General features: G+C 68.7%; 41 protein-coding genes and 1 pseudogene (2 of these 42 only partly in view). 14 read left to right on the top strand and 28 right to left on the bottom strand.

Translation table 11 applies throughout. The features are described from left to right. Both dnaJ and hrcA read right to left on the bottom strand, forming a co-directional pair. Positions 1–954, bottom strand: the 5' portion of a protein-coding gene (dnaJ, locus tag ACXPWS_RS11160) for a molecular chaperone DnaJ (protein WP_458712487.1). 198 nt of this gene lie to the left of the window's left edge; the window shows 954 of its 1,152 coding nt (coding positions 1–954); its start codon is at positions 952–954; its stop codon lies off the left edge, out of view. A gap of 37 nt (positions 955–991) precedes the next feature. Continuing rightward, complete coding sequence (hrcA, locus tag ACXPWS_RS11155) at positions 992–2,023, bottom strand: heat-inducible transcriptional repressor HrcA (protein ID WP_458712486.1); 1,032 nt, start codon at positions 2,021–2,023, stop codon at positions 992–994. A gap of 122 nt (positions 2,024–2,145) precedes the next feature. Here hrcA and ACXPWS_RS11150 point away from each other — a divergent pair, with 122 nt between their 5' ends. Together ACXPWS_RS11150 and ACXPWS_RS11145 are read left to right on the top strand one after the other, a co-directional pair. Continuing rightward, positions 2,146–2,442 (top strand): type II toxin-antitoxin system VapB family antitoxin, encoded by a 297-nt coding sequence (locus tag ACXPWS_RS11150; RefSeq protein ID WP_458712485.1) that lies wholly within the window; start codon positions 2,146–2,148, stop codon positions 2,440–2,442. Between the two features lie 111 nt (positions 2,443–2,553). Then, on the top strand, positions 2,554–3,480 hold the full coding sequence (locus ACXPWS_RS11145) for a hypothetical protein (RefSeq protein WP_458712484.1): 927 nt from the start codon (positions 2,554–2,556) through the stop codon (positions 3,478–3,480). Here ACXPWS_RS11145 and ACXPWS_RS11140 read toward each other — a convergent pair. The 8 genes from ACXPWS_RS11140 to ACXPWS_RS11105 are packed head-to-tail and all read right to left on the bottom strand — an operon-like array spanning position 3,477 to position 23,294. Next, positions 3,477–3,686: an MbtH family protein gene (locus tag ACXPWS_RS11140; protein ID WP_458712483.1), complete on the bottom strand. Its 210-nt coding sequence runs from the start codon at positions 3,684–3,686 to the stop codon at positions 3,477–3,479. The genes ACXPWS_RS11145 and ACXPWS_RS11140 overlap by 4 nt on opposite strands. Further along, complete coding sequence (gene mbtG, locus ACXPWS_RS11135; RefSeq protein WP_458713496.1) at positions 3,664–4,962, bottom strand: NADPH-dependent L-lysine N(6)-monooxygenase MbtG; 1,299 nt, start codon at positions 4,960–4,962, stop codon at positions 3,664–3,666. Before mbtG ends, ACXPWS_RS11140 begins: the two co-directional genes overlap by 23 nt. A gap of 2 nt (positions 4,963–4,964) precedes the next feature. Further along, positions 4,965–9,383 (bottom strand): amino acid adenylation domain-containing protein, encoded by a 4,419-nt coding sequence (locus tag ACXPWS_RS11130; RefSeq protein ID WP_458713495.1) that lies wholly within the window; start codon positions 9,381–9,383, stop codon positions 4,965–4,967. A gap of 26 nt (positions 9,384–9,409) precedes the next feature. Then, positions 9,410–14,800, bottom strand: a complete 5,391-nt coding sequence (locus ACXPWS_RS11125; protein WP_458712482.1) for an amino acid adenylation domain-containing protein — start codon at positions 14,798–14,800, stop codon at positions 9,410–9,412. After that, positions 14,797–17,721, bottom strand: a complete 2,925-nt coding sequence (gene mbtD / locus ACXPWS_RS11120; RefSeq protein WP_458712481.1) for a mycobactin polyketide synthase MbtD — start codon at positions 17,719–17,721, stop codon at positions 14,797–14,799. The genes ACXPWS_RS11125 and mbtD overlap by 4 nt, the downstream gene beginning before the upstream one ends. Beyond that, the gene (locus tag ACXPWS_RS11115; RefSeq protein ID WP_458712480.1) at positions 17,718–19,046 is read right to left on the bottom strand and encodes a beta-ketoacyl [acyl carrier protein] synthase domain-containing protein; all 1,329 of its coding nucleotides are present in this window, start codon (positions 19,044–19,046) and stop codon (positions 17,718–17,720) included. The genes mbtD and ACXPWS_RS11115 overlap by 4 nt, the downstream gene beginning before the upstream one ends. Then, entirely contained in the window at positions 19,036–19,770 is a 735-nt protein-coding gene (locus ACXPWS_RS11110; RefSeq protein ID WP_458712479.1) for a thioesterase II family protein, read from the bottom strand. The genes ACXPWS_RS11115 and ACXPWS_RS11110 overlap by 11 nt, the downstream gene beginning before the upstream one ends. Beyond that, entirely contained in the window at positions 19,767–23,294 is a 3,528-nt protein-coding gene (locus tag ACXPWS_RS11105; RefSeq protein WP_458712478.1) for a non-ribosomal peptide synthetase, read from the bottom strand. Before ACXPWS_RS11105 ends, ACXPWS_RS11110 begins: the two co-directional genes overlap by 4 nt. Before the next feature lie 106 nt (positions 23,295–23,400). On the opposite strand from ACXPWS_RS11105, the gene ACXPWS_RS11100 reads away from it, so the two are divergent. After that, entirely contained in the window at positions 23,401–25,047 is a 1,647-nt protein-coding gene (locus tag ACXPWS_RS11100; RefSeq protein ID WP_458712477.1) for a (2,3-dihydroxybenzoyl)adenylate synthase, read from the top strand. A gap of 5 nt (positions 25,048–25,052) precedes the next feature. On the opposite strand, the gene ACXPWS_RS11095 is transcribed toward ACXPWS_RS11100, so the two are convergent. From ACXPWS_RS11095 to hemW, 4 genes are all read right to left on the bottom strand, one after another. Then, a complete protein-coding gene (locus ACXPWS_RS11095; RefSeq protein ID WP_458712476.1) occupies positions 25,053–26,393 on the bottom strand; it encodes a salicylate synthase in 1,341 nt (446 codons plus the stop codon). A gap of 70 nt (positions 26,394–26,463) precedes the next feature. After that, a complete protein-coding gene (locus ACXPWS_RS11090; RefSeq protein WP_458712475.1) occupies positions 26,464–28,215 on the bottom strand; it encodes an ABC transporter ATP-binding protein in 1,752 nt (583 codons plus the stop codon). Next, on the bottom strand, positions 28,212–30,062 hold the full coding sequence (locus ACXPWS_RS11085) for an ABC transporter ATP-binding protein (RefSeq protein ID WP_458712474.1): 1,851 nt from the start codon (positions 30,060–30,062) through the stop codon (positions 28,212–28,214). Before ACXPWS_RS11085 ends, ACXPWS_RS11090 begins: the two co-directional genes overlap by 4 nt. Positions 30,063–30,158: 96 nt before the next feature. Then, positions 30,159–31,292 carry a radical SAM family heme chaperone HemW gene (gene hemW / locus ACXPWS_RS11080; RefSeq protein ID WP_458712473.1) on the bottom strand — a complete coding sequence of 378 codons (1,134 nt, stop codon included), beginning with the start codon at positions 31,290–31,292 and terminating at the stop codon, positions 30,159–30,161. Here hemW and ACXPWS_RS11075 point away from each other — a divergent pair. The 6 genes from ACXPWS_RS11075 (at position 31,271) to ACXPWS_RS11050 (ending at position 36,333) form a co-directional block, all read left to right on the top strand. Further along, entirely contained in the window at positions 31,271–31,480 is a 210-nt protein-coding gene (locus tag ACXPWS_RS11075) for an Ms4527A family Cys-rich leader peptide (RefSeq protein WP_458712472.1), read from the top strand. The genes hemW and ACXPWS_RS11075 overlap by 22 nt on opposite strands. A gap of 115 nt (positions 31,481–31,595) precedes the next feature. Continuing rightward, positions 31,596–33,263, top strand: coding sequence for a nitrite/sulfite reductase (locus tag ACXPWS_RS11070; RefSeq protein ID WP_458712471.1), 1,668 nt, complete (start codon positions 31,596–31,598; stop codon positions 33,261–33,263). 4 nt (positions 33,264–33,267) lie between these two features. Further along, positions 33,268–33,969: a phosphoadenylyl-sulfate reductase gene (locus tag ACXPWS_RS11065; protein ID WP_458712470.1), complete on the top strand. Its 702-nt coding sequence runs from the start codon at positions 33,268–33,270 to the stop codon at positions 33,967–33,969. Between the two features lie 13 nt (positions 33,970–33,982). Next, a complete protein-coding gene (locus ACXPWS_RS11060) occupies positions 33,983–34,693 on the top strand; it encodes a sirohydrochlorin chelatase (RefSeq protein WP_458712469.1) in 711 nt (236 codons plus the stop codon). A gap of 62 nt (positions 34,694–34,755) precedes the next feature. Further along, positions 34,756–35,400, top strand: coding sequence for a TetR/AcrR family transcriptional regulator (locus ACXPWS_RS11055; RefSeq protein ID WP_458712468.1), 645 nt, complete (start codon positions 34,756–34,758; stop codon positions 35,398–35,400). Positions 35,401–35,403: 3 nt separating this feature from the next. Beyond that, entirely contained in the window at positions 35,404–36,333 is a 930-nt protein-coding gene (locus ACXPWS_RS11050) for a sterol desaturase family protein (protein WP_458712467.1), read from the top strand. A gap of 49 nt (positions 36,334–36,382) precedes the next feature. Here ACXPWS_RS11050 and ACXPWS_RS11045 read toward each other — a convergent pair whose 3' ends face one another. From ACXPWS_RS11045 to ACXPWS_RS11025, 5 genes are all read right to left on the bottom strand, one after another. Beyond that, positions 36,383–37,432: a sulfate/molybdate ABC transporter ATP-binding protein gene (locus ACXPWS_RS11045; RefSeq protein WP_458712466.1), complete on the bottom strand. Its 1,050-nt coding sequence runs from the start codon at positions 37,430–37,432 to the stop codon at positions 36,383–36,385. A gap of 18 nt (positions 37,433–37,450) precedes the next feature. Beyond that, positions 37,451–38,263, bottom strand: coding sequence for a sulfate ABC transporter permease subunit CysW (cysW, locus tag ACXPWS_RS11040; RefSeq protein ID WP_458712465.1), 813 nt, complete (start codon positions 38,261–38,263; stop codon positions 37,451–37,453). Beyond that, positions 38,260–39,126 carry a sulfate ABC transporter permease subunit CysT gene (gene cysT, locus ACXPWS_RS11035; protein WP_458712464.1) on the bottom strand — a complete coding sequence of 289 codons (867 nt, stop codon included), beginning with the start codon at positions 39,124–39,126 and terminating at the stop codon, positions 38,260–38,262. The genes cysW and cysT overlap by 4 nt, the downstream gene beginning before the upstream one ends. Then, positions 39,123–40,157: a sulfate ABC transporter substrate-binding protein gene (locus tag ACXPWS_RS11030; RefSeq protein ID WP_458712463.1), complete on the bottom strand. Its 1,035-nt coding sequence runs from the start codon at positions 40,155–40,157 to the stop codon at positions 39,123–39,125. Before ACXPWS_RS11030 ends, cysT begins: the two co-directional genes overlap by 4 nt. Positions 40,158–40,514: 357 nt before the next feature. Continuing rightward, positions 40,515–40,709, bottom strand: a complete 195-nt coding sequence (locus tag ACXPWS_RS11025) for a hypothetical protein (RefSeq protein ID WP_458712462.1) — start codon at positions 40,707–40,709, stop codon at positions 40,515–40,517. A gap of 29 nt (positions 40,710–40,738) precedes the next feature. Here ACXPWS_RS11025 and ACXPWS_RS11020 point away from each other — a divergent pair, with 29 nt between their 5' ends. Further along, positions 40,739–41,959, top strand: coding sequence for an FAD-dependent oxidoreductase (locus tag ACXPWS_RS11020; RefSeq protein ID WP_458712461.1), 1,221 nt, complete (start codon positions 40,739–40,741; stop codon positions 41,957–41,959). Between the two features lie 56 nt (positions 41,960–42,015). Beyond that, a complete protein-coding gene (locus ACXPWS_RS11015; protein ID WP_458712460.1) occupies positions 42,016–43,998 on the top strand; it encodes a glycoside hydrolase family 15 protein in 1,983 nt (660 codons plus the stop codon). On the opposite strand, the gene ACXPWS_RS11010 is transcribed toward ACXPWS_RS11015, so the two are convergent. Continuing rightward, positions 43,995–45,248, bottom strand: a complete 1,254-nt coding sequence (locus ACXPWS_RS11010) for a thioester domain-containing protein (protein ID WP_458712459.1) — start codon at positions 45,246–45,248, stop codon at positions 43,995–43,997. The two genes, ACXPWS_RS11015 and ACXPWS_RS11010, sit on opposite strands and share 4 nt — an antisense overlap. 313 nt (positions 45,249–45,561) lie before the next feature. On the opposite strand from ACXPWS_RS11010, the gene ACXPWS_RS11005 reads away from it, so the two are divergent. Further along, on the top strand, positions 45,562–46,485 hold the full coding sequence (locus ACXPWS_RS11005) for a family 2A encapsulin nanocompartment shell protein (RefSeq protein WP_458712458.1): 924 nt from the start codon (positions 45,562–45,564) through the stop codon (positions 46,483–46,485). Then, positions 46,472–48,292, top strand: coding sequence for a family 2A encapsulin nanocompartment cargo protein cysteine desulfurase (locus tag ACXPWS_RS11000; RefSeq protein ID WP_458712457.1), 1,821 nt, complete (start codon positions 46,472–46,474; stop codon positions 48,290–48,292). Before ACXPWS_RS11005 ends, ACXPWS_RS11000 begins: the two co-directional genes overlap by 14 nt. A gap of 106 nt (positions 48,293–48,398) precedes the next feature. On the opposite strand, the gene ACXPWS_RS10995 is transcribed toward ACXPWS_RS11000, so the two are convergent. Next, the gene (locus ACXPWS_RS10995) at positions 48,399–48,950 is read right to left on the bottom strand and encodes a class I SAM-dependent methyltransferase (RefSeq protein WP_458713494.1); all 552 of its coding nucleotides are present in this window, start codon (positions 48,948–48,950) and stop codon (positions 48,399–48,401) included. Positions 48,951–48,996: 46 nt separating this feature from the next. Here ACXPWS_RS10995 and ACXPWS_RS10990 point away from each other — a divergent pair, with 46 nt between their 5' ends. Beyond that, complete coding sequence (locus ACXPWS_RS10990; protein ID WP_458712456.1) at positions 48,997–49,911, top strand: zinc-binding dehydrogenase; 915 nt, start codon at positions 48,997–48,999, stop codon at positions 49,909–49,911. Here the strand turns inward: ACXPWS_RS10990 and ACXPWS_RS10985 are convergent. The 7 genes and pseudogenes from ACXPWS_RS10985 to lepA all read right to left on the bottom strand — a co-directional run. Then, a complete protein-coding gene (locus ACXPWS_RS10985) occupies positions 49,908–51,128 on the bottom strand; it encodes an acyl-CoA dehydrogenase family protein (RefSeq protein ID WP_458712455.1) in 1,221 nt (406 codons plus the stop codon). The two genes, ACXPWS_RS10990 and ACXPWS_RS10985, sit on opposite strands and share 4 nt — an antisense overlap. Then, on the bottom strand, positions 51,125–52,120 hold the full coding sequence (locus ACXPWS_RS10980; RefSeq protein WP_458712454.1) for a GNAT family N-acetyltransferase: 996 nt from the start codon (positions 52,118–52,120) through the stop codon (positions 51,125–51,127). Before ACXPWS_RS10980 ends, ACXPWS_RS10985 begins: the two co-directional genes overlap by 4 nt. Continuing rightward, entirely contained in the window at positions 52,117–53,715 is a 1,599-nt protein-coding gene (locus tag ACXPWS_RS10975) for an APC family permease (RefSeq protein WP_458712453.1), read from the bottom strand. Before ACXPWS_RS10975 ends, ACXPWS_RS10980 begins: the two co-directional genes overlap by 4 nt. Before the next feature lie 110 nt (positions 53,716–53,825). After that, positions 53,826–55,208, bottom strand: coding sequence for an LLM class flavin-dependent oxidoreductase (locus tag ACXPWS_RS10970; RefSeq protein ID WP_458712452.1), 1,383 nt, complete (start codon positions 55,206–55,208; stop codon positions 53,826–53,828). Next, on the bottom strand, positions 55,205–56,497 hold the full coding sequence (locus ACXPWS_RS10965) for an NtaA/DmoA family FMN-dependent monooxygenase (RefSeq protein ID WP_458712451.1): 1,293 nt from the start codon (positions 56,495–56,497) through the stop codon (positions 55,205–55,207). Before ACXPWS_RS10965 ends, ACXPWS_RS10970 begins: the two co-directional genes overlap by 4 nt. A gap of 192 nt (positions 56,498–56,689) precedes the next feature. Then, positions 56,690–57,409 (bottom strand): sensor domain-containing protein, encoded by a 720-nt coding sequence (locus ACXPWS_RS10960; protein ID WP_458712450.1) that lies wholly within the window; start codon positions 57,407–57,409, stop codon positions 56,690–56,692. A gap of 31 nt (positions 57,410–57,440) precedes the next feature. After that, positions 57,441–57,671 (bottom strand): annotated as a pseudogene (gene lepA / locus ACXPWS_RS10955) (translation elongation factor 4); it runs 1,661 nt beyond the window's last position.

Here is a 57,671-nt window from a genome sequence, read left to right as displayed (position 1 = left end):
CCGCAGGTGCGGCATACCGTGGCCGCGCAGCGTGGTCACCGCACCGGGCTGGGTGCCCGCCGCGATGGTGATCTCGGTCTGGCCGCCGAGGATGTCCTCGACCATCACCGTGGTGCCCAGCGCCGCGTCGAACATCGGCACCGACACCGTGCAGTGCAGGTCGTCCCCGTCCCGGACGAAGATGTCGTGCTGCTGCTCGTGCACCTCGACGTACAGGTCACCCGCCGGGCCACCGCCGGGACCGACCTCGCCCTGGGCCGCCAGCCGCACCCGCATACCGTCGCCGACACCCGCCGGGATCTTGACGCTGACCTCACGGCGCGCCTGCACCCGGCCGTCACCGCCGCAGCGGTGGCACGGGTCGGGAATGACCTCACCGACACCACCGCACACCGGGCACGGCCGCGACGTCATCACCTGGCCCAGCAGCGACCGCTGCACCGTCTGCACCTCGCCGTGGCCATGGCAGGTGTCACAGGTGACCGGACTGGACGTGCCGTTGGTGCCCTTGCCCTGGCACAGGTCGCAGAGCACGGCGGTGTCCACGGTGACCTGCTTGGTCACGCCGGTCGCGCATTCGGACAGATCCAGGCGCATCCGCAGGAGCGAATCCGAGCCGGGACGCACCCGACCGATCGGGCCGCGCGAGCCGCCGCCCCCACCGAAGAAGGCCTCGAAGACGTCGCCGAGCCCACCGAAACCACCGAAACCACCGGCGCCCGCACCCGCGGCGGCGTTCTCCATCGGATCGCCGCCCAGGTCGACGATGCGGCGCTTCTCCGGATCCGACAGCACCTCGTAGGCGATGCTGATCTCCTTGAAGCGCGCCTGCGCCGCCTCGTCGGGGTTGACGTCCGGGTGCAACTCCCGCGCGAGCTTGCGGTAGGCGCGCTTCAGCTCCGAATCGCTGGCGCCCTTGCTCACGCCGAGCAGACCGTAATAATCGCGTGCCACGTAGAACCTCTCTCATGCCGCCTGCTGCGGCCGTCCCCTACCGGGTGCCCAAAACCTCGCCAATGTAGAGAGCAACGGCGGCGACATTCGCGATCGTTCCCGGATAGTCCATCCGGGTGGGACCGACCACACCCATGCCGCCGAACACCTTGCCCGAACTGCCGTACGCCGTGCTCACCACCGACGTCCCGACCATCTGTTCGGCCTCGGTCTCGTGCCCGATACGCACCGTGACCTTACCGGCCTCCTGTTGCGCGGCCAGCAACCGCAGCACCACAACCTGCTCCTCGAGCGCCTCCAGCACCGAACGCAGCGATCCGCCGAAGTCCGCCGTGTTGCGCGTCAGGTTGGCGGTCCCGCCGAGCAACAGGCGTTCCTCGGTGTGTTCGACAAGGGTTTCCACCAGCACGGTGGCGGCGCGGCCGATGGCGTCACCCAGCCCGCCGTGCCCGTCGAGGGCGCCGGCCAGGTCGGCGACCGCCACCGATGCGGTGGACAGTGGTTTGCCTTCCAGCGCGCTGCCGAGCCGCTCCCGCAGCTGGGACAGTTCGTGGTCGGAGATGGCGTCACCGAGTTCGACCACCCGCTGGTCCACCCGGCCGCTGTCGGTGATGACCACCAGAAGCAGCTTGGCCGGGGTCAGCGCGACCACCTCCAGATGGCGCACCGTGGAGGTGGACAGCGTCGGGTACTGGATGATGGCGACCTGCCGGGTCAGCTGGGCCAGCAACCGCACCGCACGGCGTAACACGTCGTCTAGGTCCACCCCGGACTCCAGGAACTGCAGGATCGCCCGCCGCTCGCTGCTGGACAGCGGCTTCACGTTGTCGATCCGGTCGACGAACTCGCGGTAGCCCTTCTCGGTGGGAATCCGCCCCGAACTGGTGTGCGGCTGGGTGATGTACCCCTCCGCCTCCAGCACCGCCATGTCGTTGCGCACGGTGGCGCTGGAAACCCCCAGATTGTGCCGATCCACCAGGGACTTCGATCCGATGGGTTCCTTGCTGGTCACGAAGTCGGCGACGATGGCACGCAGCACCTCGAAACGACGGTCGTCGGCACTTCCCATGGTTCACCTGCCCTCAGCTCGTGGTCTGCTGTTCATTTTACGGTGATCAACAGCAGGTTATTCGCGTTGGCAAGCACACCGCGCGCCTCGTGGGATTAACCTCGTCGCATGGGAGCGCGCCGGTGATCTTCAAAGGAGTTCGCGACGGCAAGCCTTATCCCGAGCACGGGCTGTCCTACCGGCAGTGGTCGCAGATCCCGCCCCGCCAGATCCGGCTGGACGAGCTGGTCACCACCACCACCGTGCTGGCGCTGGATCGCCTGCTCTCCGAGGACTCCACCTTCTACGGCGACCTCTTCCCGCACGCGGTGCGCTGGCAGGGCGTGATCTATCTGGAGGACGGCCTGCACCGGGCCGTGCGGGCCGCGCTGCGCAACCGCACCGTGCTGCACGCCCGGGTGCACGACATGGACACCTGAACGCGTTCGGCTCCGGCGCCGAAACGGTATTCCAGCAGGGGCCCACTCGCACTTTTCCTGCGTGGCTACAGCCTCGACGGAACTGTCGGTACCCCCGGCCAATATCGGTCCATGGGGGACATCATCATCGGCAGCGAGGCCTTGGCGCAGGGCCTGGTGACACGGCACGAGTTGCAGCGCTGGTACCGGCCGATCTATCCGAACGTGCACGCGCCACGTGACCGCGTGCTCACAATCCGGGACCGGACCATCGGAGCGTGGTTGTGGTCTCGGCGACAGGCCGTCGTCACGGGAGTAGCAGCGTCCGCTCTGCACGGCGCGGAGTGGGTCGATGCGAATTCCCCGGTCGAACTGATCTGGGACTGCACTCGCCCGCCCAAAGGGGTGATCGCCCGCAACGAACGCGTCGGCAGTGACGAATCGAGTTGCCTTTCCGGAATTCCCACCGCCACGGCGGCGCGAACCGCTTTCGATCTGGGTCGATTCCTGCCACACGGTCGAGCCGTCGCACGACCGGATGCGCTGATGCGCGCGCAACCATTCGCCGTCGACGATGTCCTCGCGCTGACTCAGCGGTATCGCGGCGCCCGGGGTGTGGCGCGGTTGAAAGAACGTCTGCCACTCGTCGACGGCGGCGCCGCATCACCCCGCGAAACGCGGTTGCGCCTGTTGTTCGTCGACGCAGGACTCCCGCGACCGAGCACCCAGATCGTCATTCGCGACGAATGGGGCCGGTATGTCCGCACGGTCGACATGGGCTGGAAGGAGTTCAAGGTCGCCGCGGAATACGACGGCGATCAGCACCAGACGTACCGCCCGCAGTACCTCAAGGACCGCCGCGTCATGCGCACGCTGGGCGAACTGGGGTGGGATGTGCATCAGGTCGTCAAAGAGGACAACGATGCCGACGTCGTCGACCGCGCCCGTCGGGCACTGTGGGCACGCGGTTGGGCGCCGGATCCCGCCGAAACGGTATTCCCGAAGGAAGAGTCCGAGAAGGGGCCTTACGGAATACCGTTTCGGCGGGAGGCAGGCTAGGCCATCGCGTCGCGCAGGCTCTTCGGCCTCAGGTCCGTCCAGGTCTCCTCGACGTAGGCCACGCAATCGGCCCGACTGCTCTCGCCGAACACCACCCGCCAGCCGGCGGGCACGTCGACGAACGCCGGCCACAGACTGAACTGCTCCTCGTCGTTGCGCAGGACGTAGAAGGTGCCGCTCTCGTCATCGAACGGATTGTTGCTCAAGGCTTCTCCTTGTGGGGGTTGCGGTGAAGGCGGGCGAACCCAGGATCCGGTCGGACAACCGGCCCAGGCAGCTCAGGTTGGGGAATCCGGGCCCCTGGGTCAGACCGGCCAGCCCGGGCAGGAACAGCTTGGGCTCGACATCCTCGACGGCCAGGTCGTGCCCGATGGACTCCTGGACCCGGTCGACGGCGAACGGCCCGCCGAGCCCGAGCTCGAGCACGTCGAGGGCCTCCTGGTGCAGCAGCGGCTGAAACCACATCGGATTGGCGCCGGAACCGTCGATCACCAGGTCGAAACCGTGCACCGTCTCCAGTCGCTCGCTGCCCCGCTCGGTCTGCAAGGTCAGCCGGATGCGTTCGTCGCGGGCCACCGCGTGCGCCACCCGGCCGCGCAGGTGCCGGATCCGGTCGTCGGCGAGCAGCCCCTCCTGCACGCGCACCGAGAACACCCCGCGGTCGGTGCGATTCATCGCGTCGCGCTTCTCCGCCAGGGTGAGCCCATCCCAATGGGTGGGGTCGGAGTACAGCGCGTTCTCGAAGTACCCCTCGCCCCGGGTGAACAGCGTCACCTGCGGCGAGATCACCGTGATGGTCGAAATACGGTGCCGGAACAACTCATCGAGCATGGTGCCCGCGGTCTCGCCGCCGCCGATGACGGCGACCCGGTCGGCGGCGATCAGTTCCTGCGCCGCGGCCCGGTGCCAGAACTGGGCGATGGACAGCACCCGCGGATTGCCGGGCAGGATGGAGCGTTCGGCCTGACCGGGCCCGGTGACCATCAGCGCGTCGGCGTGCACGGTGGCCTCATGGGTTTTCAGTTCCCAACCGATGCCGTCGTCGCCGTGCCGCACACCGATCTCGGTGACCTCGCCCAGCGTCACCGACATCCCCACCCGCTCGGCCACCCACTGCAGGTACTGGCTCCACCGCCGGTGCGTCGGCGCGGGCCGGCCACGGTCCACCCATTCGGCGAACTGGCCGGTGCCCACCAGGTAGGCCTGCCAACTGTGCCGCATCATCCGCTCGTCCAGTTCGGCATTACGGCGCGGCACCAGGGCGGACTGGTAGGGGAAACCGACGTCCTTCTCCGGACCCGTGCCCAGCCGGTGCGCGCCGTCGGTCCACCCGCCGGCGGCCTGCCAGTTGGCCGCGATCGCGGTGCGCTCCAAGGCGATCACCTCGGGTGCGTCGACACCCATGGCCCGTAGCTCGGCGGCCTTGGCCGCGACCGCCACCGCCTTCGCGCCGGCGCCGATGATGGCCAGCTTCTGTGTCACGGTCATGCGATCACCTCTCGTAATGCGTCCTGCCACAACGCCTGCAGCGTGGCGACGTCGTCCGCGGACAGAATCTCGGGCAAGGTGCGCCACTGGCTGCCCAGCACGGGCACACCGTCGCGCTCGATGAGTGCCACGTTCAGCGTGAGTTCATGGCGGACAGCCAGATCGGGCTCGGGTGTCGGGGACAGCCGGGCCAGCAGCGCGCGGTCCGGCACCAGCGCCTCGGCGCCGCCGGCGTGGTGGATCCGGCCGAGATAATTCAGCAGCACCTGTGGATCAGGCTGGGCGGCAAGCCGTTCGGCGGTATCGGTGCGCAGATGACGCAGCAGCGCATAGTCGATGCCGTCGCCGGGAATCGTCGGTAGCGCGTCGTCGACGATTCGCACCGGGTAGATCGCACTGAGCAGACCCACGGTGTCGCCGGTGTCGATCTGCCGAGAGTCATCGGCCAACCCGGCCGAGACCACCGCATCGGCACGGCCGTGGGTCTCCAGCGCCAGCAAGGGTGCCGGGGTGGACTGGCCGCGGGACCGTCGCCAGCGGGTGATCGTGCGTGCGGTCGCCGCCGCCAGCACCTCGGGCACCGGGCCTGCCATCACCTTCGCGGTGACCTCAGGGTCGGTGAACGACATGGTGACGACGACGTCGCCGACCCGGTCGCTGTCCGGGCGGATCCGGCGGGTGCCCAGCTCCGGGTCCCCACCGGCGAGCTGACTCACCCAGAACTCGCAGGTGTCCAGCTTGAGTGCCCGCTCGGCCAGGATTCTGGACCACTGCCGCAGCGAGGTGTGTTCGCGCACCGGCGCCGGGGTGCGGCCCGAACTCAGGGCATGCCAACCGGTTTCCAGCTCACCCAGCACGATCCGCCAGGACGCCGGGTCCATGGCGAGCACGTGCGCCGTCAGCACCAGCACCTGGGCGCCGCTGTCGTGGTGCAGCAGCACGGCCCGGACCATCTCACCCCGGCCGGGATCCAGCCGCTGCAAGGACCGCTCGGCGTGCACGCCGACCGCGGTCGCCAAGTCGCCGACCACCGATGCCTCGTCGAGAATGTCGGTGGCGGGATGCGGGACGAGCATCATGGTGTCGCGGTCCAACCGGCTGCGCAGCGCTTCGTGACCGTCGATGACCGTGCGCAGCAATGTCTCCAGTTGATCCCGGCGCACCCCGGCAGGCAGCCGGATGGCCTCGGTCTGCGCCAGCCGGCGTGAGTCCCCGTGCGCCAGCAGCCAATAACCGGCGGGCAGTAGCGGGATCGGACCGGTGTCATCGGTGTCGAGCGGATCGGCCCGCACATCACCGTCGAGCGCCTCGGCCAGTTCGCGGATGTTGGCGCATTCCAGCATCAGCCGGGCGCGCAACGGAACTCCGCGTCGCCGCACTGCCTGCACCACCGACAGCGCCACGATGCTGTCCAGCCCCAGGTCCAGGAAATCCGCGGTGACGTCGACCTGCCGGACGTCCAGCAGGCCGCCGAGCACCTCGGCCAGCACCGTCTCGGTCGCGGTGACCGGGCCGGTGATCTCGCCGGCATCGTGACCGACGTCGAGAGCGGCCAGCGCGGCGTCGTCGACCTTGCCGTGCGATGTCAGGGGAATCTCGCTGACCTCGATGATGTGGTGGGGCACCAGATATCTGGGCAAAGTCTCAGTCAGGGCGCGGCGCAGGTCGGTGCTATTTCCCGTCGCTTCGCTCGCCCGAGTGCCATTTCCCGTCGCTTCGCTCGCCCGAGTGCCATTTCCCGTCGCTTCGCTCGCCCGAGTGCCATTTCCCGTCGCTTCGCTCGCCCGAGCCGACTCCCGGGTCACCACATACGCCGTCAGCCGCGGGCCGCTGCGGTGCCGACGGACCGCCACATGGGCGTGCGACACCGCGGGAAGACGGTGCAGGGCCGCGGCCACCTCGCCCGGCTCGACCCGGAAACCGCGGATCTTCACCTGGTCGTCGCTGCGGCCGAGGAACTGCAGCTGTCCGGTTGCCCCCCGGCGCACCACGTCACCGGTGCGGTACATCCGCCCGGCCGGGTTGAACGGATCGGCGACGAACCGGCCCGCGGTCTCCCCCATCCGGCCCAGGTAGCCGCGGGCCAGCTGCCCGCCGGCCAGGTACAGCTCCCCCGCCACGCCGTCGGGCACCGGCCGCAGCCAGCCGTCCAGCACGTACGCGCGGGTGGGGTCGGTCGGATATCCGATGCACGGCGTCGGGTGCTCGGTGATCCTGGCGACCACCGCTTCCACCGTGGTCTCGGTCGGTCCGTAGCAGTTGTGGGCTCGCACCCCGGTGCGCGCACAAACGGCCTGGATGTCGTGCCAGGCGGCGGTGTCGATGGCCTCCCCGCCGAGGGCCAGCACGGACAACGGAACCGTCGTCAACAGACCGGCGGCCCGGAGTTGGCCGAACATCGACGGCGTGGTGTCGATCATGTCCAGGCCGAACCGGCCGATCTCGGCGACCAGCGCCTCGGCGTCGCGTTGCACGGCGTCACCGATGATGTGGTTGCTGTGCCCGTCCAGTAAGGCCACCAGCGGCTGCCAGGCCGCGTCGAAGGTGAACGACCAGGCGTGCGCGATGCGCAGTCTGCGACCCGCCGGCTGCAGCACATTGCGGGCATGATCGGCCGCATAAGCCAGCAGTGCTTGATGAGTTCCGATGACCCCTTTGGGTTTTCCGGTGGTGCCGGAGGTGAACACGATGTAGGCACCCTGCCCGGGGCGGACCGGCGGGCACTGGAACTCGGGTATCGGCAGATCGGCCACCGCGGCCATCAACGTCTCGTCCACGGTGACCGCCGCACCCGTCTGACCGACGATCTCCCGAATGCGCTCGGCCGGCATCCCGGGATCGAGCGGGACGATCAGACCGCCGGCTTTGAGGACGGCCAGCATGGCGACGACGTAATCGGGCCCGCGGCCCAACAGGATCGGCACCGGCGTCTCGGTCGAGACGCCCCGCCGGACCAGTTCGGCGGCCAGCCGGTCGGCAGACTCATCGAGTTCGCGGTAGCTGAGTTCGCCACCCGCCCAACTCAAGGCCACCGATCCCAGTCGGTCGGCGGCGGCCTCGGTGAACGCGGTGTGGAAACCGCCGCCGTGCACCTCCACGTCCTTGGCGGGCAGAGCTTCGACCTCGCCGGCGAACGTGACGGCGACATCGCGCAGTGGGCTGTCCCACTGCTCCAGCAGACCGCGGACCACGGCCAGCACCCGGCGACCGAGCGATTCCGGGTCCAGCAATCCCAGTGCGCCGTCCAGGTTTTCGACGAGCACCGTGAGTCGTCTGGCGGTGGGATGGGCGGCGATGGTGACCGGGAAGTGGGAGAGGCTTTCCAGGGCGGACGGCCTGATGACCGCGCCACCGAGATCGATGTCACCGCTGCCCACCAGCCCGCCGGGCGGAAAGTTCTCGTACACCAGCAGGGTGTCGTACAGCTCGCCGATGCCACCGGCGGCTCGCAGCTCGGTGTGGCTGAGATAACCGTGGTCCCGTAGTTCGGCGGCTTCGCGTTGCAGCGCAAGGCATTGCGGCCCGACACGCCGGGCCGGGTCGAGCCGCAGCCGCAGCGGCACGGTGTTGATGAACAGCCCCACCATCGATTCGACGCCGGCCAGCTCATCGGGCCGGCCGGACACCGTCACCCCGAACACCACATCGGTACGGTCGGTGAAGGCGGACAATATTGCCGCCCAAGCCATCTGGAACAGGGTGCTGATCGTGACACCGCGCGACCGCGCGGCTTCCAGGATCTCGGTGGTGCCCTCCTCGTCGAGGGTCACCTCGGTCCGCCGCGGCAGGCCGGCGGCCGCCTCCCGGCCCGACAGCGCCGGGGCCAGCAGGGTGGGGCCGTCCAGACCGGCCAGATGGGTGCGCCAGAGCTGCCTGCTGACCTCGGGGTCCCGGCCGGCCAGCCAGCCGATGTAATCACGGTACGGCCGCGGCTGCGGCGGCAGCGCGCCGAGGTCTCCGCCGGATCGGTACAGCGCGATCAACTCGCCGACGAACACCGGCAGCGACCAGCCGTCGATCACGATGTGATGGGCGACGACCACCAGACGCCAACGCGAGTGCGGAAGCTCGGCGAGCAGGAACCGGATCGCCGGACCATGGGTGAGGTCGAACGGCCGGCGGCGCGCCTCGTCCTCCAGCGCCTCCACCTCCTCGTCGGTGTCGACGATCACGTGCTGCCAAGGCAATTCGAAGGTTGCCGGGACCACCGCGACCGGCTTGCTCAGCGTGCCTTGGAAGAAGCTCACCCGCAGGTTGGGATGACGGTCCAGCATGGCCACGGCGCAGGCCCGCAGCCGCGTCGCATCCAGGCCGCCCTCCACGTCGGCGGCCATCGCGATGAAATACGGGTCGGCGCCGCCGTCGGTCAGGCCGGCCAGCGAATACAACCCCTGTTGCAACGGGCTCAGCGCCATCACGTCGACGATGGCCGGCGCCTCGCTCACGTCTGGGTCCACGCCGCGGTCAGGCCGGCGAGTTCGTCGGCGGACAGCCCGGAGGCGGCCATCGGTGCGTGATGGGTGTCCTCGGCACGCGCCTGGCCGGCCTTGGCATCCAGGGCCGCGGCGAGTTCGGCGAGCACCGGGTGCTCGAACACCATTCGCGCCGTCAGCGCCACCCCGTTGTCGCGGGCCCGCGCGGCCAGCTGTACCGCCAGGATGCTGTCCCCGCCGAGGGTGAAGAAGTCGTCGTGCCTGCCGAATTCCTGCACGCCGAGCAGCGCGGTGAGCATCGCGGCCAGGCTGCGTTCGGTGTCGGTGGCGGCCGGCTCGAACGGACCCGTCGAGGTCAGCACCGGGCGCGGCAGCGCCGTGCCGTCGAGACTGTCGAGCACCGTGATCCGCAGCGCCGCCAGCTCTTCGGGCAGGGCGGCGCGGACGCTGTCGGCGAACGCCGCGACATCGGCCTGCGCTTCGGCGGGCACCACGTAGCAGGCCAGCACCGTACCGGCGCGGGTCGACCAGTTTCTGGTGAGTGCGGCGGCCACCCCGTCGATCGCCTCCACCGACGCCTGCACCCGGTGGTCGCCCCGCTCGGTGTACTCCAGCGCCCCCGCCTCGGTCCAGCGGGCGCGGTCACCGGTGCGGTAGAGCCGGGTGCCCGGCTCGAACGGGTTGTCCGGGTACCGGAATCGCGTTGCGGCCGTGGCATTGCGGTGCGCCTCGTCGATGGCGCCGCCCGCGAAGTACACGTCGCCGGTGACGCCCACCCCGACGGGTGCCAGCCATTCATCGAGCACGTACACCCGGCTCGCTCCCGCCGTCTGCGGCAGGCCGGTCTCGGGTGTCGCCGCCGCACTCCACTGTGCGACCGACTCGGCCCCGCCGATCGCGATATCCCGCAACGTGCTCTCGGGATGGTGCGCGAATGCGTCGATGACCCGCAACAACCAGTCCGTCAGACGCTGCGCGGTGGCCCGCTGGTACAACTCGGTGCGGTAGATGACGGTGCCCTGGTAACCACTGGAGTCGGTGGCGAAGAAGTTCAGCGACAGGTCGGCGTGCGCGACGTCGAACGTGGGTTCCAGTGCCGTGAAACGCGTCTCGCCGTCGGCGCCGGAGTCGATGACGCGGTCTGACGGCAGTTCCTCGCGCACGTGCACGACGACACCGAACAGCGGGTTACGCGACAGCGATCGCACCGGACTGACCGCGTCGACGACCCGGTCGAAGGGCAGATCCTGGTGGGCGTAGGCCCCAAGTGCCATCTCCCTGGCGCGGCGCAGGACCTCGCGCACGGTGGGGTTGCCGGACAGATCGTTACGCAGCACGACGATGTTGATGAAAAACCCGATGAGCTGATCCAGTTCGGGTTCGGTGCGGCCCGCCACCGGGGTGCCCAGCGGGATGTCGGTGCCCTCGCCCGCCTTGTGCAGGGCGACCGCAACCGCCGCCTGCAGCAGCATGAACTCGGTGATACCCAGTTCGCGGGTCAGTTCGGCCAGGCGGGCGCGGGTGTCCTCGTCGATGGCGAACGTCAGCGCGTCGCCCTCGCCGGTCGGGACGGGTGGGCGCGGGTGGTCGGGGCGCAGCCCGTTCTCCTCGGGCAGCCCCGACAACCGGTCCACCCAGTAATCGCGTTGGGCAGCGAGTTCGTCGCCGGCCAGCAATTCCGCCTGCCATGCCGCGTAGTCGGCGTACTGCACCGGCAGCGGCTCGAAATCCGGTGCGGTGCCGGCCCGGCGGGCACGGTAGGCGGTGAGCACATCGGTGAACAACACCCCGGCCGACCAGTGGTCGGCGGCGATGTGGTGCACCACCAGGGACAGCACGTGATATTCGGGCGTGCTCAGCACGGCAGCCCGGATCGGCCAGTCGTGTTCCAGATCGAAGCAGTGGCGGCGCTCGGCGTCGAGTTCTCGCTGCAGCCACTGGTCACCGTCACCGCGGGCCCGGCGAACCGGCACCATCTCGCTCGGATTGACCACCTGGTATGGCGCACCGTCGATTTCACGGTAGGTGGTGCGCAGGATCTCGTGTCGGTCCACGACATCGTTGACCGCGGCGACGAAGGCCTCGACATCGCTGGGCCCGGTGAGGCGCGCGGCGAACGGGATGTTGTTCACCGGGCTGGGCCCGTCGATGCGGAACTGGAACCACTGCCGTAGCTGTGCGGCCGACATCTGCAACGGACCGCCACGGTCGATCGGCACCATGACCGGACGGACGGAGGCGCCGCCGGTGGCCCGCGCGGTGTCGATATGGGCGGCCAGGCCGGCCACGGTGGCGAGTTCGAAGACCTGCTGCACGCCGATGTCGACGTGACACCGCGATCGCACCGCGGCAACGAGTTTGGTGGCCAACAGCGAATGCCCGCCGAGGTCGAAGAACGAGTCGTCGGCGCCGACCGCCTCGCGGCCCAGCAGTTCGGCGAACAGCCCGGCGATCACACGTTCGGTGTCGGTGCCGGGTTCGCGGTATTCGGTGCCTGCGCTGATATCGGGTTCGGGCAAGGCCGACCGGTCGATCTTGCCGTGTGTGGTGATCGGGATCTCGTCGACCGCGACGTAGGCGGCCGGAATCATGTATTCGGGCAACGCCGCGGCGACCCGCGCCCGGATACGGTCGATCTGGGCGGCCTCGGTGTCACCCGCCGGCGTGACATAGGCGACCAGGCTGCGCCCCAGCGTGGGCAGATCTCGCACCACGACGACGGCCTGCCCCACCGAGGGGTCGACCGAGATGGCGGCGGCCACCTCGCCGAGTTCGATGCGGAAGCCGCGGATCTTGACCTGCTCGTCGGCGCGGCCGACGAATTCGATATCGCCGTCGGCGTTGCGGCGGGCCAGATCGCCGGAACGGTACATTCGGCCGCCCGAATTGAACGGGTCGGCGACGAAACGTTCGGCGGTCAATCCGTGCCTGCGGTGGTAACCGTGCGCGATATGGGTTCCGCCGATGTAGATCTCACCGATCACTCCGACCGGGACCGGCTGCAACGCATCGTCGAGCAGGTGGATGGTGGTGTTGATCTTGGGGGTACCGATCGGCACGATGCGGGCGCCCTGCTTGCCCTCGACCTTGTAGCGGGTGCAGTTCAGCACCGTCTCGGTGGGTCCGTAGAAGTTGTGCAACAGCGCGTCGAAGGTGGCGTGGAATTTGTCGGCGACCTCGCCGGGCAGCGCCTCACCGCCGATCGGAACCCGCTGCAGGCTGCGCCATTCACTGACACCGGGCAGCGACAGGAACAACCCCAGCAGCGACGGCACGAAGTGCATCGAAGTGATGCCCTCGTCGCGCAGCAGCGCCGTCAGATAGCCGATGTCGCCCAGGCCGCCGGGTTTCGGGATGACCAGCCGCGCACCCGCGGCGAGCATGCCGAAGATCTCCCCGATCGACACGTCGAATCCCTGGGAGGCCACCTGCAGCAGCCGGTCGTCCTGGGTGACCTGGTATTCGTCGCCGAACCACACGAAGTACTCGGCGATGGGCCGATGCGGCACCGGGACGCCCTTGGGCAGGCCGGTCGATCCGGAGGTGTAGATCAGGTAGGCGGTGTTGTCCGGCAGCAAGGGCCGGACCCGGTCGGCGTCGGTCGGGTCGTCGGCGCGATACGCCCGCAGATCCGGGACCGGTTCGCGGATCACGATCTTCGGATCGGCATCCGCCAGCATGTAGGTCAGCCGGTCGTCGGGATAGGTGGGGTCGATGGGCAGATAGACCGCACCCGCCTTGACGATGCCCAGCGCGGTGATCACCAGTTCCGGTGACTTCTCCAGCAGCACGGCCACGCGGTCCTCGGTACCGACACCTTGGCCGATCAACCAGTGCGCTACCCGGTTGGCTTCCTCGTTGAGTTCGCGGTAGCTGTAATGCCTGCCCTCGTAGACGACGGCGGTCGCCTCGGGCGTACGGGCCACCTGCTCGCCGACCAGCGCGGTCAATGTCGTTGCGGGCGTGCCGAACTGCTCACCGGCCGAAGCGTCGCGCAGCCAGGCTTCGTCCTCGGTGGTGAACAGGCCCAGCCGCCGCAACGGCAGGTCGGGCTGGTCGAGTGCGTTGTCCAGCAGCACCGCGAAGTGGGACAGCATGTTCGCGGCCAGGTCGGCACCGACGATCTCGGTGAGATGCTCCGCTTCGACGGTGGCCCCCGCGGCGTCCCATTCCACCATGAAACCCAACGGCAGCTGGGTGACGTGATTGCGCAGTTCGGCGCGGGCGCAGGTGATGCCGTCCGGCCGGAAACCGCCACCGTCGGGTTCGCGGAAACCGAAGCTGATCCGCGTCATCCGTTCGGCGCCGTGCCGCCGGTCCGGGTTGAGCTCGGCGACCACCCGGTCGAGGTTGACCCGCTGGTGGGCGAACGCGCCGAGGGCGGTGTCCCTGGTCGCGGCGACCAGATCGCGGAATCCCTGGCTGCCGTGCGGACGCAGCCGCATCGCCACGGTGTTGCCGTAGTAGCCGATCGCCTCGTCGGTGCCGCGGTTGACGACCGGGCTGGCCACCAGGAAGTCGTCGGTGTGGGTGTAACGGTGGATGAGCGCACCGAAGGCGGCGAGCAGCACCATGTACGGCGTGGCTCCGGTATCCCTGGCGAACGCGGTCACCTTCTCGACGGTGCCGGCGGGCAGTTCGAGGGTGCGTAGCTGTGAACGGAATCCGGTCGGCACGGCCGATCCGGTCGGACCGGGGAGTTCCAGCGGCTCCGGCGGGTCGGCCAGCACCGCCCGCCAGTGCGCGAGGTCTTCCTCGTGCGTGTCGGCGGCCGGCTGCGGCGGGCGCGGCGCCGGACCGAGGTCGGCCCCGGAGTAGGCCCGGGTCAGGTCGGTGAAGAACACCCGCCAGGACCCGTCGTCCCAGGCGATGTGGTGCGCCACCAGCAGCATGACGTACTCGTCGGAACCGGTGCGCACCAGCGTGATCCGCAGGGGTGAGTCGGCGGTCAAGTCGAACGGCGCGCCGAATTCGCGTTGCGCCAGCACTTCCAGCCGCAGCGCGCGGGCGCGCTCGGATTTGTCGGACACATCGTGGAAGGCCCACCCCGGTAGCAGGTCGGCGTGCAGCTCGGGTTGCGGTTCCCCGGCGTCGTCGACCCGATAGGTGGTCCGCAGGATCGGATGCCTGCGACCGACGGCGTCGACCGCGGCATGCAGCCGGTCGGGATCCACCGGCCCGGTGAGCCGGTAGGACACACAGACATTGAGCAACACCCCGCCCGGGTCGACGCTCTGCACGAACCACATCCGCCGCTGGCCGTCGGACAGACCGGCCTGTTCGGCGGACCCGAGGGCGTCACCACCGGCGGACAGCCCGCGTTCGGCGAGTTTGCGCCGCATCAGCTCCAGACGTGCGTCGCGTCCGGCATTGGTGGTCACATCTGCGATATCAGTCACGCGATAGTGCTTTCTTTGTCCGTCTTGTCGAGGTGTTCGATCAGCTCGGTGCCGGTGATACCGCCGAGGATCGTGGCCAGGGAGACCTTCTGTCCGGTGGCCTTCGTGAGCATCTTGCGTAGGTCGAGTGCCAGCAATGAGTCGACGCCCAGGTCGAGCAGCGACTCGGCCAGGTCCAGTGCCGCGGTGTCGGGCACCTTCAACACCGCACCGAGTGCCGTGCGCACCGCGTCGGCCGCATCGCGGGGGGCGGCGGGCGCGGCCGCAGGGGCGGCGGCTGGAGCGGTGCGGGAATCCGCGTCGTCACCGAGGAAGGTGCGCAACCGGTCCGGATCGGCGGTGAAGATCAGCGGATCACCCGTCCAGTCCCGCAGGCAGACCTGCGCGGCGCGGTCGGGGGCCATCGGCAGCAGCCCAGACCGCTGCACCCGGGCGATCTCGTTCTCGTCGATGATGCCGGTGCCCGGCCACAGCCCCCAGCGCAGCGCCGTGCAGTGCCGGCCCTGGGCCCGGTGCTGGGCGGCCAGCACGTCGAGCAGCCGGTTGGCGGCGGCGTAGGCGATGTGGCCACGGCCGCCCCACAGCCCGGATACCGACGAGCACAGCAGAATTCGCGCGTCGGGGCGTAGCGGCCAGCCCTGGGCGAAGCTGTGATAACCCGCGACTTTGGCCGCCACGGTGCCGGCGAAGTCTGCGCCGGAGAGCTCACCGCGCTCGGCGATGGTGGCCGCGCCGGCCGCATGGATCACCAATGATGCTGGTCTGCCGCCGAATTCGGCCACGGTATCGGCCAGCGCCACCGGATCGGTGATGTCACAGCGCGCTGTGACGATCTCGGTGTTCAGGTCGGTGAGTGTGGTGGTGTCGGCACCGCGCCGGCTCAACAGCACGATCCTGCGGGCGCCGCGCTCGGCGAGGTAGCGGGCCAGGTGCAGGCCGACCACGCCGCCGCCACCGGTGATGACGACGTCGTCCAGCACGCCGGTCTCCGCCGTCCAGGCCGGTGCGGTGATCGATTGATCGCGGGTACCACGGTGATAGACCACGCCCTCCCGGACGGCGAATTCGCCGGCCGGCCCGAGCAGCGTCTGCAGTGCGACGGGGTCCAGCGTCCGCGCCGGCAGATCGAGGTGGCCGAAATGATGATCGGGGAATTCCAGGGCCAGGCTGCGGTGTACCGCGCCCAGCGCGGCCTGGGCCGGCAGAGGTGCCGGATCGCTCGGGCGGACCTGCTCCCCCGCCGTGGTGAGCAGCCAGACGTCGCGGTCCGTTCCGCTCAGCGCGTCGGCGTAACCGAGCAGGCCGGCATCGATGCGGGCTGCGAGCTGGTCCGCGGCAGCGACCGCGTCGACAGTCTCCAGTGCTGGAGCGAGCACGATCAGCAGGTCGGCGTCGGCCGGGGTCACCAGCTCCAGCCGCGTCGACACTGCGGTCATCAGGGCGGCACCGAAACCGGTGTCGGCGTCCAGGTCGATGACCGCGGCGCGCCGGTGGCCGGTACCGGCCACCGGGACGTGCGGCTGCCAGTGCTCGGCGGCGACGCTGATCCTCGCGACGGGCGGCAGGGGTTCGGCTGCGGCCCAGAGGTGCTCGGCGCGCATCGGGGCGAACGGGAAGTCGCGCAGTGGTTGCGCCGGCGGGTCGATCAGATCCGTCCAGCGGTGGGCGGGATCGGCCACGGCCACCGCGGCGATGTTCGCGGCCAGCCGGTCGGTGATGGGCTCGTCGCGGCGGCCGGAGCCCACCGTGAGCACGCCGGTGGTATCGAGATCGTCCAGCACGTCGGCGGTCGCGTACAGCAGGGCTGGATGCGCGGAGAGCTCGACGAACGTCTTCGCGCCGTGCTCGACGGCGGCCGCGACGGCGTGGTCGAACCGCACGGTGCTGCGCAGGTTGGTGTACCAGTAGTCGGCGAAATCGGCGTCCGGCCCGACCGCGGTGCCGGTGGCCGATCCGATGAACCGCACCGCGGTGTCGGCGAATTTTCCTGCCGGTAGCAGGGTTTCGAGCTCGGATCGCAACGGGTCGAGTTTGGTGGTGTGCGCCGGGAACCACATCTCGATCTCGCGGGCGAAGAATCCGCGGTCGCCGACATCGCGCACCAGTGCCGCGATCGCCGTGGTGTCACCAGACACGGCGACCGAGGACTTGGAGTTCACCACCGACAGTTCGGCCCAGCCCTGGACCGCCGCGACGGCCTGTTGGGCGGCCTCGGGGCTCAGCCCGAGGACGGCGACGCGGTAGGGCCCGGTCAGCCGGTCCAGCAGGGTGGCCCGGGCGACGACGACACCGACCGCCTCGGTCAGTGTGATGGCGCCGGCGAGATTGGCGGCGCCGATCTCCCCGAGGCTGTGTCCGACGGTGATGTCGGCCACCACGCCGCAGGATCGCCACACCCGGGCCAGCGCCGCACCGTGCACGAACTGGGCGCCCTGAATCTGCACCTGGGTGAAATCGTTGGTCCGTGAACCGGATTCGGCCAGCAGGTAGTCCAGCGGCGACGCGTGGCCGGCGGCCGCGAACGCGGCGGCACAGCGGTCCACCTCGGCGCGATACTCGGGCAGCCGGTGATAGGCCTGGACTCCCATCGACGGCCACTGGCTGCCCTGGCCGGGGAAGACGAACGCGACACCGGCGGACCCGCTCGCCGACGACCGCGCCACCAGCGGGTGGTCCTCGCCCGCGGCCACCGCCCGCAGGCCGTCTTTCAACTCATCGATGCCGGCGGCGCGGATGACCGTGCGGTGCCGGCGAATCCGGCGGGTACCCAACATCGTCGCCGCCACCGCGGCCACGTCGCACACCGCGGGCCGGTGGTGCAGATAGCGCAGGATCGCGGCGGCGTCGTGGGCGACCAGGTCCTCGGCGTGCGCGGTCAGAACCACCGGGATGCGGCCGTCGGGCAGGGTCACGGCGCTCATCGGGAGCTCTCCCCGGCGTCCGGAACCGACACGATGACATGGGTGTTGGTGCCGCTCATGCCGAACGCGGATACCGCACCGATGCGTTTCCCGGCTTTGGCCGGCCACGGGGTGAGCTTGGTGGCCAACCGCAGACCCTGGGCTTCCCAATCGATCTCACGGCTGGGTTCGTCGGTGTGCAAACTGGCCGGCACCGAGCCACGCTGGGCTGAGATGATCACCTTGGCCAGGCCGAGCGCACCCGCGGCGGCCTGGGTGTGCCCGACGTTGGACTTGACCGAACCCAGCAGCGCGCCGGCGCCCGGCGCGGTGGCTCCATAGGTCTGGGCCAGCGCGCGCAGTTCGGTGCGATCGCCGAGCCGGGTGGCGGTGCCGTGGCCCTCGATCATGCCGACATCCCCGGCTGCGACGCCTGCCCGTTCGATCGCCCTGGCGAACAGCCGCTGCTGGGCGGCACCGCTGGGCGCGGTCAGTCCGACGGTGCGCCCGTCGGAGTTGACGGCGGTGGCTCGCAGTTCGGCGAGCACCGGCCTGCCGTCGCGCAGGGCAGCGGACTTGTGTTGCAACAAGAACATCGCGGCACCCTCGGCCCACACCGTGCCACTGGCATGTGCGCTGTAGGGCCGGCAGTGCCCATCGTCGGACAGGGCGTGCTGCTTGGCGAACTCGACGAAGTATCCCGGCGTGCCCATCACGCAGACGCCGCCGGCCAGCGCCATGGCGCAGTCGCCGGCCCGCAGCGCCTGCGCCGCGGTGTGCACGGCCGACAGCGCCGAGGAACACGACGTGTCCACCGTCAACGCCGGACCCGCGAGGTCCAGGGTGTAGGCGATGCGCCCGGAGATGACACCCAGCGACGTTCCGGTGATGAGATGACCGCTGTAGGACGAGTAGTCGGACAGCGCCGGCCCGTACTCCAGCGCCGAGGCCCCGACATAGCAGCCCACGTCGTGTCCGGCGAGGTCGTCGGGGTTGATCCCGCTGTGCTCGATGGCCCGCCAGGCCAGCCGCAGCGCGACCCGTTGTTGCGGGTCCATCGCGACCGCTTCGCGCGGCGAGATGCCGAAGAAGGCCGGGTCGAAATGACCTGCGCTGCCCAGGAACCCACCGAGATCATGGATTTGCTTGAAGCCATCGCGACGCGAACCGTCCAGCAGCTCGGAGATCGCCCAGCCACGGTCGGTGGGAAAATGCCCGAGCGCTTCGCGCTGCTCGGTGAGCAGATCCCAGAAGGCGTCGGCGGTGTCGATGCCACCGGGAGCCTCGAGGGCCATCCCGACGATCACCACCGGATCGCCGGGGCCGGCCCCTGCCTCAGAACTCATTGACCAGTTCCGCCACGTCCGCGGTGTGATCGTTGAGGTAGAAATGGCCGCCGTCGAACATCGAGCAGGTGAACACACCGGTGGTATGAGAGTTCCAGCGGCGCAACATGTTCTCACTGATGCGGTGGTCCCTGTCACCACCGAGCGTGTGGATGTCGGCGTCGATGCGCACGTCGTCGCCGCAGCTGTACCGATTGAACGCCGCATAGTCGGCGCGCACCGCCATCAACAGCAGCTCCACGAAATCCTCGTCTTCGAGCAGCTGCGGGTCGGTACCACCGAGGTCCACCATTTCGGCGATGATCTCCGATTGCGCCATCGGCAGTGCCGGGGCGGCCGCCACCGTCGAGGGCGCCTCACTGGCCGACACCCACAACGCGCTCACGTCGACCCCGCGTTGTGCGGCGACTCTGGCGAATTCGAAGGCCACCACGGCCCCCATGCAATGGCCGAACAGCCGCAGCGGCCCGATCCGGTCCCAGCTGCCCGCATCGAACAGGTCTGCGGCCAGTTGACCGACGGTGGCCGGCGCCGGGTGGGTGAGCCGGTCACCGCGCTGCGGGTACTGCATGACGTAGGTGTCGGCGCCCGCCGCGGCCAGTGCGGTGCCCATCGCCCGGTAAGCCAGGGCGGCGCCGCCGGCATGCGGGAACACCAGGGTGGCAACGCCATCGGCCGGGTACCGCTTGATCCACGGCGCGAAGGCCAGATCCGCGGCGGTCATGACACCTGCCGTGCTGTGTCGGTGGCATGGAGCACCGTCACCACGTCCGCGTCGTCCATCTCGGCGATCTCCAGGTACAGCTCGGCAACCTGGTCCAGCCGGTCGCTGCCGGCCTCGCGTGCGGCCAGCCGCGCGGCCAGTGCCTCGACGGTGCGGGTGGCGAAGATGTCGGGCACCATCACCGTCGGGGTGTCCAGCCAGTCCCGGATCCGGGCGACGGCGGTGGTGGCCAGCACCGAGTCGCCGCCGAGGGCGAAGAAGTCGTCATCGAGGCCGAGGTCGGGCGCGCCCAACAGCTCGCCGATGACGGCGGCCAGCGCCCGCTGAAGCGGGCTGTCCGGCATCCGGCGGTCGGCATCGGGTCCGTCGCCGACCACCTCGGCCAGCGTCCTGGCCGCGGCACGCCGGTCGGTCTTGCCAGCCAGGGTGAACGGGATGCGCTCGACCAGTTCGATGTGTCGCGGAATCATGTGCGGCGGAACGAGTTCTGCGACGGCCTCGGTGATCTGTTGGGCGGTGGGCCCGCCGTCCTCGAGGCTGACCAGGGCGGCCAGCACATCGTTGCGGCGCGCCCCGGCGGCGGGCACGATCCCGGCGACCGCGGCCCGTACCCCCGGGATGCGCTGCAGCGCGGTTTCGACGTCCCCGAGTTCGATGCGGTAGCCGCTGATCTTCACCCGGTGATCGGCGCGGCCGACGAATTCCAGTGTGCCGTCGGGCCAGTACCGCGCCAGGTCTCCGGTCCGGTACCAGGTGCGGCCCTGGTATCGCACGAATCGGTCGGCGGTCAGGTCGGGTTTTCCGCGGTATCCGGACGCGATTCCGCGCCCACCGATCCACAGTTCGCCGGGAACCCAGTCCGGGCAGTCGGCACCGGACGAATTGACCACGCGGGCTGCGTTGTTGGTGAACGGCACACCGTAGGGCAGCGCGGTCCAGTGCGCGGGCAGGTCCGCTGCGGCCTCATGGATGGTGGCGTGGATGGCGGTTTCGGTGGCGCCACCGAGCCCGGCCACTCGCACGCCGGGCGCCTGGCTCTGCAGCCGGCGCACCATCGCGGTGCGCACCCAGTCCCCGCCGGTGAGCACCACCCGCACCGAGGACAACCGGTCGGTGCCGCCCTGGGAACCGACCTCGACGAGCATCTCCAAGCTGCCGGGCAGGAAGTTCAGCACGGTGACGCGATGTCGGTGGATCAGCCGGGCCCAGGTGTCGGGGTCGCGGCGGTCGGCCTCGTCGACCACGACGATCGCGCCACCGGTGGCCAGGGTGGCGAACACGTCGAGCACCGACAGGTCGCATTCCAGCGTCATCAGCGCCAGGCAGCGGTCCTGTGGCCCGATCTCGAAGTGCCGGTACAGGAATTCGGCGGTGTTCATCGCCGCGTCGTGGGTGACCTCGACGCCCTTGGGTTCGCCGGTCGAGCCCGAGGTGAACAGCACGTAGGCCAATTCGTGGGGGTCCGTGGCCGCCGGGGCGAACGCCGGGTCGTTCGCCAGTGCCCGGCGGCCCACCCGCAGCGCCTCGCCGATGGTCAGTGCGGGCAGCCAGGTCGGCTGTTGTTCGCCGCAGTACAGCGCCATCCGCACACCGCCGGTGCTCAGGATGCGCTCCGCACGGTCGGCCGGCTGGTCCACGCCGATCGGCAGATATACCGCGCCGGCTGCCAAGATGCCCAGCAGCGCGGTGATCTGGTCGGCGCCTTTGGGGCCGAGCACCGCCACGGTGTCGCCCGGTTCGATGCCGGCGGTGTGCAGCGCCGCCGCGACGGCGAGGGCCTGCTCGCGCAGTTGCGCATAGTTGAGTTCGCCGGCCGAGCCGATGACGGCGGTGGCCTCCGGGCGCGCCGCGGCCGCGGCGAAGAAGCCGGCGTGCAGCGGTTGGCCGCTCGACTCGGCGGTGCCGGAGTTGAGGTGGTCGCGGACCGCGCGCGCTTCGGCGGTGATCAGTGGGGTGCGGGCAGCATCCCAGGCCGAGTCGTCGGCGGCCAGCCGCCGGAGTTCGTCGATGTGCCGGTCGAACATCGCGTCGATCAGCCCGGCCGGGAAGGCATGCTCGCGGACGTCCCAGTTGACCAGGATCCCGCCGTCGAATTCGGTGACTTGGGCGTCCAACAGCACCTGCGGCCCTTGCGAATTGATCCACACGGGCTTGCCGAACGTGTCGGTGACCTCGGCGGCGAACAGTTCACCCAGGCCCAGTGCACTGGTGTAGACGACCGGGGCGAGCACCTGGGTGCCGCGGTGCCGGCTGAGATCGCGCAGCACGGACAGTCCGGGGTAGGCGGCGTGGGCGGCCGCGCCGCGGAACACGGCCTGCACGGCTCGCGAGCGGGCGGCGGCGGTGTCGGCGCCGGTGAGGTCGATGTCCAGCAGCAGTGACGAGGTGAAGTCGCCGACGAGGGCGTCCACATCGGGGTGGAATTGCTCGCGTCCGAACATCGGCACGTTGAGCAGGAAGCGGGGCTCGGCCGACCAGCCGGCCAGGGCATCGGAGAACGAGGCGGCCAGCGCCATGGCGGGTGTCACCCCGCGCCGGCGGGCGGCGTCGAACAACGCGTCGCGGGTCTGCGGGTCCAGCCAGTGGTGCCGGCGAGTGGTGTGGCGCGGGTCGGTCTGCTCGGCGTGCGGCACCACCGGAAGCCGCGGCGGATCGGGCAGCTCGGGGATGCGTTCGGCCCACCACTGCCGGTCGGATTCGGCGGCCACCGGTTGCGCCGTGGCGGCCAGCCGGTACTGCCGATAGGTGTAGCCGAGTGGGGCCAGTTCGGCACCCCGGTACAGCCGGGTGAGGTCGGCCATCAGGGTGCGGTAGCTCATCGCGTCGGCGGCCTGCATGTCCAGGTCGACGTGCAGCCGCGAACGGCCGCCGGGCAGCAGGGTGAGCGCGAGCTCGAAGACCCCGCGCTCGAGTTGCTGATGTGATTTGGCCCGCCGGATGGCGGCCAGCCGGACCTCGGTGTCGGCCTCGTCCCACGAGCGCAGATCTTCCAGCGCGACCGGAAAGGGTTGTCCCGCTTCGCCGATTCGCTGCGTGCCATCGGGAAGGAACTCGACGCGCAGCATCGGATGACGCTCGGCGAGCTCACCGGCGGCCCGGCTCAGGGTGTCGTGATCCACTGCCTGGCCGTCGAATTCGACGTAGAGATGGCCCGCGACGCCACCGAGTTGCTGGTCGCTTTCCCGGCCGATCCACATCGCATGCTGCATGGAAGCCAACGGGAAGGGTTCGTGCGCACCCGAATCATCTTGCGTTGCTTGGGGAATGGGCACTTCGGCAGCACCTGACGCGGAGAGCATCTGCGACCATGCCCGCACCGAGGGTTGGGCCGCCAGGGAGGCGAAATCGATGCTCATGCCCTGCTTTCGCCATTTTCCGGCCAGCGACATCATCCGGATGGAGTCCAGGCCCTGGCTGACGAGGTCGAGATCGGGGTCGATTTCGGCGGCCGGGATGCCGAGCAGATCGGCGATCTCGTTCCGGATGGTCCCTGACATCACCGAGGCATTCCCGGCAACACTCATCACGCCTCCCACCGCCGTCCAATTCGTTTAGCAAAGGCTGTCCTAATTTCGTGAAGGCTACCCTATATTCGGACTACCGAACACGCCTACCCCGAAGGGCAGACCCGTGACCCTGACCACGCCGCAACCGGCGGAATCCGCAGCACAGACCACCCTGCATGCCGGTTTCACCCCCTTCCCGGCCGACCGTGCCGCGAAATACCGCGAGGCCGGCCACTGGACCGGCCGGACCATCGGCGAGGTCCTGCGCACCGCGGCGCAGACGTGGCCCGGCAATATCGCGGTCGCCGACCCGACCTCCTCGCACACCTTTGCCGAGCTGGACACCCTGGCCGACCGCGCCGCCGGCGGGTTCGCCGCACTGGGCATCGTGCCCGGCGACCGGGTGCTGTTGCAGCTGCCGAACTCCTCGCATTTCGCCGTCGCCCTGTTCGGGCTGCTGCGCGCGGGCGCCGTCCCGGTGATGTGCCTGCCGGGCCACCGCCTCGTCGAACTGAGCCACTTCGCGACCGTCAGCGGCGCCGTCGCGCTCGTCATCGCCGATACCGCAGGCGGATTCGACTATCGCGCGATGGCCGAGGAGCTGGTGGCGGCCCATCCCACCGTGCGCCACGTCGTCGTGGACGGTGACCCGGGCCGGTTCCTGCCCTGGTCGGTGCTGACCACCGAGGCCACACCGCCCGCCGTGCACCCGGCCACCGACTCCCCCGCCCTGCTGCTGGTGTCCGGCGGTACCACCGGCGCGCCCAAGCTGATCCCGCGCACGCACGACGACTACGTCTACAACTTCACCGCGAGCGCGCGGCTGTGTGCGCTGACCCCGGCGGACGCCTATCTGGTGGTATTGCCTGCCGCGCACAACTTTCCGCTGGCCTGCCCCGGCCTGCTGGGCGCCGTGAGCTCCGGCGCCGCCACCGTGTTCACCACCGATGCCTCGCCGGAAGCCGCGTTCGCCGCCATCGACCGCCACCGCATCACCGTCACCGCGCTGGTGCCCGCCCTGGCCAAGCTGTGGGCGCAGGCCTGCGAGTGGGAACCGCAGGCACCCACGGGACTGCGGCTGCTTCAGGTCGGCGGCGCGAAGTTGGGGGCCGACGACGCCGCGGCGGTGCGCGCCGCGCTGACACCGGGTTTGCAACAGGTGTTCGGCATGGCCGAAGGCCTGCTGAACTACACCCGCCTCGGTGACGACCCTGATCTGCTGGACCGCACCCAGGGCCGCCCGCTGTCCGACCTGGACGAACTCCGCGTGGTCGACGAGGCCGGCCAGGACGTGGCCCCCGGTGCGGAAGGCGAGCTGCTGGTGCGCGGGCCCTACACCCTCAACGGGTATTTCAATGCGCCGCAGGACAACGCCCGGTCGTTCAGCCCGGACGGCTTCTACCGAAGCGGCGACAAGGTGCGACGTGGCCCCAACGGCTACCTGGAGGTCACCGGCCGCGTCAACGATGTCATCACCCGCGCCGGCGAGACGGTGTCGGCGCTGGACCTGGAAGAGCACCTGATCACCCATCCGGGGATCTGGGCGGCCGCCGCAGTGCCCATGCCCGACGAGTTCCTCGGCGAGAAGATCTGCGCGGTCGTGGTATTCAGCGGCGCACCGGTCGGCCTCGCCGACCTCAACACCTACCTGGACGGTCGCGGAGTGGCCGCGCATTCCCGGCCGGACACCCTGGTCGCATGGCGGTCACTGCCCACCACGGCCGTCGGCAAGACCGACAAGAAGGCGATCCTGGCACGACTGGCCGGCTGAGCCGGTCAGTCGCGCGGCACCAGGTACGGCGCGAGGGTGGTGAGCTTCTCGCAGGTCTCCTCGAACTCGCGGTCCGGATTGGACGCGGCGATGATGCCTGCGCCGGCGCGCAGCCACGTGCTGCCGTCCTGCTCGTAGACCGCACGCAGGGTCAGCGCCGCATCCATCTCGCCACTGGCGGTGAACATCACCACCGCACCCGAGTACAGCCCGCGCGGCGTCTGGTCCAATCGCAGGATGGCATCGACGCTCTCGGCCTTGGGGATCCCCGATGCCGTCACCGCCGGGAACAACGCCGCCAGGGCGTCCATCCGGTCCAGCGCCGGGCTCAGCCGGCCACCGACCGTCGAACCCAGATGCTGGACGCTGCCGCGCTCCCGGATGGTCATGAAGTCGTAGACCATCGCGGTGCCCGGTTCGGCGACCTCGGTGATCTCCTGCATCGAGGTGCGGACGGAGATGGCGTGCTCGACGATCTCCTTGGAATCGGATTCCAGTTCGTCGCGGGCAACCCGGTCCTCGTCGGCCCCCCGGCCCAGCGCCCGGGTGCCTGCCAGCGGTTCGGTGAGGACGGTGCCGTCCTCCTGTACCGCGGCGACCAGTTCCGGGCTGTAACCCAATGCGCGAATCCCGCCGAACCGCAACAGGAACGACCGAACCGGGGTGTTGTACCGCCGGCCCACCCGATACGTCGCCGGGAAGTCCAGCGCGAAGGGCACATCGAAACGCCGGGACAGGATCACCTTCTGGTACCGACCGGACTGAATCTCTTCGATCGCGGTGGCGACCCGCTGCCGGTACCGCGCGGTGTCCGCACTGACATCGAGCGGGCGGGGGTTCGGGGTGGGCTCCAGGCCGCGGGCGAGCAGCCGTTCGATCGCCGCCGGGTAGGTGGTGTCGCCGCCGACGACGGTGGCCTCGGTGTCGGTGACGATGACCTGATGGCCCGGCAGGAACAACCGGGCCAGCGCAGTGCCCGCCGGCAGCTGTTCAGCCAGACCGAATCGGTAGGCGCCGAATTCGAAAGCAACCCAACCGAACAGCCGCTGACCTTCCAGCAGCAGCCGGTCGACCGCCCCGCCGAGGACCGCCTCGGGCCGCCCCGTCCAGGGGCGCCGGGTCACCACCCCGTCGGTGATCAGCCGCAGCTCGTCGGAGTCCAGCTCGATGGCGGTGGCCACCTCACTTGCCAGGATCCACTGACCGCGCTGTTCGTAGACGAGGTATTCCTGGCCGTCGTCTTCGGCCATCCGGGCCAGTTCGGCCACGACATCGGCGGGGGTGATACCCGGCGGCAGCGTCAGCGGAAGCACCACAACGTTTTCCGCCCTGGTCTCCACGGTCACCTTTGCTTCACCTTGAGAGTCAACCTAAGCACCAGGTTAATTTAGCCTAACCTAGCTTACTGTTGGAGCTCTACCTCGGTGTGAGTTGGCCGACCGTCCGCGCCATCGACCAGCCGGACGCCGAGACCCGCTGCGCCCAGAAGTCCGCGTACTGCCCGCCGCGCGTCATCAACTCCGCGTGCGTGCCGATGTCGGCGACCGTCCCGGCACCCGAGAGCACCACGATCGTGTCCGCGGCGGTGACGGTGGACAACTTGTGCGCGATGACGATCACCGTGCTGCGTTGCGCCAGCGTGCGGATCGATTCCGCGACATGACGCTCGTTCTCCGGGTCCAGCGCACTGGTGGCCTCGTCGAACAACACGATCGGAGCATCTTTGAGTAGCGCGCGTGCGATCGAAACCCGTTGTCGTTCACCGCCTGACAGCGCCGAACCGCCCTCCCCGACCCGGGTCTGCCAGCCGTCGGGCAACCGCGCCAGCACCGCCGTCAGACCTGCAGTGTCGGCGGCGGCGGCGATCTCGGCCGCCGTCGCATCGGGGCGGCCGATCCGGACGTTCTCCCAGAGGGTGTCGTCGAACAGGTAGACGTCCTGGAACACCAGGGACAGCTGGGCCATCAGGTCGGCGGTCCGCAGGTCGCGAACGTCCACACCACCGACTCGCACCACGCCCGCGTCGGTGTCGTAGAACCGGGCGATCAGTCGGGTCAGCGTGGTCTTGCCCGAACCTGACGGGCCGACCAGTGCGGTCATACTGCCCGGTTCGGCGACGAAACTGATGTCGGTGGCCACCACGCGGCCTGGATAGCTGAATCCGACGTGGTCCAGCTGCACCCGGCCGGGAACCGAAATGGGATGCGCCACTTCGGGTTCCGGCAACGCCGGGGTGTCCAGGATCGCGGTGATCCGGCCCAGCTCGGTGCGCGCCATCCGCATCGCGGATCCGTATTCGGCCAGCGCCGCCAGCGGGGAGGCGAACCGGGCGGCCAGCCCGATGATCGCCACCGCGGTGATCGGGTTCAGGTCACCGTGCACCGCGATCCATGCGCCCGTGGCGATCAGCACCGAGAAGACCGCCTGCACGGCCACCCCGTTGAGCATCAGGCCGGCCACCGAACGCCACACCGCCCGCCGGCCCACCCGATGCTGGGCGTCCAGCGCGGCACTGAGCGGGGCGAAATCGGAGCCGGTGCGGCCGAACGCCCGCAGCACGGGCTGGCACCGGGCGAATTCCACCACCCGCGTGTTCACCTCCACCTCGGCATCGTGATTGAGCATCTCGGCGCCCGCGATCAACCTCGACGCAAGCCCGCCGCAGCCGACCAGGATCAGCCCGCCGACCAGTGCCACCACCGCGATTCGCCAGTCGAACAGCGCCAGCCCGACCACCACGGTCCCCGCGCTCACCGTGTTGAGCACGATGGGGGTGATCAGGTGCGCACCGCTGGTGCCCACGAAAGTGGTGCCTTTGACCGCGATCTGGGAGACCGAGCCGACGGTGTCGCGGGTGAACCAGCCCAGCGGCAGGGTGACCATGTGATCGCCGAGTCTGCGGTGTAGCAGCCTCATGGTGGCCAGCGCCATCCGCATGGCCCGTGCGGACTGCACGTACTGGGCCACCGCCCCGGCGACGACCACCACGGCCAGCACGGCCAGCCACCGCGCCGCGTCGGCGTACCGTCCGTCGAACAGGGCCTGGGACATGGGCACCAACAGCACCATCGCGATACCGTGCAGCACGCCGTAGGCGCTCACCCAGGCCAGGTAACCGAACATCAGCCCGCGCTGCGGGCCCAGGATGCGCAGGAATCCGCGGATCATCGTGCACCCTCGTATTTCTCGGCGTTGCCCGCGCTGTACACCCGCCACATGTCGGCGTACTGCCCGTCGCGGGCCAGCAGCTGGTCGTGGCGGCCTTGTTCGACGACGCGGCCGCCGTCCAGGACGACGATGTTGTCCGCCCCGGTGATCGATCCGAGCCGGTGTGCGATCACCAGCACCGTGCGCCCGGCGATCAGCCGGGACAGCGCGGCCTGGATCTGAGCCTCCGAGTCCGGGTCCGCCGAGGCGGTCGCCTCGTCCAGGACCAGCACCGGGGCATCGGCCAGCAGCGCCCGCGCGATGCTCACCCGCTGCGCCTCGCCGCCGGAGAAGTGCGCGTCCACCCCGACCACCGAGTCGTAACCCCTTGGCAGTTCCAGGATCCGGTCGTGTACGAGGGCCGCTTCGGCCGCCCGGTAAACGTCTTCGCGGGTCGCGTCCGGGCGGCCCAGGGCGATGTTGTCGGCCACGCTGATCCCGAGCAGTTGCACGTCCTGCAAGACGAAGCCGACGTGCCGGTACAGCACCGCCGGGTCGATATCGCGGACATCGACCCCGCCGACGCGCACCGCGCCCGCGGTGGCGTCGTGGAACCGGGGCACCAGGGTGGCCAAGGTCGACTTACCGCTGCCCGACGGCCCGACCAGCGCGGTGACCGTACCGGGGGTCAGGCTCAGGTCCACCTCGTGCAGCACCGTGTTGATGCCGTCGTAGCTGAAGCTGACGGCATCGAAGTCGACCGAGTTACCTTGAGGCTCTTGTGGGTTGGTGGACACCTTCAGTTTCGGTTGATCGAGCAGCCCGACCAGCCGACCCGCGGCGGCCTGCGCCTGCTTGCGGATGCCGGCCGAGTAGCCGACGGCCAGCACGGCCGCCGGGATGGTCATCGCGACCAGCGTGGAGCCCAGCACGTCGATCGGGGTCACCCAGCCGCTGCGCACGAACCAGTAGCCGCCCGCCAGGTTGACCAGCAGCACGGTGGGCGCCTCGATGAAGATCGACGAGGCCGCCTTGACCCGCACCATCGGGCCCATCCAGCCGGCGAAGCCGTCGTTGAACTCCTCGGCCGCATCGGCGAACCGCTTGTGCGCCCGGCCGGTCTCGCCGAACGTCTTGACCACGGCCACTCCCGCGATGAACTCGACGATGGTCGCGCTGATCCGCGCGATGCCCGCGTTCATCCGTTCCATCTGCACCCGGACGTCGCGGCCCAGCCACATGTACACGCCCAGATAGACCGGCGCGGTGCCGATGGCCAGCAGGCCCAGCCGCCAGTCCAGCGCGAAGCAGTACGCCAGCCCGAATGCCGGGGTGGCCAGTGCACCGGTGTTCTCCACGGCGGAGTGGGCGACCAGGAAGTGCAGTTCGCCGACGTCCTGCTGCACGGCCTTGCGGACCTCACCGGACGAGGTGCCGTTGAACCAGCCCAGCGGCAGCCGGCCCAGTGTGTCGACGATGCGCCGGCGCAGGGACCGCTGCAGGTCGCCGTCGGCGAGGTGGGTGAGCGTCAACGCGGTGCCGTTGGCCCAGGTCCGGATCAACAGGGCGGCGATCACGACGGCGACGATCGTCGCGATCCGCGGTGCGTCCGTCCCGCCGCCGGCCAGCAGGGTGCGGCCGATCTCCACGATGCCGATGAACGGCGCCACGGTGGCGGCCGAGGCGATCAAAGTCAGCACCTGTGCGATCCGGGTGCGCCCGGCCACCGGGGCCAACAGGGCGGCCAGCGCCAGCGCATCGGCGCGGGCGGCCTGCCGTGCGGCGAGTCGGGTGTACTTCGCGGTCACCCTGGGTTGCTGCGGTGGGGTGGTCCCGGCCCCGCCGAGGGCCGGCTGTACTGCGGTCATCCACGCTCCATAGGTAAGGGTTGCCTAATACCCTAACCCGGCCGCGACTCGTGGAGCCTGGCCCGTGACCATCACGGGCCGGACCCGACAAATCGCTCAGTCCAGCAGGGTGCGCACCACCGCATCGGCCAGCAGCCGGCCCGGGTCGGTGAGCACCAGGCGGTCGGCGTCGCGCACCACCAAGCCGTCACCGATGGCCACCTCGGCGCGGCTGCGCTCATCCGGGGACAGCACCGCGACCGGCAACCCGCTGCGCAACCGCAGCCGCAACATCACGTCCTCGGTGTGCCGGGTTCCCTCGTCGAGGGTCTCCGAATCGGCCACCGGCAGTCGCCGCGCACTCAGGGATTCCGCATAAGCGTTGGGGTGCTTGATATTCCACCAGCGCGTCGAGTCGACGAAACCGTGCGCTCCGGGTCCCGCGCCCCACCACTGGCCGCCGTCCCAGTAGCCGAGGTTGTGCCGGCACTCCCCGCCGGGCGCGCTCCAGTTGGACACCTCGTACCACCTCAGCCCGGCCGCCGACAGCGCCGTGTCGAGCAGCTCGTACCGGTCGGCCAGCACATCGTTGTCGGGCGCGGGCAGTTCCCCGCGGCGCACCCGCCGGGCCAGCGCGGTGCCGTCCTCCACCACCAGCGCGTAGGCCGAGACATGGTCCACCCCGGCCGACAGCGCCACCTCGATCGAGCGGCGCAGGTCGGCGTCGGTCTCGCCTGGCGTGCCGTAGATCAGGTCGAGGTTGACGTGCTCGAAGCCCTCTGCGCGCGCCTCCACCGCGGCAGCGGGCGCCCGGCCGGCCGAATGCACCCGGTCCAGCACGGCCAGCACGTGCGGCGCGGCCGACTGCATGCCCAGCGAGATCCGGGTATAGCCCGCTGCCCGTAGCCGGGCGAACAATGCCGGTGAACTGGACTCCGGGTTGGCCTCCGTGGTGACCTCGGCGTCGGGTGCCAGGACGAAATTGTCCCGGACCGCGTCGAGCACCCCGGCCAGGCCGTCACCGCCGAGCATGGTGGGCGTTCCGCCGCCCACGAATACCGTGTCGACCAGCCGCGATCCGACCTGTGCCGCCGCCAGTTCGAGCTCGATGCGCACCGCCGCCAGCCAGCCCTGCGGGTTCGCCCCACCGAGTTCGGCCGGCGTGTAGGTGTTGAAGTCGCAGTACCCGCAGCGACTGGCGCAGAACGGTACGTGGATGTAGATCCCGAATGGTCCGGCCGGCGCGCTCACCCGACCAGTGTCCCAGAACGGGTTTTGCTCACCGTGATCGCAAATCTGGCCCGGTTAGGGCTGATGGCAGGGGTCGTGGCAGAATGTCGGTCGTGACTGCCGCCCGTAACAGCACCACCGGAATTGCACTGGTGGCACGGCGGCATGTCGACTTCAAGCGCGTGTGTAGCTGTTGCTGTTTGCCTTGAGGCCGTAGACCTGTCCACCTGTATTTCCAGCTGGCCGACGGATCTGCCCCGCCGGACAGCCACCGGTGGCCCAGTGCGATCCCTCCGCCGGCTCCTCCTCTGAAGGAGCCCATTCATGACCACTGCCAAACCCGTGAAGCGTCCGCGCGGTGAAGGGCAATGGGCACTCGGTTACCGCGAGCCGCTGAACGCCAACGAGCAGTCCAAGAAGGACGACAATCCGCTCAACGTGCGCGAGCGCATCGAGAACATCTACGCACCCGGTGGCTTCGACAGCATCGACAAAGGTGACCTTCGTGGACGTTTCCGCTGGTGGGGCCTGTACACCCAGCGCAAGCCAGGGTTCGACGGCACCTGGACCGGTGACGAGAACACCGACATGCTCGAAGACGAGTACTTCATGCTGCGGGTCCGCAGCGACGGCGGCGCGCTGACCGCGGCCGCCTTGCGCACCCTCGGTGGCATCTCCACCGAATTCGCCCGCGACACCGCCGACATCTCCGACCGCGAGAACATCCAGTACCACTGGATCGAGGTGGAGAACATGCCCGAGATCTGGCGCCGGCTCGATGCCGTCGGGCTACAGACCACCGAGGCGTGCGGCGACTGCCCGCGCGTCGTGCTGGGTTCGCCGCTGGCCGGCGAGTCCCTCGACGAGGTGATCGACGGCACCCCGGCCCTGAACGAGATCGTCAAGCGCTATATCGGCAAGAAGGAGTACTCCAACCTGCCGCGCAAGTTCAAGACCGCGATCTCGGGTCTGCAGGATGTCGTGCACGAGGTCAACGACGTCGCGTTCATCGGCGTCGAGCATCCCGACCACGGCCCGGGCTTCGACCTGTGGGTCGGCGGCGGCCTGTCAACCAACCCGATGCTCGCCCAGCGCGTCGGCGTGTGGGTGCCGCTGGACGAGGTCCCCGATGTATGGGAAGGCGTGGTCAGCATCTTCCGCGACTACGGCTACCGCAGGCTGCGGGCCAAGGCCCGGCTGAAGTTCCTGATCAAGGACTGGGGCGTCGAGAAATTCAGGGAAGTTCTCGAGACCGAATACCTCAAGCGCCCGCTCGTCGACGGCCCCGCCCCCGAGCCGGTCACCCGGCCCATCGACCACGTCGGCGTGCAGCGCCTGAAGAACGGTCTGAACGCGGTCGGCGTGGCCCCGGTCGCGGGCCGAGTCTCGGGCACCATCCTGACCAAGGTCGCCGACCTGGCCGAGTCCGTCGGCTCGGACCGGATCCGGTTCACGCCGTACCAGAAGCTGATCATCCTGGACGTCCCGGATGACAAGGTGGGCCAGCTGCGCGCGGAGCTGGACGCACTCGGCCTGCCGTCCACCCCATCGCACTGGCGACGCAACCTGATGGCCTGCACGGGCATCGAGTTCTGCAAGCTGTCCTTCGCCGAGACCCGCGTCCGGGCACAGAGCCTGGTGCCGGACCTGGAGCAGCGCCTCGAGGACATCAACAACGAACTCGATGTGCCGATCACGGTCAACCTGAACGGCTGCCCGAACTCGTGCGCCCGCATCCAGGTCGCCGACATCGGGTTCAAGGGCCAGATGGTCGACGATGGCAACGGACCCGAAGAGGGCTTCCAGGTGCACCTGGGCGGCAGCCTGGGCCTGGACAGCGGTTTCGGGCGCAAGCTGCGCCAGCACAAGGTGCTGTCCACCGAGGTCGGCGAGTACATCGAACGTGTCACGCGCAACTTCGTGAAACAACGGGAGCCCGGCGAGCGTTTTGCCCAATGGGCCGTCAGGGCCGACGAAGCCGATTTGAGGTGATTGTGTGAGCGTGCGAACCGAGAGCGACCTGATCGAACTGGCCGAGCGCGGCGCGGCCGAGTTGGCCGGTGCCGGCGCGGAGGAACTGCTGCGCTGGACCGACGAGCATTTCGCCGGCGAATACGTGGTGGCGTCCAACATGCAGGACGCCGTGCTGGTGGAGATGGCGGCCAAGGTGCGCCCCGGGGTCGACGTGCTGTTCCTCGATACCGGTTACCACTTCGCCGAGACCATCGGCACCCGGGACGCCGTCGAGGCGGTCTACGACGTGCGTGTGGTGAACGTGGGGCCCGAGCAGAGCGTCGCCGAGCAGGACCGGCTGCTGGGCAAGGACCTGTTCGCGCGCGACGCGGCGGAATGCTGCCGGTTGCGCAAGGTGCAGCCGTTGAGCAAGGCGCTGTCGGGTTATTCGGCGTGGGTGACCGGAATACGGCGGGTCGAGGCCCCCACCCGGGCCAACGCCCCGCTGATCACCTTCGACAAGGCGTTCGGGTTGGTGAAGATCAACCCGATCGCCGCGTGGAGCGATGACGATATGCAGGCCTATATCGAGGCCAACGACATCCTGGTCAATCCGCTTGTCTACGAGGGATATCCGTCGATCGGGTGCGCGCCGTGCACCAGCAAGCCCGTCGAGGGCGCGGACCCGCGCAGCGGCCGGTGGGCCGGTCTGGCCAAGACGGAATGCGGCCTGCACGCGTCATGAGTGTGCTGCGGACGTGAGGGGCAACAGCGCGCTGGTGCTCACCGCGCACGGTAGCGCCGACCCACGCTCTGCCGCGACGGTGCACGCGCTGGCCGACACCATTCGCCGGTTCCGGCCGGGTATCGAGGTGGTTGTGGCGTTCTGTGAACAGAATTCGCCGCATCTGGTCGACGTGCTGCGCACCGTCGGCGACCGCGCCGTGGTCACTCCGCTGCTGCTGGCCGACGCGTACCACGCGCGGGTGGATATCCCGGCCATGATCGCCGAGTCCGGCGTGCCCGCCCGTCAGGCCGAGGTACTGGGCGAGGACGACCAACTGGTGGCGGTGCTGCGCCGCCGGGTCGCCGAGGCCGGGGTGTCCCGGCTCGACGGTGTCGGGGTCATCGTCACGGCGGTGGGTTCCTCACGCCCAGAAGCGAATTCACGTACCGAGAGTGTTGCCGACCACTTGGTGGCGCACACCCGGTGGATCGCGGCCACCGCATTCGCGGCCGGGCCCCGGCCCAATCTGGCCGCGGTCGCCGACGAACTACGGGACCGCGGCGCCACCCGGCTGGTGATCGCGCCCTGGTTTCTGGCGCACGGCCGGATCACCGATCGAGTGTCGGCGTTCGCGGCCGCGCACGGGATCGCGCTGGCACAGCCACTCGGACCGCACCGGCTGGTCGCCGAGACGGTACTGGACCGCTTCGACGCGGTCTGCTCCGCCCGCGCCGCCGCCTGACCCCGCCGCGCAGTCCGCGCTTGGATAGTGGCGCCAATTCAAATAGTTGTTACTATTTGAATATGTCCACCAATGCCACACCACGCCGCCTCACCAGGGCCGAGAGCAGAGAACGCACCCGACGTCAGCTTCTCGACGCCGCCGCCGACGTCTTCGCCCGGCGCGGATATGCCGCGGCGTCCGTCGACGAGATCGCCGAGTCGGCGGGATTCTCGGTCGGCGCCGTCTACTCCAACTTCGCGAACAAGGATGAGTTGTTCGCCGCCCTGATGACCGACCGGGCCGTCAACCACATGGACGAAGTGGCCGACATCTTCGACTCCGCAGATGCGCTGTCGCAGGACCCGTTACAGGGGCTGGGCCGGATGCTCATCGCGATCGCCGACAAGGACCTGCACGTCGCGGTGCTGAAGACGGAATTCTGGCTGCATGCGGTGCGGAATCCGGAATTGATGCGCATCGAGGCCGACGCCTCGGCACGCACCCTGGCCGCGGTTCGCGAGATCCTGGCCGGCGTCCTGGACCGCAACGACGTCGACCGGGACGAGGTGTCGGTGGACGATTTCGCCACCGTGACGCTGGCATTGTTCGGCGGTTTGATTCGGCAGCGCCGCACCGACCCCAGCCGGGTGTCCGATGACATGTTCGGCCGTGCGATGCGATGGCAGATCGCCGGCATGCCCAAGAACTCCGACCGGAGGCAGTGACCCGTGGAATGGATCGGCAACATCGGGCTCTACGCGATCCCGGCCTTCTTGTTCCTGCTCGGCGTCGAGCTGGTCGGCGACCGTCTTGAGCGCAGGCGGGACCAGTCCGCGGACGCCAAACCCGCACCGCGGCAACGGGTCGGCTTCTCCCGGCGCGACACACTGACCAGTCTGTCGGTGTACGGATTGGGCCGGATCGCGCGGTTGTTCGAGCACTTCATCACCTTGCCCATCGTGGTGGTCACCGCGGCGCTGGCACCGGTCACCCTTTCGGCATCGCACTGGTGGGTCTGGGTGCTGGCCATCGTCGGTGCCGATCTCGCCTACTATGCCGAACACCGCATGAACCATCGGATTCGGCTGTTCTGGGCGGCGCACAGCGTGCATCACTCCAGTCAGCATTTCAACGTGTCCACCGCCGTACGGCTGCCGTGGCTGATTCCGGGAAGATTCCTGACGTCGGCGGTCTACATCCCGATGGCGCTTGCCGGTATCCCGGTATGGCTGATCTTCCTGAGTCAGGCCATCGTTCTGCTCTACCAATATCCGTTGCACACCGAGTTGATCGGCAAGCTGCCCGCAATCGTCGAGTACGTGTTCAACACCCCGTCACACCACCGCGTGCACCACGGCGCCAACAACCCGTACCTGGACAAGAATTACGGCGGAATCCTGATCGTCTGGGACCGGCTGTTCCACAGTTACGCCGAGGAAACCGAGCGGGTCCGTTTCGGATTGACCAAGAACATCGACACCTTCAACCCGGTCAAGGTGAACTTTCACGAGTTCACCTCGATGGTGGCCGACATCTGGCGGGCCCGGACGTGGCGGGGGCGCCTCGGATATCTGCTGGCGCCGCCGGGCTGGACCGAACCGCAGCAGGCACCGGCCGGCCGGGATCAGCTCCTGCCGCAGGAGTCGGTGACCCGATGACGCGCAACTGCCCGACCCCCAACGGGGTCGGGCAGTCCGCAGCCCGGGTCTACACCCCCGACAGCGCCACTTCCTGCGGGGCATCGCCCACCAGGTTCGGCACCCGGGTGGCCCGCACGTACACGGTGTCGCCCTGCTTGAGTCCGAGCGCCTCCGCGTCACCGCGGGTGATCTGCGCGGTGAACGGCATCTGATCGGTCGCGCTGGTCAGCTCGACGCGAACTTCGAAGCCCAGCACCACGATCCGGTCGATAACCGCCCGGATCACACCAGTGGCCGCGACATTCGGATCTTCGCCGACGATGGCCAGTTCGGGGTTACGGCCGACCCGGATATCGTGCGGGCGTACCAGCGAGCCGTTCACCGAGGACACCGCGCCGAGGAAGGACATCACGAACGAGTTCGCGGGCTCGTCGTAGACCTGGGTCGGCGAGCCGACCTGCTCGATGCGGCCCTTGTTGAGCACCGCGATACGGTCGGCCACATCCAGCGCCTCGGCCTGGTCGTGGGTCACCAGCACGGTGGTGACGTGTACCTCGTCGTGCAGCCGGCGCAGCCAGGCCCGCAGGTCCTCCCGGACCTTGGCATCGAGGGCTCCGAACGGCTCGTCGAGCAACAGCACCTGTGGATCCACCGCGAGCGCCCGAGCCAGCGCCATGCGCTGGCGCTGGCCGCCGGAGAGCTGATTGGGGTAGCGGGTCTGGAACCCGGCCAACCCCACCACCTCCAACAGGTTGTCGACCTTGTCCTTGATCTCGGCCTTGGGCCGCTTGCGGATCTTGAGACCGAAAGCCACGTTGTCCCGCACCGTCAGGTGCTTGAACGCGGCGTAGTGCTGGAACACGAAGCCGATCCCGCGGCGCTGTGGCGGCACCCCGGTCACATCCTTGCCCTTGATGGTGATCTCACCCGTGTCGGGGGTGTCCAAGCCGGCGATCGCACGCAGCAGCGTCGACTTGCCCGAACCACTGGGCCCCAGCAGCGCGGTCAGCGAGCCCTCCGGCACGACGAAGTCGATATTGTCCAGCGCCACGAAGTCGCCGTAGCGCTTGTTGGCGCCCTTGACGGTGATGGCGTTGCCCGTCTGGTCAGCAGTCATGGAAAGTCTCCTCGTGCTCTATTTTGCCGCCCGGGCGCGCCGGGCGTCGAGAATCACCTGAACAACGAGCACCAGCACGGCAACCGTCATCAGCAAGGTCGAGACCGCATACGCGCCGTATTCCTGGCCGCGGCTGTAGCGGTCGGACACCAACAGCGTCAGCGTCTGGGAGGTGCCGGGCAGATTGGACGACACCATGATCACCGCACCGAACTCGCCGAGGGTGCGGGCGACGGTCAGCACGATGCCGTAGGTCAGGCCCCACCGGATGGACGGCAGGGTGATCCGCCAGAACGTCTGCCACCACTGCGAACCCAGTGTGGAGGCGGCTTCCTCCTGGTCGGTGCCCAGCTCGTGCAAGACGGGTTCGACCTCGCGGATGACGAACGGGACGGTGACGAAGATGCTGGCGAGCACGATGCCCGGCAGGCCGAAGATGATCTTCAAGCCCAGGTTGTTCTCCACGAACCCGAGCAGTCCGGCACTGCCCCACAGCAGGATCAACGCCACACCGACCACCACCGGCGACACCGCGAACGGCAGGTCGATCACGGCCTGCAGCGCGCTCTTGCCGCGGAACCTGTTGCGGGCCAACACCAGTGCCGTCGGCACCCCGAACAGCACGTTCAGCGGCACCACGATCGCGACCACCAGCAGGGACAGTTGCAGCGCGGAGATCGCGGCGGGCGTGGAGATCGAGGCGAAAAACGCGCCGACGCCCGGCTCGAAGGTGCGCCAGAGGATCAGGCCGACCGGGACGAGCACCAGGATGGCGATGTAGGCCAGCGCCAGGTACCGCACCAGGTAGCGCACCGCGGGTGAGAGCGTCACCTCGCCAGCTCCTCACGCTTGGCCGCGCGCGAACCGACGGCGCGCAGGACGAACAGCACGACGAACGAAACCAGCAGCAGCACAATGGAGATCGCCGCTGCGCCGGTGCGGTCGTCGTTCTCGATCAGGGTGCGAATCCACTGCGAGGACACCTCGGTCTCCCCCGGCACCGCGCCACCGATCAGCACGACCGAACCGAATTCACCGATCGCACGGGAGAACGCCAGACCGGCGCCGGACAACAGCGATGGCAGCAACGCGGGCAAGATGATCTTGGTCAGGATGGTGAAGCTGTTGGCGCCCAGCGAGGCCGCCGCCTCCTCGACCTCGCGGTCGAGTTCCAGCAGTACGGGCTGCACCGAACGCACCACGAACGGCAGCGTGACGAACAGCAGGGCCACACCGACGCCCCACTTGGTGTGCTGCAGATGCAGATCCACCGGGCTGTTGGGACCGTACAGCGCCAGCATCACCAAGCTGGCGACGATGGTCGGCAACGCGAACGGCAGGTCGATGACGGCATCCACCAGCCGCTTGCCCGGGAAGTTGTCCCGGGTCAGCGTCCAGGCCACCAGCAGTCCGAAGACCAGGTTCACCAGTGTCACGCCGACGGAGATCGTCACCGTCACCTTGAACGATTCCAGCGCCGCGTTCGAGGTGACGGATTGCCAGAACGCCGTCGCACCGCCACCGGCGGATTGCCACACGATGGCCGCCAGCGGCAGCAGCACGATCACCGACAGCCAGATCGAGGCGGCCCCCACCCTCAGCGACGTGGCGCCGAAGGGGCGGCCCCGGCCGGGAGCCGGGGCCCCGGGAGCCGCGGCTCCCGGGGCCCCGGCATCAGTGGTGACAGAGGTCATCCGGTGGCCTGCTTGTAGATCTTGGTGATGCTGCCATTGTCCTTGTCGAACAGCGCTGGGTCGACATCCTTCCAACCGCCCAGATCGGCAATGGTCCACAACTTCTCCGGGGTCGGGAAGTCCTTGGCGAAGTCGGCGGCCACCGCGGGATCGACCGGGCGGAACCCGGCCTCGGCCCACAGCTTCTGGCCGTCGGCGGTGTAGAGGAAGTTCTTCAGGGCGGTGGCCTGCTGCAGGTGGGCGCTGCTGCTCACCACGGCGACCGGGTTCTCGATCTTGAAGGTCTGCGGGGGGTTGATGTGCTCGACATCCTTGCCCTGGCGCTCGACGTTGATCGCCTCGTTCTCGTAGCTGATCAGCACGTCACCGGTGCCCTGCAGGAACACGTCGGTGGCTTCGCGGCCGGAGCCAGGGCGGGTCTTGACATGCTCGGTGACCAGTTTGTTGATGAAATCCAGGCCGGCGGCCGAGTCCTTGCCGCCGTTGCTCTTGGCCGCGTACGGCGCCAGCAGGTTCCACTTCGCCGATCCGGAGCTCAGCGGGCTCGGGGTGACGACCTCGATGCCGGGCTTGAGCAGGTCGTCCCAGTCCTTGATGCCCTTGGGGTTGCCCTTGCGCACCACCAGCGACACGACCGATCCGAACGGGATGCCCTTGGTGGCGTCGGCGTTCCAGTCCTTGGCCACCTTGTCGGCCTTGACCAGGCGGGTGACGTCGGGCTCGACGGAGAAGTTGACGATGTCGGCCGGCTTGCCGTCGACCACACCGCGCGACTGGTCACCGGAGGCGCCGTAGGACGTGGTGACCGCGACGCCCTTGCCTTCGGGGGTGGCGGCGAAGGCCGGGATGATCTTGCTCCAGCCCGGCTCAGGCACGGCGTAGGCGACCAGAGTCAGCGTGGTGTCGGCCTTCTGGCCGCCGGTGTCGCCGGCCACGTCGCTGGATCCCCCACCACCGCACGCGGCGAGCAGGGTCGCCGACACGGCCAGCGCTGCAGCCGCGCTCCAGCGCGACTTTATTCTGTGGGACATTTACGGCCTTCCTTGGTTGTGACGGGGTGGGGCGGAGATGAGCCCGTCACGACGGAGGAGATGGCCGGGGAACGATGGCTGGATGACAGCCACAACCGACGCCAAACCGCGAGACGGGTTGGGGTCAGCGACAACAGTGCACAGCGATGCCAGCGCAAAGATCAACGGCAGACAGAGCCAGGACATGGCTCGTCATGCTGCCGGACACTGCGTGCATGGCGCGAAGCCTAACAGAATCGGCTCAGCCCGCCGTACGAGTGTGTCCCAGACCGCGTCAGCGGGTGAAGTACCAGGTCACCAGCACCAGCGCGACGAGGACGAGCAGGATGAGCGTGACCCGCGACCGGGGCATCTGATTCACTGCGGATCCTCTTCCTGATGACGGGCCTTGCTCAGCACTTTGATGGTGTTGCCCAGGGCGCCGTCGAGCACCACCGCGATGCCGTAGGCCAGCGCCAGCACGACCGGCATCACCACCGCCGTCTGCGCGACGAAGCCCAGCCCGGACAGCCACAACTCGACGCCGTCCCACCAGCTCAGGATCCCGTCCATTCCGACCACAGTAGTGCCACCATGAGTCCATGCCGACAACCCCAGAACGCACCGGATGCCTGATCGCCGGGGGTGGACCGGCAGGAATGATGCTGGGCCTGCTGCTGGCCCGCGCCGGTGTGGACGTGACCGTGATGGAGAAGCACGCCGACTTCCTGCGTGACTTCCGCGGCGACACCGTGCATGCCAGCACCTTGCGCAACCTGGATGAACTGGGGCTGGGCAACGCCTTCGCGGCAGTGCCGCACCGGCTGATCGAGTCCATCTCGATGTCGGTACAGGGCACCCCGGTGAGCATCGACCTGCGTCATCTTCCGGGACGGCACAAGCACATCGCGCTGGTGCCGCAGTGGGACTTCCTGGAACTGCTGGCTTCGGCGGCTAACCGGGAGCCCTCGTTCACCCTGCTGCGCAGCACCGAGGTGCTCGGTCCGATGCGCACGGCGGATGTGGTGACCGGTGTGCGCTACCGCGCCGCCGACGGTGCGATCCGCGAGATGCACGCCGATCTGACGGTCGCCTGTGACGGCCGCGGTTCGACGCTGCGCGACGAAATGGGCCTGGTACCCAGAAATTTCGGGGCACCGATGGATGTCTGGTGGTTCCGGCTACCGCGCTCCCAGGATGATCCACCGGGCCTGGCCGGCGTGCTGGGGACGGGCCACATGATGATCGCCATCGACCGGGGTGACTACTTCCAGTGCGCCTACGTCATCCCCAAGGGCAGCGACGCCCGGCTGCGCGCCGAGGGGATCGGCGCCCTGCACCGGGCCGCGACGGAACTGGTGCCGTGGCTTGCCGACCGGATCGCCACGCTCGCGAGCTTCGACGAAGTGAAACTGCTCGATGTACAGCTCAACCGACTGCGCCGCTGGTACACCGACGGTCTGCTGCTGATCGGCGATGCCGCGCATGCGATGTCACCGGTCGGCGGGGTCGGGATCAACCTGGCCGTCGCCGATGCGGTGGCGGCCGGCCGGATACTGGCCGGGCCGTTGCGCACCGGCCGGGTGCCCACCCGGGAGCTGGCCAGGGTGCAGGCCCGGCGCTGGGTCCCGACCGCGTTGATCCAGGGTGTCCAGCGCGCCATCCACGCCAACGTGATCGCGAAGGCGGTCAATGGTGGCGTCACATCCGCACCGGCGGCCGTCCGGGCCTTCGACCGGATTCCGTTGCTGGGCAGCATCGCCGGCTATGGCGTCGCGATCGGGCCGCTTCCCGAGCACGTCCCGGCGTTCGCCCGGCGATGAACCGCCAACCCCCTACCGGTGGACGGCGGGCCGCTCGGCGGTCGATGATGTCCGGCATGGTCCTGGAACACACCGATCACGACGCGCCGCTATCCGTCACCGCACCCGTTCCGTACGTGACGGCCGGTGGAGCGTTGCGCAACCCGTTTCCGCCGATCGCGGACTACGCGTTTCTCTCCGACTGCGAGAACACCTGCCTGATCTCGGCGGCCGGCTCGGTGGAATGGATGTGCGTGCCGCGCCCGGATTCGCCCAGCGTGTTCGGCGCCATCCTGGACCGCGGCGCCGGGCACTTCCGGCTCGCCCCCTACGGCGTCAGCGTCCCCTCGGCGCGGCGTTACCTGCCCGGGTCGTTGATCATGGAGACCACCTGGCAGACCCATACCGGCTGGATGATCGTGCGCGACGCGTTGGTGATGGGGCCCTGGCACGACATCGACGCGCGCTCGCGCACCCACCGTCGCACCCCGATGGACTGGGATGCCGAACACATCCTGCTGCGCACCGTGCGCTGTGTCTCCGGGGTGGTCGAGTTGGTGATGAACTGCGAACCGTCGTTCGACTACGGCCGTCAGGCGGCGACGTGGGAGTACTCGGCCGCCGCCTACGGCGAAGCGATAGCCCGCTCCCACAAGGACCCCGAGGCCCACCCCACCCTGCGCTTGACCACCAACCTGCGCATCGGCCTGGAGGGGCATGAAGCCCGGGCCCGTACCCGGCTCACCGAAGGTGACAACGTCTTCGTCGCGCTGTCTTGGTCGAAACATCCGGCGCCGCAGACCTTCGAAGAGGCGTCGGACAAGATGTGGAAGACCAGCGAGTCGTGGCGTCAGTGGATCAACATCGGCGACTTCCCCGACCATCCCTGGCGCTCGTATCTGCAGCGGTCCGCCCTTACGCTGAAGGGGCTGACCTACTCGCCCACCGGCGCCCTGCTGGCGGCGCCGACGACGTCGTTGCCCGAAACGCCTCAGGGCGAACGCAACTGGGACTACCGCTACTCGTGGATTCGGGACTCCACATTCGCGTTGTGGGGCCTGTACACGCTGGGCCTGGACCGCGAGGCCGATGACTTCTTCTCCTTCATCGCCGACGTGTCCGGGGCCAACAACGGCGAACGCCACCCGCTGCAGGTGATGTACGGCGTCGGCGGGGAACGTAGCCTCGTCGAGGACGAGCTGCACCACCTGTCCGGTTACGACGACGCCCGGCCCGTCCGTATCGGCAATGGCGCCTACAACCAGATGCAGCACGACATCTGGGGCACCATGCTGGACTCGGTGTACCTGCACGCCAAATCCCGCGAGCAGATCCCCGAAATGCTATGGCCTGTCCTGAAAAGCCAGGTAGAGGAGGCCATCAAGCACTGGAAGGAACCAGACCGCGGCATCTGGGAGGTGCGTGGCGAACCGCAGCACTTCACGTCCAGCAAGATCATGTGCTGGGTGGCCCTGGACCGCGGCTCCAAGCTCGCCGAACTGCAGGGCGAGAAGTCCTACGCCCAGCAGTGGCGCGTAGTCGCCGAGGAGATCAAGGCCGACATCCTGGCGCATGGGGTGGATTCCCGTGGCGTGCTGACCCAGCGCTACGGCGATGACGCGCTGGACGCCTCGCTGCTGCTGGCGGTGCTGACCCGGTTCCTGCCGTCCGACGATCCGCGCATCCGGGCCACCGTGCTGGCCATCGCCGATGAGCTCACCGAAGAGGGTCTGGTGTTGCGTTACCGCGTCGAGGAGACCGACGACGGGCTGTCCGGCGAGGAAGGCACCTTCACCATCTGCTCGTTCTGGCTGGTGTCCGCGCTGGTCGAGATCGGTGAGGTGAGCCGGGCCAAGCATCTGTGTGAGCGGTTGCTGTCCTTCGCCAGCCCGTTGCACCTGTACGCCGAGGAGATCGAGCCGCGCACCGGGCGCCACCTGGGCAACTTCCCGCAGGCGTTCACCCACCTGGCGCTGATCAACGCGGTGGTGCACGTCATCCGGGCCGAGGAGGAAGCCGACAGCACCGGGGTGTTCCAGCCGGCGAACGCGCCCGGCTAGGCCTGGTAGCTGATCTCGAAGTCGATCACGGTCGGCGTCGGCACCGCCAGCGCGACCGGCGTCAGCCGGTCATCGTCATAGGCCACGCCGGTGATGACCCTGCCGCCGATTCCGTCGGATGCGGCAGGGACACTCGCGGTCACCACGATGGCACCGCGGTGGCCGGCCGGACGCAGGTAGATCTCACGCCCGGGCGCGACCGGCCCGTCGATGCGGGTGCCGGCCCGGTCGACCAGGGCGGCGCCGGTCACCGTCAGTGCCGCGGTGTCGGTCGCATCGAAGCGGAACGGCCCCAACACGCCGTCGGCGTCCAGCACCGCGCGGTCGGCGGTGAGCCTGGGCACCACGGTCAGGCGCCGGGCGGTGTCCGCGCCGGCCCGCAGATAGTCGTACAGCGCGACGACGCGGTCGTTGTTGCGGTAGGTGCCGGAGCCGGCGAGCGAGAACGTCACCTCGTCGATCTCGAGTGCGCCCGCGCCGGCAATCACCTGCAACCGGTAGTGCCGGTATCCGCGATGCCTACGCCCGGGCCGGGTGCCCGAGGTGGTCGCGCCCACACCCAGGGTGGTGCGGTGCCGCCCGGCGCCGGAGTCCACATTCAGCTCCGAACCGGCGACATCGCGCCAAGTGCGGCCGTCCGCCGACTTCTGCAACACCAGCGAGGCGGGCGCATCGGTGCTGAGTTCGACTGTGTAGCTGCCCAATTGGGGTTCACCGTCGAACTCGAAGGTGATGCCGTCGCGCTCGCGGCCAACGGCCACCGGCACGTTGAGCGGCCGGTTGTCCAGCGCGAGCCCGTTGGTGAAGTACCAGATCGCCGCCTGCGTCGCCGCGATCGCCTCGTGCTCGGCAAGGTGCGCACCGCCCAGCCGGTATCCCGCCGCCTGCACCCGCCGGCTCAGTTCGGCGGTACCCAGGGTCGGGAAGGAGTTGCGGATGATCCAGTCGACTTCGGCCTCGTATGCCCTGGCCGCGACGTTGGGCACGGCGGACCAATTGGCCGGCCGGTAGCGCGACGGACGCGTGGGCGCCACCCCCAGAAAGTCCAGCGAATACGCATCGATGTTGGGGTTGAGCCTGATCAGGTCGGTGCGCGCAGCGGTCCCGTCGGCGAACACGACGGTGTCGACGGTCGGCGAGTAGGTGCCGGCGCGGTACCGGGTCATCTTGGTGATCTCGGCGTCGCGGCGGATGACGCGACGCACCGCGACGGCGCGGCGCGGGGAAACAAGCGGAGACAGGACGGTCATCGTGCGTTGGCTTTCTGGTGGCTGTGGAGAGCGCGCATCCAGGCACCGCCAGAGAAGGGCGGGTAGACACGCGAAGGGCCGGCGTCAGAAAATCAACAACAACAACAGAGCACGACGACAACGCGCGCGATACCGCAGCGCATCCTCGCGTCGTGAACCATGGGCCCCACCATACGGCAAACCGTCGAGAACGCCACCCACACCAGGTACCGAGGACTTTTCCCTCTCGATGCGTGCTAACCATGTGCCGACCCCCAATTGGCCGTAACGTGGCCGCCGCATCCCACAACAGAACCCCGTCGGAGGTAGCACCATGACGTCTGCCCAGAATGAATCACAGGCGCTAGGCGACAGTGCCGCCAGGCAACTTGCCAATGCCACCAAGACAGTTCCGCAACTGTCGACCATCACGCCAAGGTTCCTGCTGCACCTGCTCAGCTGGGTGCCCGTGGAGGCCGGTATCTACCGCGTCAACCGGGTGGTCAACCCGGAACAGGTGGCCATCCACGCCGACGAGGGGGCGGGCACCGACGCGCCGCTGCCCGAGACCTACGTCGACTATGAGACCAGCCCGCGGGAGTACACGCTGCGGTCCATCTCAACGCTGCTCGACGTGCACACCCGGGTGTCGGACCTATATTCGAGCCCGCACGATCAGGTGGCCCAGCAGCTGCGGCTGACCATCGAGACCATCAAGGAGCGCCAGGAGTACGAGCTGGTCAACAACCCGGAGTACGGCCTGCTGTCTCAGGTAACCCCGGAGCAGACCATCTCCACCCGCCGGGGTACCCCCACACCGGACGATCTGGATTCGCTGATCACCAAGGTGTGGAAGACACCCGCGTTCTTCCTGACCAATCCGCTGGGTGTGGCCGCGTTCGGCCGGGAAGCCACTCGGCGCGGGGTTCCGCCGCCAGTGGTGAGCCTGTTCGGCGCCCAGTTCATCACCTGGCGCGGTATCCCGATCGTGCCCAGCGACAAGGTGCCGGTCGAGGATTCCAAGACCAAGTTCATCCTGGTCCGCACCGGTGAGGAGCGCCAGGGTGTGGTCGGCCTGTTCCAGCCGGGGCTGGTCGGCGAACAGGCCCCGGGACTGTCGGTGCGGTTCACCGGAATCAATCGTTCCGCGATCGCGTCGTACCTGGTCACCCTGTACTCGTCGCTGGCAGTGCTCACCGACGATGCACTTGCCGTGCTCGACGACGTCGCAGTGGACCAGTTCCATGAGTACAAGTGACGGTGCGGAGTATCGCTCGCTCGACGCTGAAAGTGACCTGCCGATAAGCGAAGCCGAGCTGTCGGCGTTGGCCACCCAGCTGTTCGCCACCAGCATCCGACCCGGTCCCGACAGTCCTCCGGCGACCACGCAAGTGGCCCCGCGCGGTGTCGCGCCGGACGTCTCCACCGCCTCGTCGGCTGCTGCCACCGCGGCGGGTCTGGCCCATCCCGGCACGCCGGCCGAGTTCGTGTCGGTTCCGGAAGTCAACAGTCCGGCGCCGACATCGCCCGGGCCCGAAGGCATTCCGCCGGGTATCGCACCGGTGGCGCCGCGCGGTAACGCGGTGAGCCCGGTGTTGCCGTTCGGTGGGCTGGAGGCGTTCGCGGTGCCGGCCAATCTTGTCCCGACGGCACCGGGTGTGCTGGCGGCCCCGCCGTCGGCTCCCCCCGCGCCCCGCGGTAACGCACCGGTCTGGCCGGGTGCGGTGCCGGAGGTGCCCGATCTCGGATGGACGGGTGCCGCACCGGCTTCCGAGGATGCGGGTGGCTACTACTTCCTGCAACCCCCTGCGGCCGAGCCGGTTCCGTCCATCCGCGACGACCACGAGATCTTCGATGTCAACGCGATTCGCGCGGACTTCCCGATCCTGGCCGAAACCGTCAACGGCAAACCGCTGATCTGGTTCGACAACGCGGCGACCACTCAGAAGCCGCAGTCGGTGATCGACCGGCTGGCCTACTTCTACGCGCACGAGAACTCCAACATCCATCGTGCGGCGCACGAGTTGGCGGCCCGTGCCACCGACGCATACGAGGATGCCCGCGAAGCGGTGCGCCGGTTCATCGGGGCACCGCGGTCCGAGCAGATCATTTTCGTGCGCGGTACCACCGAGGCGATCAACCTGGTGGCCTATTCGTGGGGCGGCAAACATCTGGGCCCCGGCGACGAGATCGTCATCACCCACCTCGAGCACCACGCCAATATTGTTCCCTGGCAGCTTATTTCGCAGCGAACCGGCGCGGTGCTGAAGGTGGCCCCGGTGGACGACGCGGGCAACCTGCTGCTGGGCGAGTTCGAGAAGCTGCTGGGACCGAAGACCAAGCTGGTCGCGGCCACGCATGTCTCGAACGCACTGGGCACGGTGACCCCGGTGGACAAGATCGTCGAACTCGGGCATCGCTACGGCGCGCGGGTGCTCATCGACGGCGCGCAGTCCATCCCGCATGTTCCGATCGATGTGCAGTCACTGGGCGCGGACTTCTTCGTGTTCTCCGGGCACAAGATCTTCGGACCCACCGGGATCGGCGTGCTCTACGGCACCGAGGACGCGCTCGCGGAAACCCCACCCTGGCAGGGTGGGGGCAACATGATCGCCGACGTCACGCTCGATCGCGCCATCTACCAAGGCATCCCGAACAAGTTCGAGGCCGGCACCGGCAATATCGCCGACGCGGTGGGCCTGGGCGAGGCGATCCGGTACGTGGAGCGGGTAGGTATCGAACGCATTGCCGCCTACGAGCACGCGTTGCTGGACTACGCCACCCCGCGGCTGGCCGACATCCCTGGGGTGCGTCTGGTCGGCACGGCGCAGGAGAAGGCCAGCGTGCTGTCCTTCGTGCTGGCCGGGCACGAACCGCTGGAAGTGGGCAAGGCGCTCAACTCCGAGGGCATCGCGGTGCGCGCGGGACACCATTGCGCACAGCCCATCCTTCGCCGGCTCGGCTTGGAGGCCACCGTCCGTCCGTCGTTCGCGTTCTACAACACGTTCGACGAGATCGACGTGTTCCTGCGCGCGGTACGCCGGATCGCCGAGGGCTCACCCTGATCCGCGAGCAGACATGGACTCCCGCTTTTTCGGCGTGACAAGCGGGAGTCTGTGTCTGCTCGCGCTGAAACTGTCACCGCCCTCCTGGGTGGGCCGGGTGCGACCGCTATCCCGCAGCACGGGCGAGCAACCAAGCCTGCCCGTCGCCCTCCCCCGCGGCAATCGGTTCCAGTACCGCGAACGCCGTGCCGAGTTCCCCTGCCGCGGCGCGGAACGGACCCGGCTCACCGCCCACCTCACTGAGCACACAGATCGCCAGCAGCCCGCCGAGGGCAAGTCGCTCGACGATGCCGGGATACAACCGGGGATCGCGAAAACGGTGACACAGCAAGACATCCGCGGGTGGGCCGGGCGGTAGGCCGGAGTCGAGATCGGCGACCGTGAACCGTGCCGGCACACCCACCTGCGCTGCCAGCACGCGGGCCCGCTGGACCGCGACGGCCGAGGCATCGACGCCGAGGGTGTCGAGGCCGCGACGTGCGAGCCAAACCGCCGCCGCGCCTTGTCCACAGGCGATGTCCAGTGCCGTCCCGGAGGTGGGAAACACCGCCTGATACCCCGCGAAGATGCCCGGCGGTCCCGGTTCGGACGCGGGCTCACGCTCTGCGTAGACCGCGTCCCAGCGGCTGCGATCCTGCGCGCTCACATCGCTCACCATAGGCGTCCCGGGAATACCGCCGCTGGCACCGTTGTTGCGCGACAGCATGCGCGCCATCGTGTACGACCCGCAAGCTGCCGCCAACCTGCGCTTCGGTGAGGTCGGTGAGCCGGTACCAGATGCCGGTCAAGCCGTCATCGACGTGCACGCCATCGCGTTGAACTTCGGCGAGGTGCACTTCATCGATCAGATGCGCAAACCGGGTGAGGTGCCGGGCTGGGACAGTGCGGGCGTGGTGGTGCGGGCCGCCGCCGATGGCTCCGGCCCGGGCGTGGGCGCCAGGGTGGTCGGATTCGGCGGCGAAGCCGGCTGGGCGCAGCGCCGCGCGGTGGACACCCCCAATCTGGCCGAGCTGCCGGAGTTCGTGGAATTCGAGGAGGCTGCGGCGCTTCCGGTTGCCGGTGTGACCGCGCTGCAGGCGCTGCGCGCCCTCGGGCCGGTGGTGGGCCGCCGCGTGCTCATCACCGGCGCCTCCGGAGGCGTGGGCCGGTTCGCGGTGCAGTTGGCCGCCAAGGCCGGTGCCCATGTCGTGGCCGCCGTCGGCAGCGCGGCGCGCGGCGAGGGCTTGCCCGAACTGGGTGCGGCCGAAGTGGTGATCGGACTGGACGGCGTCACCGAGCCGGTGTTCGGGGTGCTCGACAACGTCGGCGGCCCGCTGCTGGCGCAGGCCTTCGCCCTGGTGTCCGACGGCGGCTCGGTGCAGTCGATCGGCATGGCATCCAACGAACCGACCACCATCGACTTCGAGGCACATCGCCGCCTTGGTAACCGGAAACGGTTGGAGCCGTTCACCGTCCGGGCTCCGTTCCAGGCCGATCTGCAGTATCTGCTGGGCCTGCTCGCCGACGGTGAACTCGACCCCCAGATCGGCCTGCGCGACTCATGGGACAACGTCGCCGCGGCCGCACAGGCCCTGCTGGACCGGCAGGTCCCCGGCAAGGCCGTGCTGCGCGTCGGCTAGTTGCCCTGGCCCCCACGCCCGAGCGCGGCCAGGTTGGACACCGGGTCCTTGCCGTTGATCAGGTAGTCACCCAGGATCCGCGCCTTGTACACGCGCGGGTTGTGTGACGCCAGGGTGCGCGCGTTGCGCCAATGCCGGTCCAGCCCACGCTGTTCGGACACCCCGGACGCGCCGAGGGCGTCGAAGATGGTGGTGGTGGCCCGCAGCGCGGCCGCGATGATGACGAGTTGGGCCTGGGTGACCGCCACCTCGGCCGCGATCAGGCGGCGCCTGGCGCCGTCGGTATCCCCGGCGATCCGGTCCAGCGCTTCCCCCGCGCGGGCCAGCGCGGCCTCGGCGGCGAATGCGTCGGCGGACACCTCCCCGATGACGGCCAACAGCTGCGCGTCGTCGGAGGGCACCTCCGCGAGACCCTGCGGATAGTTGCGCTTGCGGCCGGTGAGCGCGGCCGACCCGTCGCGCAGCGCCGCCCGGGTGATTCCGGTCAGCACGGACAGCATCGCGGTCTGGTAGAAGTGCCCCTGGTAGAGGAACCGCTCGGCCGCCGGGAACACATCCCCCCGCTCGGCGCGCACACGTTCGTAGCGGGCGGTTCCGCTGGCCGTGGTGCGCTGACCGAAACCATCCCAGTCGTCGGTCAGGGTGACCCCGGGGTCCTCGGCCCGCACCAGCGCAGTCAACAGCTCGCCGTCGTCCCCGCGGCCCAGCACGTCGAGCCATTCGGCGTACAGGCTGCCGGTGGCATAGAACTTCGCGCCGGTCACCACATAGTGGTCCTCCTCGGCCGACACCGTGGTCACCAGATTCGCCAGGGTGACGTTGTTGGCTTCGGTCCATCCTCCACCGACGAACTGCCCGGCCCGAAACCGGTCGATCCAGATGTCGTTGGCCTCCGACACCGCCGCGTTCAATCGGTCTTCGACGAACGCCAGGTGGTTACGCCAGATGTGCGCCACGTTGGCGTCGGCCTCGCCGAGGTCGGCCAGCAGCAGGAAGACCTGCTGCAGTGAGGCTCCGAAACCGCCGTGTGCCAGCGGTATTCGCAGCGTGCCGAATCCGGCCTCGTTGAGCAACCGCACCTGCTCGTGTGGGAACGTGCGTTCCCGCTCGCGCTCCAGGTTGGCTTCGGCGATCTTCTGGAAAGCCGGCGCGAACAGTGCCCGCAACTCCTCCAAGTCCGCGGTCGGCGTGTCCAGATAGGTGGCGGCAGTGGTCATGTGGCCGATCTTTCGGGGTCGATGCGGTAGGCGGACTGATGCTCGACGGCGACGTAGCCGAGTCTCTGGTAGAGCAGATGCGCCTTGCTCGCGTTGTTGACATCGGTGCCCAGGGACGCGAGGTCCAGTCCCCGGCGCAGCGCCGCCAGCCAGATCTTGCGCAGCAGGAACTCGCCGATACCGGCCTTGCGCTGGTCCCGGCGGACGCCGATGTAGTCGGTGTGCGCACTGCGCTCCTCAGTGGTGCCGGTCAGGTAACTGTAGGTCGAGCCGAGCACGTAGCCGACCACGTCGCCGTCCGGGTTGATCACCGCATTGCTGAAATCCGGTGTGAATGCGCGGCTTTGGATGTGGTGACCGAAGATCTCCGGTGTTTTCGACATGTTGCCGAAATGCTCGAGGAAGGTGTCGTGCTGTAGCCGGCGCACCTGCTCGGTGAGTCCCCGGTCGACCACTTCGTACCAGCTGAGCAGGGTGTGCCCGGGCAACGTCAGGGCGTGCAGCTGCTCGGCGTTCGCCTGGTCGAGCGGCTTGCGGGTGCGGATGAACCGGCCTTCCTCCTTCGCGCCGTTCCGGATCAAGGCGTCGAGCGCGATCTGCTGATCGGCGCCGATGAAGCTGCGCAAGAAGGCGCCCGGGATCGTCACCGCTTCCCGGTTGAACCGCGCGACCGTGCGCTCGACGACGTCGACCACCAATGCTGCCGGCGCGGCCGGGTCGAACACGAAGTCGGCCAAGATCTCCGGCTGCAGGCCGTGCGGCTGGTGCAGTACCGCGTACCCGCGCACCCGCTGCGCTTCGTCACGCACCGCCGTGACGGCGGCGGGAAAGGCACCCCCGAGTTGTTCGGCGATATCGCGCGAGTCGGCGGCGAACTTGCGTCCGGCGATACCCACCGTCGTCGCGTGAAAGTCGGCGATCTGCGCGAAGTCCCGCGGCGTCACCGTCGCAGCGGCCCAGCTGCCGACGCTGCGTGCGTAGGCCAGCGTCATGGAGCCACCGGCTCCTTCTCCCCGGACGAGGCGAGCGGAGCGACGGGGGAAAACGGCGAGGCGAGCGGAGCGACGGGGAAAGTCGACGACTCCGGATCTTCGTCGGCACCGGCCCGATGATCGAGGACGTCGAGGATGCCTTCGTCGACCAGACGCTGCTGTTCGGCTTCCGACAGGGTCTGGATGGTGCCGACGCGGCGCGCCACCTCCGGGTTGGTGCGCTTGAGGTACCAGTACCAGATCAGTCCGGCCAGCAGGATCCCGGCGAAGATCAGCGGCAGGATGTTGAACGGGAAGTCGGGCACCGGGTAGAAGTTGCTGAAGAAGACGTACCCCAGCGCCAGGGCCGCCGCCGCAGAAACGATGAGCCGCAACGGCGTCAGCGCTCTGATCTTGTACAGCCAGATCGGGGTGGCGATGACCACCAGCAGGTAGCTGGTCAAGAAACCCCAGTTGGCCACGTAGCCGCCGTACACCTCGAACACCACGCGACCGGCCGAGCTCACGGTGGCGACCGTCGAGAAGATCAGACCCAGCACCCCGATGAACGCGATACCCACCCAGGGGGTCTTGTGCTTGGGGTGCACCTTGGTCAGCGCCGAAGGCAGCGCACCCTCGTGGGCGAAGGTGAACAGCGACCGCGCCGCGGCGGTGGTGACGGCGGTGACGAACACGATGAACGCGACGGCCACGGCGGCACTCACCACGTAGTTGGCCCACGACACCCCCGTGGAATCGGCCAGCTGCGGCAGGATCGCCTTGTCTCCGTCGATGGTGCCGAAGAACAGGATCTGCGGGTAGGTGGCGATGATGTAGAGCACGCCGAGCAGCAGCACCACCCGCAGCAGCGAGCGGGCGATGCTGCGGTGCGCGTCTTTGGCTTCAGCGCCCAGGGAGGCCACGCTCTCGAATCCGGCATAGGAACCGACCGCGGAGACCGCCGCGATGAAGGTGGCGCTGTTGCCCAGGTGCGCCGGATTCCACTGCTCCCAGTCGATCCGGAATCCGTAGGCGACATAGGCGGCGACGATGATCACCAGGATGGAGGCGATGGCGATGAGTTCGAAGACCAATTCGTATCTGGCGGCGATGGAGACACCGCGGAACGGCAGATACGTCGCCAACCCGACGATGACCACCACCAGCAGCAGCCGGAACCACGTTGCCTGCGAGCCCAATCCGACGGATTCCAGGAACGAGTCGAGGTACACCACGCCGCCCAGGGTGCCGGTGGTCGCGAAGCCGATGTAACCGACCAGCAGGCTGAATCCGGCGGCGTACGCGAAGCCGGGTCCCAGCCCGTTGCCGGTGTAGGTGCCCAGCGAGCCCGACGACACCGTGCGCCTGGCCTGGAAGCTGATGGTGGTGGCGATCAGGGCGGTGATGACCAGGCCCACGATCACGGCCCAGGCCGCACCGGTGCCGGCGGCGAGGAAGAGAGAGAACGGCACCGAAGCGACCGCAACGCTCGGCGCGGCCGCGGCCAGCCCCTGGGCGAAGACGCCCCAGAACCCCAGGGCATCGCGTTCCAGCCCATGCCCTTCCGCGGAGGACAGGGCGCGACCGCCCAGCTCCACCCGAGTCGGTGACGACATGATGCCTGCCTTTCTACCCCGCGCGTCACGGAACCCGTTGACACGCAGTCTATTAACGAATAAGTAATGCGAATGTCACGATGCCGCAGGATGGTCGGCGGCGTCAGTGATCAAATCGACGGGATTTTTTGCCGCCGGAACGCGGTTCCCGGGTGATCCTGCGGCAGGAGTGCGGAATCCGTGCCGAAGATCCGCTGCCGCAACGTGGCCGGCCCGCCGGCCTCCCGCGCACGTCCGCGCCGGCGCAGCTCGGGGATCAGATGCTCCGCGACATCGGCGAAGCTGCCCGGCGTGACGTGATAGACGATGTTGAAACCGTCGACGCCCGTGCGTTCGGCGTAGCGTTCCAGCGCGTCGGCCACGGTCGGTCCGGATCCGACGAACAGCTCACCGCCGAAGCCGCCAAGCCCACCGACATAGTCGCGCAAGGTGATACGTCGGCGGGCACCGGGGTCGGCGACCGCAGCGAGGATGGAGCGGCTGGCGTCGGTGTCGAACTGTTCGATGGGGCGATCCACCCCGTACTCGGACCAGTCCACACCGGACAGGGCCGAGAGCAACACCAGCCCCGCTTCCAGGTCGTGATACTGCGACAGGTCGGCGGCTTTGGCCTGAGCCGCCGCATCGGTGCTGTCGGTGACGATCTCGACGGAGGTGAGGAATTTGACGGCGTCCGGACGCCTGCCGTGGGCCACCGCGCGGCGCCGGATATCGTCGATATTGGCCCGCAACACGTCGGGCCTGGGGTCGCTGGCGAAGACCAACTCGGCGTTGCGAGCAGCGAATTCCCTTCCCGCCGGCGATGTTCCGGCCTGAAAAAGCACCGGGGTACGCTGCGGCGACGGTTCGACCAGATGAGCTCCCGGCACGCTGAAGTACCGGCCCTCATGCCCGATCGGGTGCACCTTGGTGGCGTCGGTATAGACACCGGTCGCACGGTCGCGCAGCACCGCACCGGGCTCCCACGAGCCCTCCCACAATTTGTAGGTGACTTCCAGGAATTCCTGTGCGATGGCGTAACGCTCGTCGTGCGGGATCTGCCGGTCCCGGCCGATGATGTTGCGCGCCGCGCTGTCCAGCAGCGAGGTGACGACGTTCCAGCCGATCCGGCCGCCGGTGAGATGGTCCAGCGTGCTGAACTTTCGGGCCAGCAGATAGGGGCTCTCATAGGTGGTGGAGACCGTGATGCCGAAGCCCAGATGCTCGGTGGCCGCCGCCATCGCCGATACGGCCAGCAGCGGATCGGTCACCGGCGTTTGCACCGCACGGGTCAGCGCGGCGTCGGCGCTGCCGCCGAACACATCGAGCTGACCGACGGCGTCGGCGATGAACAGGGCATCGAAACCACCCCTGTCGAGCAGCTGGGCCAATTCCACCCAGTACCGCAGGTCGGTGTAGCGAGCGGTCTGGTCTCCGGGGTGGCGCCAGAGGCCGAAGTTGCCATGCGACACCGTCGACATGGTGAACCCGGCCAGCACGAACGGTTCGGTCACCTCGTCGGCACCTCGAGGCCCAGGTGCGACCGCAGCGTACTGCCCGCGTACTCGTGCCGGAACAGTCCGCGCTTGCGCAGCACCGGCACCACCTGTTCGACGAACAACTCGGTCTGGCCCGGCAGACCGGAGTCGCGCAGCACGAACCCGTCGGCCGCTCCTTCGGTGAACCAGTCCTCGATCTCGTCGGCGATCCGCTCCGGTGTGCCGACCACGCCGACGCCCCAGCCATTGACGGTGCGGTACAGGAACTCGCGCACGGAGGCACTCTCGGCGGCCAGTGCTCGGTAACCGGCCAGCGCGGTCTGGTGGGTCTGGGTCGACTCGGGGAAGGCCGAGGCGGGAACCGGTCCGTCCAGGTCCGCCCCGGTGACGTCGACCTCGACCTCCAGCAACCAACCGGCCTGGTATTCGGGGCTGAAGTACTCGTACTCATCCTGCTGGGCGCGGCGTGCCTCATCCTCGGTGGAACCGATGACATACCGGAAGGACGGCGTGATCAGCGGTGCCCGGGTGCGCCCGAAACTCCGCGACTCCTGGTCGATCTGTCGGTAGAACTGCTGGGCGCGGGCACGGTTGCCGTGGCTGGTGAAGATGACCTCGGCGTGCTTGGCCGCGAAAGACCTTCCGGTGACCGATGATCCAGCCTGGAACAGCACGGGTTGGCCCTGCGCCGAGCGCGACGCGCCGAGTGGGCCTTTGACGTCGAAGTATGTGCCGTGATGCTCGGTGGGCCGGATCTTGCTGACATCGTGGAAGATTCCGGCCACCCGGTCTTCGATCACGGTGTCCGCACCCCAGCCGTCCCACAGCTTGCGCACCACCGCCAGCGCCTCTTCGGCGATGGCGTACCGCTCGTCGTGGTCGACCACTCCCCTGGCACTGAAGTTGTCCGCGGCGGCCTGCGCGAAGCTGGTGACCAGATTCCAGCCGGCCCGGCCGCCACTGAGGTGATCGAGTGAGAGCAATTGGCGGGCAAGGTGATAGGGCTGCTGTAAGGTGGCCGAACCGGTGACGACCAACCCGATGCGCTCGGTGACCGAGGACAGTGCCGCCGTGGCGGTCAGCGGTTCGAAATCCTCGGGAGTCTTGTAGGCCCAGGTAGCCGGTGGTCCGTGGTTCAGTCCGTCGGCGAAGAACAACGCGTCGAAGGTACCGGCCTCGGCCGTCTGGGCGTGCTGGATGAGGCGGCGGCGCACACCGGAGGTGCTGTTGTCGGCGTCCGGATGCCGCCACGGTCCGGCGGACCGGGTATTACCGAAGGCCAACAGGTGCAGTTCTTTCGACACCTCGGGAGGTTATGACCCGTGGTGTGCAAAGCCGATATTTGTGCTCAGCACGAAAGAATAGGAATAACCCGCCGCACTTCGCGATGAGGTCGACATCGCTGCGCGAAGCTGTTGCAGCAGTGCCGGAAACGGCCGACAATTCGCGCATGAATGTTCCCGCGCCGCATCGCACCGACACCGCGTTGGGCTGAGCTACTTCTTCTTGCTGGCGTTGGCCACCATCGTCGCGACGATGGACGCCGCCTCGTCCTGGATGCCGTAGGAACACGCCCACGCTTCCACGGTCACGTTGGACACGTAAGACATGGCGTGCTGGCATTCCCAGCCGCCGGCGTCCTCCTGGGTGGTGCGCTGGGTGATCACCTGGTCCTGGTTTTCCAGGTCGTCCAGCTGCCAGGTGTAGGTGGACTGACCGTCGTCGACCGACACCGCCGACCCGCTGCATTTCTTCCAGGTCGCCTTGGACTTCTCCCAGAACCGCTGGGCCTTGTCCGCGCCGGGGTAGAGCACCACGGTCTGTTCCACCCAGTGCTGGTTGTCCTCCTCCGGTTCGCGCGCCACCTGGTCGCGCACCGAGGTCCAACCGCTGCCGTCGTACACCGGTTCTTCAGCCCCATAGATGGCGCCCAGACAGTCCGGGTCGGAGATGTTCCGGGAATGGTCGGTCATCTGGTCGAGTTCGCTGGTGATCTCCATATCGCTGGAACCCATCGCCGAATTGATGTCCCGGACGGTCAGCAGCACCTTGTCCAGTTGGGATTCCTTCAGCGGTGGCACGTCGACGGGGGCCGCGGTGCGATCGCGTACCGCCAGCCCGCTCACGGTGCTGACGCAGCCGCTCAGCAGCATGCATCCGGCTACCGTGGCGGCCACCGCCAGCAAGGTGCGGCAACGTTTCACGGCACTGTTCACCGCGCCATTGTGACCGATGGCGCGGCCGCAGTCACTTCTTCGGCTTGTCCGCCGCGGCATCGGAGGACAGCGCGGCCACGAACGCTTCCTGCGGCACTTCGACCCGGCCGATGGTCTTCATCCGCTTCTTGCCCTCTTTCTGCTTTTCCAGCAGCTTGCGCTTACGGGTGATGTCACCGCCGTAGCACTTGGACAGCACATCCTTGCGGATGGCCCGGATGTTCTCACGCGCAATGATTCTCGCCCCGATGGCCGCCTGCAC

This window comes from Mycobacterium sp. BMJ-28, assembly GCF_054404835.1.
The sequence above is the reverse complement of the archived record's forward strand: the minus strand, read 5'-3'. Positions and strand labels throughout refer to the sequence as shown.

Excerpts from the sequence above, each read along its gene's own strand:
- ACXPWS_RS11000 (WP_458712457.1), top strand. The coding sequence starts at position 46,472 with ATGAGTACAAGTGACGGTGCGGAGTATCGCTCGCTCGACGCTGAAAGT.
- cysT (WP_458712464.1), bottom strand. The coding sequence starts at position 39,126 with ATGACCTCTGTCACCACTGATGCCGGGGCCCCGGGAGCCGCGGCTCCC.
- ACXPWS_RS10985 (WP_458712455.1), bottom strand. The coding sequence starts at position 51,128 with ATGACCACTGCCGCCACCTATCTGGACACGCCGACCGCGGACTTGGAG.
- ACXPWS_RS11145 (WP_458712484.1), top strand. The coding sequence starts at position 2,554 with ATGGGGGACATCATCATCGGCAGCGAGGCCTTGGCGCAGGGCCTGGTG.
- ACXPWS_RS11025 (WP_458712462.1), bottom strand. The coding sequence starts at position 40,709 with ATGGACGGGATCCTGAGCTGGTGGGACGGCGTCGAGTTGTGGCTGTCC.
- ACXPWS_RS11110 (WP_458712479.1), bottom strand. The coding sequence starts at position 19,770 with ATGACCGCCGCGGATCTGGCCTTCGCGCCGTGGATCAAGCGGTACCCG.
- ACXPWS_RS11030 (WP_458712463.1), bottom strand. The coding sequence starts at position 40,157 with ATGTCCCACAGAATAAAGTCGCGCTGGAGCGCGGCTGCAGCGCTGGCC.
- ACXPWS_RS11055 (WP_458712468.1), top strand. The coding sequence starts at position 34,756 with ATGTCCACCAATGCCACACCACGCCGCCTCACCAGGGCCGAGAGCAGA.
- hrcA (WP_458712486.1), bottom strand. The coding sequence starts at position 2,023 with ATGGGAAGTGCCGACGACCGTCGTTTCGAGGTGCTGCGTGCCATCGTC.
- ACXPWS_RS11130 (WP_458713495.1), bottom strand. The coding sequence starts at position 9,383 with ATGGCGCTGAGCCCGTTGCAACAGGGGTTGTATTCGCTGGCCGGCCTG.
- ACXPWS_RS10995 (WP_458713494.1), bottom strand. The coding sequence starts at position 48,950 with ATGGTGAGCGATGTGAGCGCGCAGGATCGCAGCCGCTGGGACGCGGTC.
- ACXPWS_RS11090 (WP_458712475.1), bottom strand. The coding sequence starts at position 28,215 with ATGATCCGCGGATTCCTGCGCATCCTGGGCCCGCAGCGCGGGCTGATG.
- ACXPWS_RS11085 (WP_458712474.1), bottom strand. The coding sequence starts at position 30,062 with ATGACCGCAGTACAGCCGGCCCTCGGCGGGGCCGGGACCACCCCACCG.
- mbtD (WP_458712481.1), bottom strand. The coding sequence starts at position 17,721 with ATGAGCGCCGTGACCCTGCCCGACGGCCGCATCCCGGTGGTTCTGACC.
- ACXPWS_RS10980 (WP_458712454.1), bottom strand. The coding sequence starts at position 52,120 with ATGACGCTGGCCTACGCACGCAGCGTCGGCAGCTGGGCCGCTGCGACG.
- ACXPWS_RS11105 (WP_458712478.1), bottom strand. The coding sequence starts at position 23,294 with ATGAGTGTTGCCGGGAATGCCTCGGTGATGTCAGGGACCATCCGGAAC.
- ACXPWS_RS11015 (WP_458712460.1), top strand. The coding sequence starts at position 42,016 with ATGGTCCTGGAACACACCGATCACGACGCGCCGCTATCCGTCACCGCA.
- ACXPWS_RS11005 (WP_458712458.1), top strand. The coding sequence starts at position 45,562 with ATGACGTCTGCCCAGAATGAATCACAGGCGCTAGGCGACAGTGCCGCC.
- ACXPWS_RS11075 (WP_458712472.1), top strand. The coding sequence starts at position 31,271 with ATGGTCCGGCCGGCGCGCTCACCCGACCAGTGTCCCAGAACGGGTTTT.
- ACXPWS_RS10975 (WP_458712453.1), bottom strand. The coding sequence starts at position 53,715 with ATGTCGTCACCGACTCGGGTGGAGCTGGGCGGTCGCGCCCTGTCCTCC.
- ACXPWS_RS11045 (WP_458712466.1), bottom strand. The coding sequence starts at position 37,432 with ATGACTGCTGACCAGACGGGCAACGCCATCACCGTCAAGGGCGCCAAC.
- ACXPWS_RS11020 (WP_458712461.1), top strand. The coding sequence starts at position 40,739 with ATGCCGACAACCCCAGAACGCACCGGATGCCTGATCGCCGGGGGTGGA.
- ACXPWS_RS11070 (WP_458712471.1), top strand. The coding sequence starts at position 31,596 with ATGACCACTGCCAAACCCGTGAAGCGTCCGCGCGGTGAAGGGCAATGG.
- ACXPWS_RS11115 (WP_458712480.1), bottom strand. The coding sequence starts at position 19,046 with ATGAGTTCTGAGGCAGGGGCCGGCCCCGGCGATCCGGTGGTGATCGTC.
- ACXPWS_RS10990 (WP_458712456.1), top strand. The coding sequence starts at position 48,997 with ATGCGCGCCATCGTGTACGACCCGCAAGCTGCCGCCAACCTGCGCTTC.
- ACXPWS_RS11010 (WP_458712459.1), bottom strand. The coding sequence starts at position 45,248 with ATGACCGTCCTGTCTCCGCTTGTTTCCCCGCGCCGCGCCGTCGCGGTG.